This is a genomic window from Citrobacter sp. Cpo100, from assembly GCF_030332595.1.
Classification (GTDB): domain Bacteria; phylum Pseudomonadota; class Gammaproteobacteria; order Enterobacterales; family Enterobacteriaceae; genus Citrobacter; species Citrobacter portucalensis.
The window spans coordinates 1-57,671 of the sequence record NZ_JAOWHM010000036.1 but is presented as its reverse complement, the minus strand read 5'-3'; the positions used below and the strand labels follow the sequence as shown (position 1 = coordinate 57,671).

Sequence of the window (57,671 nt, the reverse complement as noted above, 5' to 3'; positions counted from 1 at the left end):
ATCGAGACGTTCGCTGGCCGTCAGAATAGCCTGCACATAGCCCAACACCCGCTTACCTTCCTCGGTCAGCGTTGGCTGGCGGGATGAGCGGTCAAACAGCGCAAAACCAAGATCGGCTTCCAGATGCGCAATGGCCGTACTGATAGTGGACTGGCTTTTACGCAGCCGCCGGGCCGCCGCAGAAAATGAACCGCAGGAAACGGTCTCCACAAATGCCGTTAATGCTTCAGGAGAATAACGCATGAGCTATCTACTTTATCGATGGATACTATCTTTTAGATATCACATAAAACGATAAAATTGCCACCATTCCGTTATCCGGGCATCAAAGAAGGTTTTAGGTTATGCAACACGATACTGTCCAACGCCGCTCGTTAGTGGAGCGTATTTTTCATGCCGTCTGCTTTGAAGGCATTGCCACCGCGATCCTCGCACCAACCACCGCATGGTTGATGCAGCGCTCGGTGCTGGAAATGGGCGGACTGACCATTCTTCTCGCCACCACAGCGATGATCTGGAATATCATTTATAACGCCCTGTTTGACCGTTTGTGGCCGTCACACCAGGTAAAACGTACGGCGAAAGTGCGAGCATTTCACGCCTTAGGCTTCGAGAGCGGTTTTATTGTGATCGGGGTGAGCATCGTGGCGTATGTGCTGAACGTCAGCCTGGTTCAGGCATTCACGCTGGAAATAGGTTTCTTCCTGTTCTTCCTGCCGTACACCATGTTCTATAACTGGGCTTATGACACGTTACGCGAGCGCGTTATGAAGCGCCGCCAGCAGCGCGTTACTGCCTGATAATTAAAATAATAGTCGGAATCTTCTCGGTTCCGGCTATTGTCCCATTCACTCGCCCGCTTGTTCACACCTCCCCCAGCCCCTGCCATTTGTGGTAAATTGCGCTTCTTTTTGTTTATTTTATAGTTGATACGTTCAAATAATGTCGAAATTTTGGTCAAAAGAAGAGACTCTCTGGAGCTTCGCACTATATGGGACTGCCGTCGGCGCAGGAACCCTATTCCTACCCATACAGCTGGGTTCTGCAGGCGCGGTGGTATTGTTTATCACCGCACTCGTCGCCTGGCCTTTAACCTACTGGCCGCACAAGGCGCTGTGTCAGTTTATCCTGTCCTCAAAAACGTCGGCTGGTGAAGGGATCACTGGCGCGGTTACCCACTACTACGGCAAGAAGATTGGCAGCCTGATCACCACCCTCTATTTTATTGCCTTCTTTGTGGTGGTGCTGATCTACGCCGTAGCGATAACCAATTCACTCACTGAACAGCTGGCAAAACATATCACTATCGATCTGCGGATCCGCATGTTGGTCAGCCTTGGCGTGGTGCTGGTGCTGAACCTGATTTTTCTGATGGGCCGACAAGCCACTATTCGGGTCATGGGCTTTTTGGTGTTCCCGCTCATCGCGTACTTTTTGTTCCTTTCGCTCTACCTGACCGGAAGCTGGCAGCCAACGCTACTCACCGGCCAGATGTCTTTCGATCAGCACACGCTTCATCAGGTTTGGATATCTATTCCCGTGATGGTTTTCGCTTTTAGCCATACGCCAATTATCTCTACGTTCGCCATCGACAGACGAGAGAAATACGGCGAGCAGGCCATGGGTAAATGCAAAAAAATCATGAAGGTAGCCTACGTCATCATCTGCCTGAGCGTACTGTTTTTCGTCTTCAGCTGCTTGCTTTCGATTCCGACAAACTATATCGAAGACGCGAAAAATGAAGGCGTGACGATTCTTTCCGCGCTGTCGATGATGCCAAACGCACCGGCATGGCTGTCGATTTCCGGGATCATCGTTGCCGTTGTCGCGATGTCAAAATCGTTCCTCGGCACCTACTTTGGCGTGATTGAAGGGGCAACGGAGGTAGTAAAAACGTCGTTGCATCAGGTGGGTGTGAAGAAAAGCCGGGCCTTTAACCGCGCTCTGTCCATCATGCTTGTCTCGGCTATCACGTTTATCATCTGCTGCATTAATCCTAATGCTATTTCAATGATTTACGCGATAAGCGGCCCGCTGATTGCCATGATTTTGTTTATCATGCCGACATTGTCTACCTATCTGATCCCGGCGCTGAAGCCATACCGTTCAGTGGGTAATCTGATCACCCTGATTGTCGGTCTGCTGTGCGTATCTGTGATGTTTTTTGGCTAGAACGTGTTGTTTAGCGGCTCATTCCAGTAAGCGGATGAGCCGTTAAACTGACTTATTTGATGTACGAATCCAGCACTTTCAGGACCACATCCAAATCCTCTTCGCGCTTAATTTCATCGCCCTGATGCACAATGTGCTCGGTCAGATGACCTTTAATCACTTCACGCATTAATCCGTTTACTGCCCCGCGGATCGCCGCTATTTGCTGCAATACTGCCGCGCATTCATGCGGTTCATCCAGCATGGTTTTCAACGCCGCTACCTGCCCCTGAATCTTGCTGGTTCGGGCTTTCAGCTTTTGTTTGTCGCGGATCGTATGTGACATAACTTTACCTTTTTAACGTCTGGCTGTAGGGACAATACCATCGACATTCTACTGGGGGGTAGTATTTGATACTGGGGGGGAGTAGAATCAGGCGAAATTAAACAACTAAGAATCATTCTCATGGGTGAGTTTTCTACGCTTCTTCAGCAAGGTAACGCCTGGTTTTTCATTCCCAGCGCGATTCTATTGGGTGTGTTGCACGGTCTGGAACCGGGGCATTCCAAGACGATGATGGCGGCCTTTATTATTGCCATTAAGGGGACCATCAAACAGGCGGTGATGCTGGGGCTGGCAGCAACGCTGTCGCATACCGCCGTGGTATGGCTGATTGCGCTCGGCGGGATGTATATCAGCAAAGCGTTTACTGCCCAGGCCGTTGAGCCCTGGCTGCAGTTTGTCTCGGCGATTATTATTCTCGGGACCGCATTCTGGATGTTCTGGCGAACCTGGCAGGGAGAGCAGAACTGGCTGGCCCAGACGCATCACGACCACAATCACGAGCATCACCACCACCATGATCATGACGACCATCATCATGACCACGATGACGATCATCACCATCATCATCACGAACACGAGCATAATCACGACCATGCCGCACTGGCAGGACTCACCGAAGGCTCGAAAGAGTATCAGGATGCCCACGAACGGGCCCATGCCACCGATATTCAGCGCCGCTTTGCGGGCAAAGAGGTCACCAACGGCCAAATATTATTGTTCGGTCTGACCGGCGGGCTAATCCCGTGCCCAGCCGCCATTACGGTGCTGCTAATTTGCATCCAGCTCAAAGCCTTCACGCTGGGTGCGACCATGGTGCTGTGCTTCAGCCTCGGGCTGGCGCTGACGCTGGTAACGGTGGGCGTGGGAGCGGCAATCAGCGTGCAGCAGGCGGCCAAACGCTGGAGCGGATTTAACACGATGGCACGCAAAGCACCCTATTTTTCCAGTGTGCTCATTGCGATGGTCGGTTTATATATGGGGATTCACGGCTATATGGGGATCGTCGGTTAACACCAAGAGAGCGCAGCAGCGATTGCCGCTGCGCGTAAAACCTGGCTAGCTTGCGACATTCCCCCACACCAGTTGCCCTTTATGGAAGGTCGCGGTGCGTGGGGAAATTCGCGCGACCGCTTCCGCCGAACAGGAGGCATCCATCAGTACAAAGCTGGCTTCATCCTGCGCTTTTGGCCAGACGCGCTCACCTTTATCGTTTAGCGGCAGCACATCGCCTGTGGCAAGAAACAGCGCACGCGACAGGTTAAGCTCATTGGGGCGAATATAGAGCTGGGCGTACAGATTCGCCTTCTCCAGCATGTCTCCCAGCCCGTACGGCGACCAGTGATCAATTACGCTGTCAGTTCCGGTAATCACTTCCACGCCTTTATCGCGCAGCTGCTTGAGCGGCATGTGCAAGGTACCGATCGGCACCGTCGAGGCAATGGTAATCTGCTGCGCCGCCATACGGGTCGCCAGCGCGTCAACCTGCTGTTCGTTCAACGTTGCCAGCGCAAACGCGTGGCTGATGGTCAGTTTGCCCTTTAACTGCGGCGTTTTCTCCACCGTTTCCACCATGTAATTCACCGCCGCCACGCCCGCCGGACTGGTTTCATGCAGATGGATATCTACACCTTTATCGTAATCCAGCGCAATCTGGAACATGGTGTCGAGGGATTTTTCCATCGCCCCATCGACGCTGGTTGGGTCCAGACCGCCGACGTAATGCGCTCCCGCCTGCATCGCTTCGCGCATCAGCGGTTCAGATTTTGATAACAACAGGCCATGCTGCGGAAATGCCACGATTTCACAGGCAAAACCCGGTTGACGACGCGCCAGTACCGCCTGCAGGTTTTCGAGATTTTTCAGCCCGGAAACCGGTTCTATGTTGCAGTGGCTGCGGGCGATCGAGGTGCCTTTTGATTGCAGCAGATCGATCAGCTTTTCTGCGCGCTCCTGCGTATAAGGCTGGAGTTCAGGCAGCAGCTTTTGTTCCAGGCGGATCATATCCTGAATAGTGGTGCCAGCCGGACGGTTCAGCGAACGCCAGGGGCCGCCGTAAAAGGTTTTATCCAGATGGATGTGCATGTCGCGCATGGCGGGCAGCATCAGCTTTCCACCCGCATCATAGTGGGGCAGCGTCGCATCCGGATGCTGCTTATTCTCGCGCAGCGCAACGATTTTTCCGTCCTGGATTTCAACGGTTTGCAGCGCGGTACGGGTGTGCACCACCACCGAGTTTTCGTAATCAAAGCCCGCTTCCAGCAGGACGTTATCCAGGTAATAGTGTTTATCGTTAATCGTCATTGTGCTCTTCGACCCGCAGGTGTTCCCGACAGGATTAGCAGCATACGCGACCGGAGCGACCGCGCCAAACAGCGCGGCAGCGGTCACCATTTTTCCGCTCTGGCTTAAAAATTCACGGCGGCTGTTACTTTCCTTCATTCACGTCTCCTCTCAGGAATGGACAATATGGGTGCCCGTTTCGCCGCGCAGTGCGGCAGGCAGGCATTCCGGCGTGGTGATGATTACTCGTTTACCGCCACGCTCCAGAAACGCCAGGCTGGCAACGATCTTGGGTAACATGCTGCCAGGCGGGAAATGCCCCTCCTGCATGTAACGGGTCATCGTTGCAACATCCACTGTATCCAGCGCCTGCTGGTTGGGTTTGCCAAAATGAATACAGACCTGCTCGACGCCGGTGGTGATCACCAAAATGTCGGCGCGGATCTCCTGCGCCAGTAGCGCCGTGGAGAGATCTTTATCAATCACCGCGTCCACGCTCTGGTAATCCCCTTGATCGCTACGCACCACCGGGATCCCGCCGCCGCCCGCGCCAATAACCACAAAGCCTTGCTGGGTCAGCGTTTTGATCGCCTCCGCCTCGACAATGCGCTTCGGTTGTGGAGAGGCGACTACCCGACGGTAGCCGCGCCCCGAATCCTCAACAAAGCGCCAGCCCGGATTGACCCGCTGCAGTTCATCACGCTGCACTTCGCTAAAGAACGCTCCAATGGGCTTGGTCGGATTAGCGAAGCCCGGATCGTTTTTGTCGACCTCCACCTGCGTGACCACCGTAACTGCCCTCTGCTCACCGCGCCGCGCCAGACGGTTATTCAGCGCCTGTTGGATCAGATAACCGATACCGCCCTGCGTATCGGCAACGCAGTTTGCCAGCGGGGTAAGCGGCAGCCCTTCACGCTCGTGCGCGATTTCCGCACGCCGCAGATCCAGCCCTACCTGTGGCCCGTTACCGTGCGTCAGCACAATGTTGTAGTCCGATGCCAGCATCTCCAGCACCGTATCCGCTACCGCTTTCACCGCTTCAGCCTGGTGTTCAATCGACTGGCTGGCGTTATCTTTGATAATGCTGTTGCCGCCAATGGCAACGACCACAAGTTCTTTCATAGTGTTATCTTCCGCTTGCAGGCAATTCAGGTCGTTTTCGTCGGTTCCTGCTCAGGCGCAGTCACCGCTTCACGGCTATCAAGAACATGCTTGAGGACAAACATGCCGCTCATCATCAGGTAGGCCACAACAAACATCATTGAGCTGCCTTCCGCAAAGCCAACCGCCGGGGAGTGGATCACGCCAAACAGCGATAACAGCGCGCCAAAGGCTGCGGCAATCGCGCCGCGCAGCGGCTTGTTCATAATGGCGAAGATAGCGACGCAGCCCCAAAGCATGCTGGCCAGCGGTGCGCCGCTTCCCAGATGCACCAGTCCGTCGTAATAGACACCTTTGCTGTGCAGCAAGTCACTACCCAGTTTCCCCGCGGAAGTTCCGGCGGCACCCATCACGCTGTTGACGATGGTCAATGCCCAGTTGGCGATCCACGGGAACAGACAGATGAAGATAACGGGAACCTCGACTTTGGGCGTTTCTCGCACCACCTGGTTGGCGGTCACCACGCCGATAAACACCAGAATTGGCACTATCGCGGTCATCGGAATAATGGCGAGCATAAACGCGCCCAGCCCAAACAGCGGGACCAGGAACATGGTGATGCCTGAAGCGAGGGTATAGCCGATGCTGGCGCCCATCGCTTTCCAGCCCGCATGCCCAACATATACGGTCACCGGGAACGGGTTACCCAGCATGCAGCCGAGCATGGAGGCAAAGCCGTTCGCCATCATGACCTTACGGGTGTTGTACTCATCGCCCGCCGCGTGCGCACTTTCAATGTTCTCAAGGTCAAAAATATAGTTCGCCAGGCCCAAAGGAACTGCAGAAGCCAGATACGGCAGTGCGTGCGGTAAACCTTGCAGGAAGCTGTCGACATGAATTTCCGGCGGGTTGAAGCCAAAGGAAGACATCGACGCTTTAATGGCTTCCGGGCTTTGTAAACCGGAGATCCACGCCAGGGCCGTACCGGCAATCAGCAGCAGTAAACCGGTAGGAATACGGGCAAAAATCGGCTTCTTACCGAACCAGTTAATGAAGATCAGCAACAGGACGATGAAAGAAACCGTCGGCGCTTCGAATGCCTGCAGCATCGGGTTCATCGCCAGCAGCAACAGCCCCAGGCCGGACAGACAAGAAAGCAGTACCGTACGCGGGATCATCTTGCGGATGGTCTCGCCCAGGAAGGAGCCACCGACCAGGATCAACGCTTCGACAAAGCACCACACCAGGGCTATCTGGATAGCGAAGTTGGCATCTTTGGTTTGCTGATAAACCGGCATCAGCACCAGGAAGGTCACGGTGAAGATTGACGGTGCACTCGGTCCGGACGGCAGCGCCGTTACGTCGTTACGCCCGGTGTGCTTAGCCATCTGCAGGCCAAACCAGGCGTAGCAGACGCTGGCCACCAGCACCGCCAGACCAAAGGCAGGCGCAATGCGACCATAGACAATTTCGGTAGGGATCCCGACGACAAAAATGAGTAGTCCCATCATTGTCAGCAGGTTAGTCAGGTTGTTGGTCATCAGCCCAAAGTAAGCCGCCCAGTCACCACGTTTCCATTCTAGTTTTATGCTGTTCATGGAATATCCTTAACAGGTTAAGCATCATTTGCGATCGCGGAGATCGCCCAGCCCTGCAGGTAAGCAACGTTTTTCGCTTCGCTACTGTGGGGCTAACCGCGTTAGCCCCGGTTATTGTTATTGGCAGTAGCGGTCGCGCCAGTTGAGGATCGCCTTTTCAAAACAGGCGAACGGCGGGTGAACTATTCCGGCGCCGATCATGCCGATCCCCGCGTCTTTGTGCGCAATAGCGGTGTTGATCACCGGCAGAATGCCAGTGCTGCCTACGCGCGTAATATCGATAGCGGTCGGTACGCCCATAAAACCAAGCAGTGGAATGGTGACGTTGGGGTTTTCGCCGAGAGTGATTTCTCGCATCTGGCGAGAGAAATCAACGGCCTCTTCGACCGTACCGCCCACCAGCGCTACGATGGCCGGTGCCGTCGCCATCGCGAAACCGCCAATGCCGTAGGTTTCTGTTATCGCGCTATCGCCGATATCACGTCCGGAATCTTCCGGCTTGTAGCCCGCAAACATCGGCCCAATCACCTGCTGCGCCGGACCGGTAAACCACTGGCCCGGTAAGCCGCTAATGCGCAGACCGAACTCAACGCCGTTGCGCGCCATCGTCGTCACCACGGTGCTGTATTCAATACCGTGTGCAGCGTCCATTGCGGCTTTACACATCGCCATCCAGGTCGGTCCGGAGAAGTAATCACTACTGAGGACGAACTCGAACACCTCACGTTGCTGCTCAACCGGATAACCGGTCTGAATAATCCACGGCGTCAGCGCCTGAATCAGCAGCGCCGTCCCGGCGTTGTTACGGTTATGGCACTCATCACCCATGTGCAATGCCTGCGCCAGCATCAGGCGCAGATCGATTTCGCCCGCCAGTTTCATAGCGTCGCGCAGCATCGGTCCCAGCACATCGCGCATCCAGTTCAAACGATCGATAACGCTCTGATCGTTCGCACCCATACGCAGGATCTTCGCCATCTGCTCGCTCATATTGGTATATGCGCGGTTGCCATAGGTTTTGTTCTCGACGATGTGCATAAACATCGATGCCGATGTCACGCCCGCCATCGAGCCGACACAGTCATGCTCGTGGCACGGAGAGAAGATGATTTCACCCGAGGCGGCCAGTTCGGCGGCTTCATCCAGATCTTTCGCCAGCCCTTCAAAGACCAGCGCCCCGGTTACCGCCCCCTTCATTGCGCCGCACATTTTTTCCCAGCGGATTGGCGGCCCGGCGTGCAGGATGGTGTTACGGGTCATGCCCGGCACGACGTTGATCGCCTGGTCATAGCCAATCAGCACCGGATGCGACTGGATAATGCGTTCCAGCGCCTGCTGGTTAGCGGCCGCGATTTTGTCTGCCAGCGGCGAATCGGCAATGTCGTCCAGCGCAGCCACGACCTGCATGTTGCCCTGCCCCGGCGGCGTCCAGTCGAGCTGGGTCACCGGTACGTTCTGCTTTTTCAGGTCATCGCTGAACATCGCGATGCCAACGTTAATCACGTTCAGCGGCTGGTTAAACAGTGTCTGGCTCATCAGGCTTCCTCCCCTTTACAGATAAATTCACGCGCCAGCAATCCGGTGTTGGTGCTACTGCTCGCCCAGATAACCCCGGCGTCGGTCAGCATCTGACACTGTTTTTCCAGCGACGGCGTATCAAGATCGGTTCCCAGCACATAGCCGAGGATCTCAAGCGGACGACCGTCTGCGACGGCGATCGCTTTGGCTTCAACGATCGCATCGAGCATCACGCCAACCGGATCTTCATGCGATCCAAATCCAAGGACGAAGTCCATCACGATCACGCCAACTTCAGGATCGCGCGCTTCCTGTAACAGACGACTAATGCGGTTGGTGGGATCGATCATCGGGTGCGGTTTGCCATTGGTAAAATCGTCATCACCGAAATCGAGGAAGGTATGCGCCACGCTGCGGTTGAGATCTTTCAGGCGGAACGCCGGATCCGGATGAATGTTGCTGTAAACTTCGGCATGTTTTTCCATGGCAGCAAACATCGCCTCATCGCACAACGTGCCGCCGCAGAACAAGCCACGGATGTACTTTTGCTGTGGAGTCAGACGGGCGCGAACCTCTTCAATCAGCGGCCAGTTGAGCGGATGTAGATCCAGACTCTCTTTTTTCACGCCGGTCAGCAGTACCGCTTTCAACGCCGCCTCTTTAGTACCGCGGGCAAACTGCAGGCCTTTTTCATCCGCAGGCGCGGCTTCACGGCCCAGGAAACACACCACCACGGGCTTATGACAGGCGCGCGCACGTTCCAGCACCTTGCGCGCCACCGCTGGCGCAGGCGGTTTGGAGATAAGCGCGATGATCTCGGTTTGCGGATCGGCCTCCAGCATGCCAATCGCGTCAAGCATCATCAGGCCGCCAATCTTTTCGCTAAGATCGCGTCCACCTGTGCCAATCAACTGGGAAATTCCGCCGCCAAATTCGTGAATGCGTACGCTCAGCTCCTGGCTGCCGGTACCGGAGGCACCAATAATTCCGATGTTGCCGCGACGCACCGCGTTGCCAAAACACAGCGCAGCGCCGTTAATGATGGCGGTTCCGCAATCTGGCCCCATCATCAACAGTCCTTTTTCATGCGCCAGCTGCTTAAGCGCCAGCTCGTCCTCAAGAGAGACGTTGTCAGAGAACAGCATCACATTGAGGTTATTTTGCAGCGCCTGGCGCGCTTCACGCGCGGCAAACAGGCCATTGACCGAGATCACCGCCAGATTGCTCTCAGGAACATGCTTCTTCGCGCTGGCAAGCGTGGCATAGCGCGCTTCATGCTGGCCACCCTGCTCTTTATGCGTAAACAGATCGTCAATCGCCATCAGCGTTTGGTCGTTCGCCGCCTCGCTGGTGCCTTTAATGACAATCATCAGATCGCCACTTTTCGCCTCTTCCAGCTCAGGCGTCAGCAGGCCGAGATTCTTCAGTACGCCCTTATTCATCTCTGTCGCCATAGCCACAAACGCCTGCTCAACGCCATCGAGCTTATTTGCGCGCGTGGAGATAGACATCAGTGAGACAGAATCAAAATACGTGTTCTTTTTAACAACTATCCTGATCGACATAATTCCCTCCGGACCTGTGGCTCAGGGCGCAGGCATCCGCCATGCCATACAGCATGTCGCAGCCAGAACTTGAACCGATATTTTTAATGTCAGTAATATATTGCGTAGAAACGAGTTGTTGCTCAGTAATAAATTGGTTCAGCAGCCATCCGATGCTTTCCCGATAACGCTGATTAAATGCTTCCTCTAGCGTTATTTTACTAAGTAGCGTTGTATTATTTCCGGCACGTTGCAATGCCGCTAAAAAATCATCTCTATATTTCCTCAGCGGATGTCCGGGAATAAATAAAATGGTGCTTAAGCCTACTAAATAATCATCCGATGAGGGCGTCAGCCCTATCCCCAAGCCAATTAAATGGCTGACCGCTGTAGTAATATTTTCTCCTGTACGCAACGCCGTCAGTAATGTTTGTCGGCGGTTGAGTAATTGACGGGTGATTTCCTGATAAAACGGATTGTCACCCCGGTACAGAAATAATGTGTCGTCGCTTCTTAGCTGTTGGCGGATAACCTCTTCCCAGTGCTGCCAGCCGACTGCGGCAAGGCTTGCTGCATCAGATGTCCACCGTGGTATTCGCCACAGCTGGCAACCGGCGGTTTCTATCCATTTATCATTGCCAACAACTATTCCCGACCCGCTAAAATTGACCCGCTCACCGGGGTGAAACAGGTCTTCACAATGCGTCAACGCCAACCGACAGCTGTTAGGTGCGTTATCACAATCTTCACTCAATAACGTCAACAGCCGCTGCTGTTCGGGTATCAACAGGTTTACCGCGTGAGAAAAAACCTGTTCAACCCGTCCCGTTCCCCGGAAAGTGAGAAACGCGCTGTCTGCGGTTAGCGCCCGTACGCATCGCCGTGATGGCGTAGCGATAATGGCGCTCCTGTGTCAGGCTCCGGCCGCAATCAGCAGCTCGGCAATTTCGTGGTACCCTTTCTCTCGCGCCAGTTCCAGCGGGGTTTTGCCGTATTTATCCGTCATGTGCGGGTTTGCGCCATGGTCGAGCAGCAGCTTAACGATCTCCTGCTGCTTCGCACCGCCGTCATTCAGCACGATGGCTTCCAGGAGCGGCGTCCAGCCAACAAAATTAGTATGGTTGACATTGATATCGGTACGCAGCAGTAGTTCGCGCACGATCTCGACATGACCTTTTTCGCTGGCAGGTGTAATACCAACGCCGCCAAAACGGCTCAGGCAATTGAGGTCGGGGTCAGCCGGTAATACCGTACGCAACAGTGTTAAATCATTAGTCAGGCAGCTAATCAGGAAGGGGTTAAAACAAGTTTGATCTTGTTTATTAATATCGGCACCCGCAGCAATCAATAAAGAAACACAGTCATAATGTTTATTCAGGCTGGCAATAATAATGGCAGTACGCCCCTGGCGGTTGGTGGCGTTAATATCCACATTTTTTGCCAGACAGGATTTTAATCCATCGGCATTGCCCTGTTCTGCCGCCAGCAGAAATTCAGTAATGAGTTCTTTCTCTGACATAATCGCTCTCCTGCAGTTTTTTAGACTTTTTAAATATCCGATAACCTGAGAATAGCAACAGAGTGCAGAGAATAACATCCGCTTAAATTTCATTCATCGTTAGTGCATCGATTATTGAATCAATTTTAACAATGAGGACAAAACGTGCTGTAGTGCAATCTTTCCCTTATGGCTGGGGCCCTTTTAGCCACTAATCAGTAGTCCGGAAAATCAGGCGGTATGCTGCACGGATAGCGGCCTGCAATTAAAATACAGAAGTGTGATTGCCTTCAAATCAAATGTAAAACCAGTGTTAAATTCTGTTCAAAACTGATTGCTCTGTATAAGGATTACAAATACATTCAACAATCATCGTGTTGCGGATGCGCATTGTCGCCGGAGGGGAGAAAGATGAATTCAATATTTACCGAGGAAAACCTACTGGCATTTACGATGGCTGCCCGCTATAGCAGTTTCAGCAAGGCAGCGGAGGAGCTTGGCTTAACCACATCGGCAATTAGTTACACCATTAAGCGCATGGAAATGGGTCTCGACGTGGTGCTGTTTACCCGCAGTACTCGCAGCATTGAGCTGACCGAGTCCGGACGCTATCTGTTTCGTAAGGCGACCGACCTGCTCAACGATTTCCACGCCATCAAGCGCAGCATTGATACCATCGCTCAGGGAATTGAGGCTCGGGTGCGCATCTGCATTAACCAGCTGTTGTATACCCCTCAACATACGGCGAGGCTGCTGCAGGTACTCAAGAAACAGTTTCCAACCTGCCAGATAACCGTCACTACAGAGGTGTATAACGGCGTCTGGGATTCGATCATCAATAACCTGGCCAATATCGCCATTGGCGCGCCCGATACATTACTGGACGGCGGCGGAATTGATTACACCGAGATCGGCGCGATCCGTTGGTCGTTCGCGATTGCCCCGGATCATCCGCTGGCGTTTATGCCTGAACCCATCTCTGAGAGCCAACTGCGCCTGTACCCGAACATCATGGTGGAAGACACCGCGCACACCATCAACAAAAAAGTCGGTTGGCTGTTACACGGTCAAGAGTCGATTCTGGTTCCCGATTTTAATACCAAGTGCCAGTGCCAGATCCTGGGGGAGGGCATCGGTTTTCTGCCAGACTATATGGTGCGCGAGGCGATGGAAAAGTCGTTGCTGGTGACACGGCAGATCCACAACCCACGTCAGGATTCACGAATGCTTTTGGCAACCCAGCATTCGGCAACCGGTCGTGTCACTCAGTGGATTAAAAAAGAGTTTGGCCCACAAGGGATACTGACGGGGATTTATCAGGATTTACTGCATCGGGCGTGATGCACCGGATGGCTGTTATACCTTCCGGTGCATATAAGATAATCAGGCGCGGATATCGTCGTACTCGCGGGTTTTATCAAATTCATGTTTGGCAAACGGGCACAGCGGAATAACTTTGCGGTTTTCAGCGCGCATCTTCTCTACCACTTTCGCCACCAGCTGTTTGCCGACGCCCTGACCTTTCAGGCTGGGATCAACATCGGTATGTTCAATGATGCTCAGATGCTCGCCCGTCGGCACGAAAACAATCTCGGCAACCTGGTTGCCCTCAGCATCATTGACATAAAACTTGTTATGGCCTGCAAGAATTTCCATGCTTCCCTCACTCATTTTTGGCGATATTTCAGCGCACCGCTCGGACAGGTATCGATGACCTTGATGACCGTGGCAACGTCCACTTCATCCGGAATAATCCACGGTTTACGTTTCAGGTTAAACAGCTTCGCGCTTCCCCGCACGCAATTGCCCGAATGCTGACACATCGCCGTGTTGAAGTAGACGTCAATCTTCTCGCCGGTATAGGCCCGGTAACCTGCATCCAGTAGTTCCTTATCCACGACATTGCCTCGCATTTTTTTATTGTCTGGGTCTAATCATAGACCTATGCGAGGCTGAAGGAAGCGGCTGAAAGCAGAAATATCATTCAGGCTTTTTCTGTATCGACGGCTGCGGCTCTGGCGGCAAATACTCCAGCATCGCAGGCGTCGGCGGCGGGAGGCGGTTATCGGCAATATCCCTGTCCACATCGATATGACTGATTTCGCCATTCTCATGATGGTGGACCGTCAGCACCCTCGCCTTGTTCAGTTCCGTAACCAGCTCCCGGGTAATACGCAAACTTTCTGCCAGCTCATGGTCTTCAAGCCCGGGTCTGCGACTGCGGCGTTCGACCCGAAAACGAAACTGGTTGTACTTCGCCCAGCCAATCAGCACCAGGCCGTTGACCAGGGCGACAAGGATATAAAACGTGACCGTATCCAGCGTGGTGAAAAAGGGTCGCACACCCATATACGGTGAATGCGCCAGGGCTGTGATCAGCCCTTTATAGATCAAATAGATAAATCCAACCCATGCGATGGCCGTCAACAACACATCGATGATGCGCGGCAGCAAACGCCGCTCCGTGAAGATCAGTGGCTGGTTCATGATTCGATCCTCCCAATTCCACGGTCAGGACTCACCCAGCGCGCCCTGCCGCGTTTGCGTTTAAGCATCACTTTCGGGAAAGCCACCAGCGTAGTGAACAGGCTTAGCATCCAGTACACCACCGGGAACCAGATAATCCAGAACAACGAGGCGCCAATGCCTTTTTCATAGCGTCGTTCAATCATCAGACTCACCGCAAACTGTATTAAGCAGACCACACCGAGAATAAGTCCGGTAAAGGCTGGCGGGAACAGATGCTGTACATACAGCGAGTCCGGCATCGGGATCATCAGCCCTAACAGGAACAGCACGATACTGATCGCATAGGCAAACGACCAGGCGGTAGAAAAACAGAACTCAAGAAACAGCGGCCACATGCGGCGGAACTCCCACGACCACAGACGACGCATGTTAACGATAAACACCTCTGCACCACCCTGCGCCCAGCGCAAACGCTGCTTCCATAGCCCTTTTAATGTTTCAGGCATCAGGATCCAGCACAGTGCGCGCGGCTCAAAGAATACCGACCAGTGGCGCAATTGCAGCTTCCAGCTGATATCGATATCTTCGGTGATCATGTCCGGGCTCCAGTAACCGACCTCGGCCAACGCGCGACGACGAAACGCCGCAACTACGCCGGAAACGGTAAAGATCTGCCCATAGACTCGCTGAGTACGCTTAATTAAGCCGATAATGGAAGAGAACTCACCGACCTGCACACGACCGATTAACGTAGAGCGGGTTCGAATACGCGGGTTCCCCGTCACTGCACCAACGCGCGGGAACTGGATCAGAGGAGCCACAATATAGGCAACGGCATCACGATCCAGTAACGCATCGCCATCAATGCACACCAGGTAATCACTGCGCGCAGCGGCTGCACCGGTCTTGAGCGCCAGCGCTTTACCCTGGTTTTCAGCCAGATGAATCACCCGCAGGCTGGGGTATTCCACTGCCAGTTGTTCCAGCACGTCGTGAGTGTCATCCGTCGAGCCATCGTTGATGGCGATCACTTCGATATTCTTATATCGCTGTGCCAGTGCTGCCTCAATGGTTTCACGCGCGTTGATCCCTTCGTTAAAACAGGGGATCAGAATGGACACCAGTGGATTCCCCGGCAGGGTCGGTGGTGGCGTGTCATCTCCCCATTTCCAGTGACGTTCACGGTAAAACCAGAAATAGACCCCGCCGCTTATCCACAAAGCAGACATGAACAAAGGCCAGAAGAAGACGAAGTTCAACATCACTTCACCTGTGAAGATGACAGCCACGCCAAACGGCAGGCTGAACATCAGGCAAAGTATCAGGAAAGCAATAATGCGATCGGTCATTTTTGCGGATACCAGTATGAGGAGAACGTCGAGCGAATCTCTGACATCTCAGGTTTGTCGCTGATGAAATCATCCGGGTAATAGCCGTAGTTACCTGCACCGCTTAATTTCAGCTGGCGCATCCATTCGGCTATTTGTTTTCCGCTGATTTCAGCCTGATCCCCGGATTTACGCCAGTCTCGTGCCTGCAGTTCAAACACGGTTTTATCCAGCGCCCCAGGGGTTTGTGCAACGGCATTCACCAGTCGGTCAAGCCATGCGTTGGCATCATTGGCCGGGATCTGTTCCATGAATGGCATCGCCATCGGCGCCGTCCAGTCATAGGTATTGAGGAAATCATTCAGGTTTTGTGCAAACCAGGCTTCACTTTCAGGCTCCAGTACCGGCATGGCGTAAATATTGCGCGCAGTTTGCACCTGTGGACCGCGAATATTACGCACCGTCCGGGTCAGTTGTTTGGTGAAGTCAATCAGCATCTTACTTTTCAGGCGAGTCCAGCGCTCGAACGCCTGAGGATTATTACGTATTTGCTCGATACTGCCCGGAAGCCCTGCGGCACGGTAGGCGGCTAACGCCTCCGGTGACGCATCTTCAAAATCCGTCAGGAAAGCATCGTCATGGAACAAAATACCTTTAAAGCTGGCGTGCTTCGCCAGGTCTTCATAGATTTCAGTGATGCGTTTGCGCGCTTCGCTGTCCCAGGGCGAGAGACGAACATAGTTCTCGTGATTGATAGCAGTGCGTCCCGTTTTCGGATCCCATGCGGTTACGCGTGGAATGGACGCGTCGAGATCGAAAGCCAGAACCGGCATCCAGGCATACACCGTCACCCCTGCCCGCGTTTGTAACTGCCAGGAGATATAGTTAAAGAGATCGGCACGCATCGGCAGCCAGCGGTTGGGGAAATAGAGTTCGCGAATATTCCCATCGCCCTGCGGATCGGCGTACGCTTGCAGGAAGACATGAGAAATACGCATGTCATAAACGCGCTGGATCAGCTTATCGATATTTCGCTTCTGCTGAGCAGGGTCTTTGTCATACACGTAATCCAGATCGACATGCATCACGCGCATCGTCTGTGGTTCACGGACCTGAGCGACCTGACTGGCAAAGCGCTTAAGGGATGGGTTATCAGAAATCAGCACGCGCGGAATATCATCGAGAAACGCGGCATTTGCCAACCCTTCATTAAGCGTAAAGGCCATCTTATAGCCATGCTCTTTGGCCAAGTTTAACGTTGTACCGTTGGCTGCGCCGTAAGGCCATACCCACGCGCGCGGCGATTTGCCGGTCACCGCTTTGATCTTGTTAGTGATCAGAGAGATATCCGTGTTTATACGTCGCGTGTACTGTTCGTCCGTTTCGTAAGTGCCGGTTTTCTTATCATACAGGCGGTTCGCCACAGCGGGCTCTTTACTCCCCTGCGGGTTGGCCTCAGCGCCAAAGTGCGAGTTCCAGGTGTGCGCACCGACTTCTACCAACGGCGACTTGCCCATTTCTTCGACCATTTTCCAGGTGGCGAATTTGTCTCGCGCGGTCATTAAGCCGCCAAAATCGACTTTTTTGTTGGCTGGCGCATCAACCCAACTGCCTACAGGCGCCCATAGCGCAGGCCAGTTATAGGCTTTCAGCAATGGCCAGACGCGGGTATAAAAACTGCTATATCCGTCGTCAAAGGTGAGTAATACCGCTTTTTCCGGCAGTACAATTTTACCGTCATGGGCGTCCAGAATTTGCTGCACGCTGATCGGCTGATAGCCATTATCACGCAGCCAGGCCATTTGATCGCTCAACGCGCTGGTACGCACAGAGAGGTAGCGCTGGTCGGCTGCACCATCCTCCACATCATGGTAGCCGAGCACCAGAAAGCTATTTTTCGGCCACGGATGATCCGCCGTCAGCGGCGTTCTCTCTGCGGGAGGAACATAGCGAGGCGTTGTATTGTGCGCGCTGCTGCACGCGGTAATCATCAACCAGCCAGCGATTAATGCGCTAAGCCACAGGCATCTTTTCAGCATGAACAATCCTTAAAACCTGACATTTAAATCGAAAGCGAGGGAGATATTCCGCTCACGTTTACCGTCATAGGGGCGTTTATCCCAAATCAGCATCACCCCGCCATCTACGACGTTGTTCCATTTAAGCCGTTGGCCGTATCCCACCTGGACAATAGCACCTGCATCTTCACCTTGCTGCCAGTAGCCACCTACGCCTGCCAGGCCTTGCTGCGTCCAGACGGTATCATAGTGGCGGTAAAGAACCTGCTCCGCGCTCAAGCCAGGGACAACGGAAAAATCACTCTTCGGGTTGTAATACGGCACATTCTCTTTGGTGTTGGTGCTCCCGCCGATACCCGGCGTAAAGTCCAGCGTGAAGCGCGGCGTGGTCCACATGCGCTCTTTTCCGCTGAGTCCATATTCGATGCGATCGTTACCGTCCGAGAAATGTGATGCGGCAAACGACAGTTGATATTCACGTCGTTCGTTTTGATACCAGCGAACAAACATATCGCCGCCGTTGGCATACACGCCACTACGCAGCGCGCGCAACGGGGTATTGCGAGAGAGGCGTTCGGCCGACCCACCAACGCGCCAGTTGTCATTAAAGTCATGCCAGCCGGATAGACGCCCGCCAATCTTCTGACCATCGCCATAATTTCGGCCTGACACTTCCATTTCCGCCCAGTAATCACGGGAAGTCCATTCAGCCCCCGCCGCCAGATCGCGGCTGATGCCCTTCCCTTCCTCAAATTCACCGGTAGCAAAGTTGAATCCGGTAAACAGTCGCCAGTTGTCATTAATTGGCGGACTGTAAATAGCCGTGTTGATGTTGAAGTCATTCTTACCGCTGACCGGGCTATCGGACGAGATCCCCTGCGTACCGCTAATGCGCACTTCCGACATTTTGTGGACATCACGAATACGCGCGAGGCGCAGCGTCGCTTCATCATCCGGGCTACGGGCAATAACGTCATCCGTCAGTTCATCTGCCTGTTTCCACTCCTGAAGATCCAGTGCAACGTAAGCCTGCTGACGTTCCAGCTCCAGGTTGCTTGGCTCAATGACTTCCGCCAGCTTAAGCTCTTTCTCCGCCGCATGCGGCAATCCACGCGCTTCAAGCACAGAGGCATAAGATATGCGCAATCCCTGGTTACCAGAGCCTGTTCGTGCCAGATGCTCTGCGAGCTTTTCTGCCTCTGGCAGTTCATTGGCAGCGATATGATATTGCGTCAGTAGCGACTGTCCGAGCAGCCAGTTATCGTTAGGCTGCGGCGTTGGCGAGCCATAGATACGCCGCAAATACGGACTCTCTTTGATCAAATCATCAACTTGTTTTTTGGCAGCATCGAAGTTTTCATTATCAATGTGCGCGTAGAACAGATCTTGTTGATCCTCAGGACTGAGCGGCGTCACCGGGATAGGTCCATTCGGGTAGTAAATGCTCGCCAGCATCGCTTCGGTTTTTTCCGGCTGACGTTCGCTTAACCATGCTGATGCCACCCAGCGTTTTGCATAGTTTGGTACTTCGCCGCTTGCAGAAAGGGACTCATACTCATCAATCACTTCGGCAGTACGCTTACGCACCAACAAGGCACCCATACGGTCAATTCTCGCCCGACGGACATCATTCTGCGCAGACGGCTCATCTTTCCAGGCCGCCAGCAACTGGTCATAACGGGCCAGCGCTTTATCGGCCACGATAAACCGTTCTTCTTCATTACGTGCGGACGTATAGGAGGAGCGTACCATTTCAGCCGCCGCATCAAGCTCAAGACGGCGCTTCACTGGATCAGCAGTGGGAACGACCTCCGCCATATTTAAAGCGGGTCCGGAAACGCGGTTCGCCGACAGCGCAGATAGCAGCGTGGATTTTGCATTTTTGTTGCCTGGATCAACATCATCCGCCTGGCTGGCAACCAACAGTGCATCCCAGTTTTTCCCCTGAGAATGATATACGTAGGCAAGCAGTGCGTCGGAGTCTGCGCCCGGATGCGCCTGCGCCCATTTATTCGCTTCAGTAAGGGCTTGTTGGTTGTAGCGCGCATCCGCCAACGTCATTATCCAGCCGGTGCGTACATCCACGTTATCAGGCTCTTCCTGTAAAACGCTTTCCCACACTGCCAATGAATCATTCCAGTTTTTCTGGTTACGGTACGCACGTGCAGCGGCGACTTTGCCGCGCGCAGGCACATCCATCTGCCCACGATACCGCTGCCAGATTTGAATGGTTGTTTTATCGTTGTTCTCAACCCAACCAGAAACTTGCAGCCAGTCGGCAACCTGATTTGGCGTTAGCGCACTTTTCTTTCCCTGATCCTCAAGGTAGCGCAATAGTGGCGCACTATTCCCCCCCCGCGCTTCAATAACCAAAGCATCATAATCTGATACCGCAGCAGAGATTTGCATAGGGAAAAGAATGCTTGCCGTAAATAAACAGCTTACAGACTTAAAACGTTTAATGAAGTTGGCATGTCGACGCATACTGAACATATCTGCCCTTATATCTTACATCAGAGTAAAAATAAGCGTTTTCAATAAGTTACGATCAATCCCTGACAGTTGCCGACCATGTAAGATGCACTGCCGCTTATTTCGTAATAGGGTTATGAAGCAATTAATTCTTTCGTCTTATTGACTACCCGCACCGCGTCCTCTAATCGTTGGACAGGAGGCATAAACTCGGGAATTTTATCACTCCATGTAGTTCGTGGCTACGCAATAAGAAAAGTCTTAGGCAAAAAAGTATTTTAGACTAAATAATCCTAATACTCTTGGGATTGAATTCTGAATTTAAACAAAGTTTGCCCGGTGACATCATGTGACGATGCTTACTATTGCTGGTTAGCATAGCTACACCGCGCAACTGTTTGCATGGTAACTATTTTGAGAGGTGAATAGAGAAAAATCTGATAATAGGCTCTCTGCTAACAACAAAATATAACTTAATTTTTAGGGCTCAAACAGGGCCAATGAAATGAAAATAAGGGTACAGGCGCAAGAAGAATTAGATACAGTAACAATGCGTTGAAATCAAACAACTTTATTTATCATTTTTCGAAACCTACCATAATTGGTATTTGGAAACTCAATCAAATACGTGCGTGAATAATTGTGTATTACTCTACCTGTTAATATATTTACCAACCTTGCGTACTATTGACAATATCAACCACAATCAATTATTTCCCCTTACAATATGCAAGCTTATTTGCATTACAAGCAACTGATAGAAGCATAATTTTTTGCACTTACCTTCCCCTCAGACTTTCAGGTAATCTGGGCAAAGACGCCAATGGGAGCCGGTCAATGAAAATCGTTAATGCAGAAGAAAAGCACATCCCCGCCATACGCGATATCTATGCACATCATGTTCTTCACGGTACCGGCAGCTTTGAAACCGACCCGCCGGATGCACACGAGATGCTTGCTCGTCTGGAAAAAATCCGCAGCCTCGGGCTGCCGTGGGTCGTCGCTCTGCAGGAAGATAAGGTCATCGGGTATTGCTACCTCACCCGCTACCGCGAGCGCTATGCCTACCGCTATACCCTTGAGGATTCGATTTATATTGCTCCAACGGCTCAGCGTCAGGGTGTAGGAAAAGCCTTACTGCGTCATGTGATTGGCTGGGCTGAAGCACAGGGTTATCGGCAACTGATTGCCATCGTCGGCGACAGCAATAATCAGGGATCGTTAAAAGTCCATCAGCAGGCCGGATTTACGCAAATCGGCACACTGAAAAACATTGGCTTCAAACATGGGCTATGGCTCGACACGGTATTGCTACAACGTAATCTGGGTGAAGGTAACAGCACGCTGCCACCGGATTCCGGTGTCGCTATCTAACGTTTTTAAGGATTAACTACAGGGAGAGAGTCTTGGAGCGGGCGAAGGGAATCGAACCCTCGTATAGAGCTTGGGAAGCTCTCGTTCTACCATTGAACTACGCCCGCATCGAAGTGCGTAAGGGATTATAAACCTTACGCTCTTCTTGGCAAGGGACTAACCGACTGACTGGCGATTAATTCACCGTCAGCATTTTGGCTTACTGCCCTGCGGCGGCAAATAACGCAGCGGATCGATAGCTGTCGCCCGGTAGCGGATTTGGAAATGCAGCCGCACCGTAGTCGCATCCGAGCTGCCCATCGTTGCGATTTTCTGCCCGGCCTTCACGTTTTGACCGTTGTTCACCAGCATGGTGTCATTATGCGCATACGCAGTGATGTAGTCCTCACTGTGCTTAATCATGATGAGATTACCATAGCCCCGTAGCTGATTACCGACGTAAACCACCTTCCCGGCGCCGGCGGCATAAATCGGTGTACCGCGCGCAGCCGAGATATCAATGCCCTTGTTGCCGCCGTCCGCGGTTGAATAAGGCAGGATCACCTTACCGCTGGCAGGCCACAGCCAGCAACGTTGCCCTACCGGAGGCCAGGAAGACTGCGGTACGGACGAAGACGGTCTGACAGCTGCCGTTTTGGTTGAGGATTTCTTGGTTGTTTTGCCAGAGTTAGAACTGGTTTTCGCGCCACCGCTGACCTTCAGTTTTTGCCCTACTTCAATGGTATAGGGCGGTGAAATATTATTCAGGCGGGCGATCTCTTTCACGCTGGTCCCGGTAGCGCGCGAAATACGGTATAGCGTATCCCCCCGCTTCACGGTATACACGGAGCCGGAATAACTTCCTGTATCAGACGACTTGCTCCCGGAACACCCTGCTAACAGCAGACCGACACAAAGCAACATCACGATACCCAGGCCATTTTTCTTCAGGCGTCCTGCACTCAAAACAATACCTCGCAACATTTTCAGACGCTTTATCATAGCAGCCAGACACCGGATGCCAAATCATATCGCGCAACGAACCGTCGGCTCTGGCATTTCACACCCTCTGTTAATCAATCTGACTTAATTAAGCATATAATATGGGTGCTTAAGATTGATGGTGGACGCTATGCGACAGGAACATGTCATTTTATTGAATGAGCAGGACCAACCCTGCGGAACGCTGGAAAAATATGCGGCGCATACCGCCACAACTCCCCTGCATTCCGCTTTCTCGTGCTGGATATTTAACGAGCAGGGCCAACTGCTGGTCACCCGCCGCTCGCTGCACAAAAAAGCCTGGCCAGGTGTCTGGACCAACTCTGTCTGCGGTCACCCGCAACTGGGTGAAACCCACGAAGCCGCTATTGTTCGCCGGGCTCGCTTCGAACTGGGTGCAGACATCGACTTGCTCAGCCCCGTATACGCTGACTTTCGTTATCGCGCTACAGACCCGAGGGGAATAGTTGAAAACGAAGTGTGCCCGGTTTATGCCGCACATATCGTGAGTCCGCTACAGCTAAACCCAGATGAAGTGATGGATTGCCAGTGGAGCAGTCTTGAGGATGTCTTAAGCGGGATTGACGCGACGCCGTGGGCTTTTAGCCCGTGGATGGTAATGCAGGTTGCAGACAAAGAAGCGCGTGCGCTGTTGCGGAATTACTGCCAACAAATTATTGCCTGATGGCGCTACGCTTATCTGGCCTACATAACGAATCGTAGGTCGGATAAGGCGTCAGCCGCCATCCGGCATTTCACATCTTACTTAACCGGGCGCATCGCCGGGAACAGGATCACGTCGCGGATGGTATGGCTGTTGGTGAACAGCATAACCATACGGTCGATACCAATGCCCAGACCCGCAGTCGGCGGCAGACCGTGTTCCAGAGCGGTAACGTAGTCTTCGTCATAGAACATTGCTTCGTCATCACCCGCATCTTTAGCGTTAACCTGATCCTGGAAGCGCTGCGCCTGATCTTCCGCGTCGTTCAGCTCGCTGAAACCGTTACCGATTTCACGTCCGCCGATGAAGAATTCGAAGCGGTCAGTGATTTCCGGGTTTTCGTCATTACGACGCGCCAGCGGAGAAACTTCTGCCGGGTACTCGGTAATGAAGGTCGGTTGAATCAGGTGCGCTTCCGCAACTTCTTCAAAGATCTCGGTCACGATACGGCCCAGACCCCAGCTCTTCTCAACTTTGATGCCGATAGATTCAGCAATCGCTTTTGCAGAGTCGAAGTTATCCAGATCGGCCATGTTGGTTTCCGGACGGTATTTCTGAATCGCTTCGCGCATGGTCAGTTTTTCGAACGGCTTACCGAAGTCGAAGACTTCTTCACCATAAGGCACTTCAGTCGTTCCCAGAACGTTCTGCGCCAGCGTACGGAACAGCGATTCGGTCAGTTCGATCAGATCTTTGTAGTCCGCATAAGCCATGTAGAGTTCCATCATGGTGAACTCTGGGTTATGGCGAACAGAGATGCCTTCGTTACGGAAGTTACGGTTAATTTCGAACACGCGTTCGAAGCCGCCAACCACCAGACGCTTGAGGTACAGTTCCGGCGCAATACGCAGGTACATATCCAGATCCAGCGCGTTATGATGGGTGATGAACGGACGCGCAGCGGCACCGCCAGGGATCACCTGCATCATCGGGGTTTCCACTTCCATAAAGCCGCGACCCACCATGAACTGACGGATGCCAGCCATAATTTGTGAACGCACTTTAAAGGTATTGCGGGATTCATCGTTAGAGATGAGATCCAGGTAACGTTGACGATAGCGCGCTTCCTGATCCTGCAGACCGTGGAATTTGTCCGGCAGCGGGCGCAGCGCTTTGGTCAGCAGACGCAGTTCGGTGCAGTGAATAGACAACTCACCGGTCTTGGTCTTGAACAACTTACCTTTCGCGCCGAGGATATCGCCCAGATCCCATTTTTTGAACTGCTCGTTGTAGACGCCTTCCGGCAGGTCATCGCGAGCAACGTACAGCTGAATACGGCCGCCAACGTCCTGCAGCGTAACGAATGATGCTTTACCCATAATACGACGGGTCATCATACGGCCAGCAACGGATACCTCAATGTTCAGCGCTTCCAGCTCTTCGTTTTCTTTCGCGTCGAAGTCAGCATGCAGTTGGTCTGAGGTATGATCGCGACGGAAATCGTTCGGGAACGGGATCCCCTGCTCACGCAGGCTCGCCAGCTTCTCACGGCGCGTTTTCAGTTCATTGTTAAGGTCGGCTACCGCGTCAGCGCCCTGTACGTGTTGTTCAGACATGTTGGTTCCTCATAACCCTGCTTTCAAACTTGCTTCGATAAATTGATCCAGGCTGCCATCCAGCACCGCCTGCGTGTTACGGGTTTCAACCCCGGTACGCAGATCTTTGATGCGGGAGTCATCAAGGACATAAGAACGAATCTGGCTACCCCAGCCGATATCTGACTTGTTGTCTTCCATCGCCTGTTTCTCGGCATTCTTCTTCTGCATTTCCAGTTCATAAAGCTTCGCTTTCATCTGCTTCATGGCCTGGTCTTTGTTCTTGTGCTGGGAACGGTCGTTCTGACACTGCGTCACAATCCCAGTCGGGATGTGGGTAATACGCACCGCAGATTCCGTACGGTTAACGTGCTGACCACCCGCACCGGAGGCACGGTAAACGTCAATACGCAGATCCGCCGGGTTGATATCGATATCAATATCATCATCAACTTCCGGATAAACAAACGCAGAACTGAACGACGTATGGCGACGTCCGCCGGAGTCGAACGGACTCTTACGAACCAGACGGTGTACGCCGGTTTCAGTACGCAGCCAACCGTACGCATATTCGCCAGCAATTCTGATGGTTACGGATTTAATACCCGCCACTTCACCTTCAGACTCTTCAATAATTTCAGTCTTAAAGCCGCGCGCTTCAGCCCAACGCAGATACATGCGCATCAGCATGCTTGCCCAGTCCTGCGCTTCCGTACCGCCAGAACCTGCCTGAATATCGAGATAGCAATCTGCGCTGTCATATTCACCGGAGAACATACGACGGAATTCCAGCTGGGCCAGCTTATCTTCCAGCGTGTCGAGTTCTGCTACGGCTTCGTTAAAGGTTTCTTCGTCGTCGGCTTCTACAGCCAGTTCCAGCAGGCCGGAGACATCTTCCAGGCCCTGGCTCATCTGATCGAGCGTATCAACGATGGCTTCAAGAGAAGAACGCTCTTTACCCAGCGCCTGCGCGCGTTCGGGTTCGTTCCATACGTCCGGCTGTTCCAGCTCGGCGTTTACTTCTTCCAGACGCTCTTTCTTGGCATCATAGTCAAAGATACCCCCTAAGAACGTCAGAGCGCTCCGTGAGGTCCTGAATGCGGTTATTTACCGGATTAATTTCAAACATTGTCTGATTTCTTTTATTGGACTAGTCAAAATGCGGTGATAAGAGCGGGATTGTAACTAATCCACGCCCTTTTTTATAGCGATTAGTGACGCTAAAGTGGCCAGATATTGTCGATTATAATCTGCAAACTACGGTTGCCGCGAAACTCGTTAATATCCAGTTTGTAGGCAAGCTGAACTTCGCGCACGCCGTTGTCCGGCCAGCAGGTGGTATCGACGTTAAACGCAATACCGTCCAGCAGTGGGCCGCCGCCAACAGGCTCGACCATCACCTTCAGATGACGCTCACCGACCAGACGCTGCTGTAGCAAACGGAAATGTCCGTCAAACAGCGGTTCCGGGAACATTTGTCCCCACGGTCCGGCATCGCGCAGCATCTGTGCGACTTCCATGGTCATCTCCGACGCGTTTAGTGGGCCATCCGACACCACTTCACCTTGCAGTAAGGCGGGATCCAACCACTCGGTTACCAGTTCACCAAAACGCTGCTGGAAAAGCTCAAACTGTGCCTCTTCAAGCGATAAGCCCGCAGCCATGGCGTGACCGCCAAACTTGAGGATCATGCCCGGATAAAGGGTGTCCAGGCGCTCCAGCGCATCGCGCATGTGCAGCCCCTGAATCGAACGCCCGGAGCCTTTGAGAGTACCGTCACCTGCCGGGGCAAATGCTATCACCGGGCGATGGAATCGCTCTTTAATACGCGATGCCAGAATCCCCACAACGCCCTGATGCCACTCGGGGTGAAACATCGCCAGACCGCCCGGAAGCGTATCGCTACTGCGTTCCAGCTTTTCACACAGGGTCAGCGCTTCTGCCTGCATACCCTGCTCAATTTCTTTGCGCGTTTGGTTGAGTGCGTCCAGCTCATTGGCCAGCACGCGCGCTTCACCAATGTTGTCGCACAGCAACAGCGCTACGCCAACGGACATATCGTCCAGACGCCCCGCCGCATTCAGCCGTGGCCCGAGGGCAAAACCTAAATCACTGGCTGCCAGCTTTAGGGGGTCGCGATTGGAAATCTCCAGCAGAGCTTTAATACCTGGGCGGCATTTTCCGGCGCGGATACGGCTTAAGCCTTGCCACGTCAGAATGCGGTTATTGGCATCCAGCGGGACCACGTCCGCCACCGTGCCAAGCGCAACCAGATCGAGCAAATCCGCCAGGTTCGGCGGTGCAATGCCTCGCTCATCAAACCAGCCTTTATCACGCAGGAAAGTGCGCAGCGCCAGCATCAGATAGAAGGCTACACCAACGCCTGCCAGCGATTTCGACGGGAACTCACAGTCGTGCAGGTTAGGATTGATGATCGCCTCTGCGCCCGGCAGCGTATCCCCTGGCAGGTGGTGATCGGTCACAACGACCGGGATCCCCAACGTTCTGGCATGTTCGACACCCGCGTGAGACGAGATGCCGTTGTCTACGGTGACAATCAGCTGAGCACCACGGGCATGGGCCTGATCAACGACTTCCGGGCTTAAACCATAACCGTCCTCAAAACGATTTGGCACCAGGTAGTCAACGTTACTGCAGCCCAACGCGCGCATCGCCAGGATGCTTAGCGCCGTGCTGGTCGCGCCATCGGCATCGAAATCGCCAACAACGATGATGCGAGTTCCCGCACGAAAGGCGTTGTAGAGGATCTCAACCGCCTTTTCGACACCGTTTAAATGCTGCCACGGCAGCATTCCTTTGACGCTACGCTCAAGCTCCTGCGCGCTACGTACACCGCGGCTGGCGTATAAACGACGCAACAATGGCGGCAAGTCATCAGGCAGCTCGGCTGTCTCGTCGGCTTCACGCCGACGAAGTTGTATCTGTTGTTTCACGCGAATTATTTACCGCTGGTCTGTTTTGCATGTGCGTCGAGGAATTCTTTCATCTCTTTCGGGCCCTGATAACCAGGTACGACATAGCCATTGCTCAGCACAATCGCCGGTGTACCGCTGACGCCAAACTGTACGCCCAGCGCATAGTGGTTAGCGATATCCACATCACAGGTCGCCGCTTTCACGCCCTTGCCTGCCATCGCATCATCAAAGGCTTTGTTTTTGTCCTTAGCACACCAGATAGACTTCATGTCCTGCTCAGCCTGGCTGTCCAGCCCCTGACGTGGGAAGGCCAGATAACGAACGGTGATCCCCAACGCATTGTAATCTTTCATCTCTTCATGCAGCTTGTGGCAGTAACCACAAGTGATGTCGGTGAAAACGGTAATGACGTGTTTTTCCTGCGGCGCTTTGTAGATGATCATCTCTTTTTCCAGCGCGTTCAGATGCTTCATCAGCAGTTGGTTGGTGACATTCACCGGACTTGCGCCGCTCACGTCGTACATCGGTCCCTGAATAATATGTTTACCGTCTTCAGTTACGTACAGCACGCCGCTATTGGTCAGTACGGTTTTCATGCCCGCAACCGGAGCAGGTTGAATCTCGGTGCTCTGCACACCCAGCTTTGCTAATGACTGACGAATTGCCGCGTCGTCTGCATGTACCATGCCGGAAAACGCCGTCGCCAGAAGGGTGAACATCATAAAACGTTTTTTCATAGCCTATCCTATCCTGTCAGCACTCACGCTCGCGGGTGATGCTGTTGATGTAGTTGCCGCAAGCGCTCCGTTGCGACATGAGTATAAATCTGCGTTGTCGAGAGATCGCTATGCCCCAGTAGCATCTGCACCACGCGCAGGTCTGCGCCATGGTTGAGCAGATGCGTGGCAAACGCGTGCCGCAGGACGTGCGGTGACAGCTTTTCGCTGTCGATTCCCGCCAACACAGCATAGTGTTTGATACGATGCCAGAAGGTCTGACGGGTCATCTGTTGCGCCCGCTGACTAGGAAACAGCACATCAATCGATACGCCGTTGAGCAACCATGGACGCCCATGCTCCAGGTAAGTTTCCAGCCAGTACACAGCCTCCTCACCCAACGGGACAAGGCGCTCTTTGTTACCTTTACCGATCACCCGTACCACACCCTGACGCAGGCTGACGTCACTCATCGTCAGTCCTACCAGTTCAGACACGCGCAGGCCTGTTGCATACAGCACTTCCAGCATGGCTTTGTCGCGTAGCTCCAGCGGTTGCTCAATAAGCGGCGCTTGTAGCAGCCGCTCAACCTGCGCTTCGCTGAGATCTTTAGGCAGGCGCTGCGGAAGTTTAGGTGATGCAAGCGAGGCGCTGGGGTCATCTTCGCGATATTTTTCGCGGTACAGATGCTGAAAAAAACGTCGCGTCGCACTGAGCAAACGTGCGGAACTGGTGGCTTTATACCCTCCATCCATCCGCTCAGCCAGCAAGGCTTGCAGATCATCACTTTGCGCGGTCGCAAGCGAAGCGCCGCGGTGATGTAACCATTCCACAAGCATGGTCAGATCGCGACGATACGCACTTAATGTGTTTTCCGCCAGATTTCGTTCCAGCCACAGGGCATCAAGAAACTGCTCGATGCGCGCCAGATCCTGTTCCACTCGCGCCCCTTATTCCACTCTCATTTTTGATGCATTATGCCTCATTGTGCCGAGAATGCGGCGATTCTGTTACACTACCCGCAACGCTACAGCAGAATTGAGATGTTTACGTCATGAACATGGGTCTTTTTTACGGTTCCAGCACCTGCTACACCGAAATGGCAGCAGAAAAAATCCGCGATATCCTGGGTCCCGAACTGGTGACACTGCACAACCTCAAAGACGATTCTCCGACCCTAATGGAGCAATATGACGTGCTCATTTTGGGCATCCCAACCTGGGATTTCGGTGAAATTCAGGAGGACTGGGAAGCGGTCTGGGAGCAACTGGACGACCTCAACCTGGAGGGCAAGATTGTCGCGCTTTACGGTATGGGCGATCAGTTGGGATACGGCGAATGGTTCCTGGATGCGTTGGGTATGCTGCACGATAAACTGATCACCAAAGGTGTAAAGTTTGTCGGCTACTGGCCCACAGAAGGCTACGAATTCACCAGCGATAAACCCGTCATTGCTGATGGACAGCTGTTTGTTGGCCTGGCGCTGGATGAGACGAACCAGTACGATCTCAGCGATGAACGCATTCAGGCCTGGTGCGAGCAAATTCTTGGGGAAATGGCCGAGCACTGGTCCTGATAACCGATTTGCCGGATGACGGCGTAAATGCCTTATCCGGCCTGCATGACGCACCTAACTGTTGGCCTTCAAGCTGCGCGCCATCAGGCATGTGTCATGCGTTACCCTTGCTTCGCCTTTTGCAGCATCAACCGCCGTAAATCCCGCCACTCTGCATCATCCATACTGTCTGCTGCCAGCCACAAATGTTGACGTTTTCCGGCATCAGATCGCAAGCGTAGCATCATACCTGTTTTAACCATCCAGGGGGCGCTAACGATAGACCACTCTTGCCCTTGCCAGCGCAGACGGCCATCCATCAATAGCCGAATCTCACCCTGACAGGCGTTGATTCGACGCTGACTGCGAACGCTATCGAACACCACCAGAGAGAGCAAAACCAGCCATAATGGGGTGTAGCTCAATGGCCAGGGCATCAATAAAATAAACACCGCGACCAGCCCATGAATTAGCAGTGAAAGCCACTGCGCGCGCCATGATACGCGTAAATCAGATTGCCACTGGACCACGTTCCCGATTCCGTGTCTGGATAAGTCGCACCATCTGCTCCAGCTGCTCATCAGCTGGTTTCCCATGATTCATCAACCAGTTAAATAAATCTGGATCATCACATTCTAGCAGACGGATAAAGATACGTTTTTCTTCGTCACTTAAGCTGTCATATTCATGTTCGAAAAACGGCATGATCGAGATGTCCAGCTCGCGCATACCGCGGCGGCATGCCCAATGAATACGTGCTTTGTTGTTAATATCCATGTTCTTCTCCCTGTCTCGCGAAAACGAAGTATCCCGCTATTGTAACGTGTTTTTCCCGCTCTTTTTACGGGAATATCAGTAAACTGAAGCTCGCTCGCTAAATAAAACCTTATTAAGCCAAAGGATTCACCAATTTTGGATGTCTCCTCGCAAAGCACAATATATGGCACAAATAGCCTGTTTAAACCGCTTGCAATGGGCCATAGCTCTTTTACCATTAGTCATCATCACTGCGTTAAGCAAATCAGGACATTATTATGGCTTTTACATCTTTTCCTCCTCGCCAGCCTTTTGCGTCAACGCGTTTACCTCTGACGCTAATGACGCTCGATGACTGGGCGCTCGCCACCATCACCGGTGTCGACAGTGAGAAGTATATTCAGGGTCAGGTCACGGCGGATGTCAGCCAGATGACCGAGCATCAGCACCTGTTGGCTGCACATTGTGACGCCAAAGGTAAAATGTGGAGCAACCTGCGTCTGTTCCGCCGGGGTGACGGTTTTGCATGGCTTGAGCGCCGTAGCCTGCGTGATGCGCAGCTCACTGAGCTGAAAAAATACGCGGTCTTCTCGAAGGTGGCGATCGCCCCAGACGACGAGCGCGTCTTGCTGGGCGTAGCGGGATTCCAGGCACGTGCAGCGCTGGCCAATCTCTTTAGCGAATTACCGAACAGTGATAAGCAGGTCATTACCGAAGGTGCCTCCACGGTATTGTGGTTCGAACACCCTGCCGAACGTTTTCTGCTGATCGTTGATGTCACCACAGCAGAAACCTTGGTTGAAAAGCTGCGTGGCGAAGCTGAGTTAAATAACAGCCAGCAGTGGCTGGCGCTGGATATCGAAGCGGGTATCCCCGTTATTGATACAGCCAACAGTGCACAGTTTATTCCACAGGCTACCAATCTGCAGGCTCTGGGCGGGATCAGCTTTAAAAAAGGCTGCTACACCGGTCAGGAAATGGTGGCTCGTGCAAAATTCCGCGGAGCCAACAAACGCGCCATGTGGACTTTGGCGGGTGCCGCCGGTCGAGTACCGGAAGCTGGCGAAGACCTTGAATTAAAAATGGGCGAGAACTGGCGTCGTACTGGTACCGTACTTGCTGCAGTACAACTGGCCGATGGTCAGGTACTGGTGCAGGTTGTGATGAATAACGACATGGAGGCCGACAGCGTGTTCCGCGTTCGTGACGACGCAAAAACGCTGCGTATCGTACCGCTGCCATATTCGTTAGACGAAGAGTAATTGGTAGGCCTGATAAGCGCAGCGCCATTAGGCAATTCGGCACAGGCCGCCGGATTGCGGCATTGCCTCGTCCGGCCAACAAAATACAGCCCGGGCGAGGCGTTTACGCCGCCCCCGGGGTTGCACTGAATCTATGCGTGTTGCCCCACGTACAGATAGATCGCCAGGAAGTGGCAAACGCTGCCGCCCAGCACAAAACCGTGCCAGATCGCATGGTTATAAGGAATACGCTTACAGACGTAGAAAATTACGCCCAGCGAATACACCACACCGCCAACAGCCAGCAACGTCACGCCTCCCGCCGCCAACTTCACCGCCAGTTGATACACCACAATCAGCGAAAGCCAGCCCATTGTCAGGTAAGTCACCAGCGACAGAATTTTAAACCGGTGTGCGATGGTCAGTTTGAATAAAATACCGATCAGCGCCAGGCTCCAGATAACAATCATAAGTCCACGTGCCAGCGGCGAATCAAGCCCCACCAGCAGAAATGGCGTGTAGGTCCCGGCAATCAGCAGATAAATCGCACAGTGGTCGAACTTTTTCAGCCAGACTTTCGCTCTCTGATGGGGGATCGCGTGATACAAGGTTGAGGCGAGGAACAGCAGGATCATGCTGCCGCCGTACAGGCTATAGCTGGTAATCGCCATAGCGCTGGCATTGGTATCCACTGCCTGAACCAGCAACAACACCAGTCCGACAATCCCAAACACCAGCCCGATACCGTGACTGATGCTGTTGGCTATTTCCTCTGCCAGCGAATATCCCTGCGCGATTAATGGCTTCTGAACCATAACTTACTCCCGAGAAACGAACACTATCGTGATTGCTCCTCTAGCGTAACTGAGAATGGTTCCAGTGAACACCTGTTAGCTAAAATAATTAACAGATAAATATTTATCAATAAAAATCATGGTGTTAGTTTTTAAATTTCAGCTAACATGCGTACCATTAAAATCAAAGACATTTAAAATCAATCACATAAAATTGCGTCTGATCCGGGTAAATCTCGGCAATGACATGTTTAAGTTCTTCAAGCGTCATATTTTCCTGCTGGGCATGTTTATCCGTCAGCGTATCCAGCGTGACGGTTGAGGTGCCAACAACCTCAATCGTGCAGAAGTAACCGTCATCTTCGAAGCGCCCAACCCGTAAAATGTCCCCGGCTTTGAAGTGTGATTCAGACTCGTCACGGATAGTGATGGTCTTGCGTCCGGCCAGAATGTCATCCTGGAAACGCTGAAAAAAAGTGATGTCATTTGGCTGCATGTTATTATTCCCTGTAGATGAAGTCTGATGAGTGAGTTTTGCCATTGTGAGTATGTTCTCCCACGCTGCCATCGCCAGTCTCAACAATCTTGAGATGCTGGTCTACAACTATGTCATCAAAAACCGTGACAAAGTCATGTACATGACCATTCGCGAACTGGCCGATGCCGTGGGTGTTTCCACTACCACCGTACTGCGCTTTTGCCGCAAGCTTAAGTGTGAAGGTTACTCAGAATTTCGCGTGCGCTTCAAATTATATTTAGAGCAGAATGAACCGCAACAGGCTAATTTCGGTGCCAGCGAAATTATCAGCTTCTTTAAAGGCGTTAATAACGATGAGTTCGATAATCTGCTCGATCAGGCTGTTGATATTATATTATCTTCCGAACGTATTATATTCGTCGGAGCGGGAACATCCGGAGCCTTAGCCAAATATGGCGCACGTTTTTTCTCAAACGTTGGAAAATTCAGTAATCACATTGATGATCCTTATTTCCCGGTAACGAATGACATGGCCAGAAACGCGCTGGCGATCGTGCTTTCCGTTTCCGGTGAAACAGAAGAGATCCTGCGTTTTGCCAGCCAGTTCAGCCTGCATAACTGTAAGGTCCTGTCTGTCACCAGTCATGAACATTCGCGGCTGGCCAAATTGGCTGACTTTAATCTCTCCTGGCACGTTCCACAGACGCGCATTGCCGGGGTATACGATATAACCACACAGATCCCTGTTATTTATATTCTGGAGTCACTCGGCCGCAAGCTGGCGAAAAGAATAGCGTAAAAAAACAATCTGTTTTTTGGATGTAACAAATCACATTAGCGCTATTTTGTTATATCGTGACATTTATCTTTCCTTTGTTAGACTCAAAATCAGATTGTATTAATTTGAGACTGAGCGCAGATGAAAAAACTTACCTTACCAAAAGATTTTTTATGGGGCGGCGCGGTTGCGGCGCACCAGGTTGAAGGCGGCTGGAACAAAGGTGGCAAAGGCCCCAGTATTTGCGATGTACTGACCGGTGGTGCGCACGGCGTTCCGCGAGAAATCACTCAGGAAGTTGTGCCCGGTAAGTACTACCCCAACCACGAAGCCGTCGATTTTTACGGTCATTACAAAGAAGACATTAAGCTGTTTGCCGAGATGGGCTTCAAATGCTTCCGTACCTCAATCGCCTGGACGCGTATCTTCCCCAAAGGGGATGAAAGCCAGCCGAATGAAGAAGGGCTAAAGTTCTACGACGACATGTTCGATGAACTGCTGAAGTACAACATCGAACCGGTCATCACCCTTTCACACTTTGAAATGCCGCTGCACCTTGTTCAACAGTACGGTAGCTGGACCAATCGTAAAGTCGTCGATTTCTTTGTCCGATTTGCTGAAGTCGTTTTTGAGCGCTACAAGCACAAGGTCAAATACTGGATGACCTTTAACGAGATCAACAACCAGCGCAACTGGCGCGCACCGCTGTTTGGTTATTGCTGCTCCGGCGTGGTGTATACCGAGCATGAAAACCCGGAAGAAACCATGTACCAGGTGCTGCATCACCAGTTCGTGGCCAGCGCTCTGGCAGTGAAAGCCGCACGCCGCATTAACCCGGAAATGAAAGTCGGCTGCATGCTGGCGATGGTGCCACTTTACCCGTTCTCCTGTAAGCCTGAAGATGTGATGTTCGCGCAGGAATCGATGCGTGAGCGCTACGTTTTCACCGACGTTCAACTGCGCGGCTACTATCCATCATATGTACTGAACGAGTGGGAACGCCGCGAATTCAACATCCGAATGGAAGCCGGAGATAAGCAAATCCTGCGTGAAGGCACCTGTGACTATCTCGGATTCAGTTACTACATGACCAACGCGGTAAAAGCGGAAGGCGGCAGCGGCGATGCCATTTCTGGTTTTGAGGGCAGCGTACCGAACCCGCACGTAAAAGCGTCCGACTGGGGCTGGCAGATTGATCCGGTCGGTCTGCGTTACGCCTTATGTGAACTGTATGAGCGCTATCAGAAACCGCTATTTATCGTAGAAAACGGATTTGGTGCCTACGACAAAGTGGAAGAAGACGGCAGCATCAACGACGACTATCGCATCGACTATTTGCGCGCCCACGTTGAAGAGATGATGAAAGCGGTAACCTATGATGGCGTAGACCTGATGGGCTACACGCCGTGGGGCTGCATCGACTGTGTCTCGTTCACCACCGGTCAGTACAGCAAACGTTACGGCTTTATCTACGTGAACAAACACGACGACGGCACCGGCGATATGTCGCGTTCACGCAAGAAAAGTTTTAACTGGTACAAAGAGGTGATTGCCAGCAACGGCGAGAAACTTTGATTTTTTGCCGGATGGCGGCGTAAACGCCTTATACAGCCTACAGATTAAATTCCCGTAGGCCGGATAAGCATAGCGCCATCCGGCGATTAAATCCTACTTCCCGCCAGCCAGCTCCAGAAAACTGCCCGTTACGTACGACGCCTTCTCGCTCAGCAGCCAGGTAATCGCCTGCGCGACCTCCTCCGGTTGTCCTCCGCGCTGCATAGGCAACATCGATTTCACGCGATCGACCCTTCCCGGCTCGCCGCCTGAAGCGTGCATTTCAGTGTAGATAAGACCAGGTCGCACGCAGTTTACGCGGATCCCTTGCGCCGCAACCTCCAGCGCAAGGCCGGTGGTGAGCGTGTCCACCGCGCCTTTTGAGGCCGCGTAATCAACATATTCGAATGGCGCACCAAGCCGCGATGCCGCCGAAGAGACATTCACAATCGCCCCGCCTGGCCCTCCGTGTTTGAACGACATGCGCTTTACCGCTTCCCGACAACACAAAAAATAGCCGGTAACATTGGTCGCCAGCACGCGGTTAATTCTTTCGGCGGTTAGGCTTTCCACCGTGCTCTGTTCAAACAAAATCCCGGCATTATTCACTAACGCAGTCAGTGGTTCACCTTCACGGTCAATAGATTCAAACATTGCCACAACCTGGCTTTCATCGCTGATATCAGCCCGTAGAGCAAACGCCTTTCCCCCGGCAGCGACAATAGTATTCACCACCTCCGTTGCCGCACGGATATTGTGATGAAAGTTAACCGCAACCGTGTAACCCTCTTGCGCTAACTGCAGCGCGGTTGCCCGCCCGATGCCGCGACTGCCGCCAGTAACCAGTGCGATTCCCATGGATACCTCCAGATATGAAAAAGCCGGGAGGCGACTTCGCCTTACCCGGCCTACAAAAGCTTTACTGCGCGGAAAAGTTACTGATATTCGCTCATCGGCACGCAGGAGCAGAACAGGTTACGGTCACCGTAAACATCATCAAGGCGTTTCACGGTCGGCCAGTATTTGTTCGCCACACCAGCCGGGAAGACGGCGATTTCGCGGCTATAACCGTGATTCCACTCCGCGACCAGCTCGTTTTGCGTGTGCGGTGAGTTAACCAGCGGGTTATCTTCCAGTGACCATTCACCGGCTTTCACGCGATCGATTTCAGCGCGGATTGCCAGCATCGCATTGATAAAGCGATCAAGTTCCACTTTGCTTTCAGATTCAGTCGGTTCAACCATCAGGGTACCCGCGACCGGGAATGACATAGTCGGCGCATGGAAACCGTAATCGATCAGACGCTTGGCAATATCCAGTTCGCTGATGCCGGTCTCTTCTTTCAGTGGGCGAATGTCGAGAATACATTCATGCGCCACGCGACCGTCGCGACCGGTATACAGTACCGGATAAGCATCTTTCAGACGGCTGGCAATGTAGTTAGCGTTAAGGATAGCCACCTGGCTTGCCTGCTTCAGACCTTCTGCACCCATCATACGGATGTACATCCAGCTGATTGGCAGAATGGATGCGCTACCGAACGGCGCCGCTGAAACTGCGCCCTGACGGGTGAGCATTCCTTCAATCTGCACTACGCTGTGACCCGGTACGAACGGTGCCAGATGTGATTTGACGCCGATCGGTCCCATACCTGGGCCGCCGCCGCCGTGCGGAATGCAGAATGTTTTATGCAGGTTGAGGTGCGAGACATCTGCGCCGATAAAGCCCGGCGTGGTGATCCCAACCTGAGCGTTCATGTTCGCGCCATCAAGGTAAACCTGACCGCCAAACTGGTGTACAACGTCGCACACTTCACGGATCGTTTCTTCATACACGCCGTGAGTAGACGGATAGGTCACCATGATGCAGGAGAGATTCGCAGCATGTTGTTCTGCTTTTGCTCGCAGATCGTCCAGGTCGATGTTGCCGTTCTTATCACACGCGACAACCACAACCTGCATCCCCGCCATCTGTGCGGATGCTGGGTTGGTACCGTGGGCAGAAGCCGGGATCAGACAGATATCGCGATGGCCTTCGTTACGGCTTTCGTGATAGTGACGAATCGCCAGCAGACCCGCATACTCGCCCTGCGCGCCGGAGTTCGGCTGCATGCAGACGGCGTCATAACCGGTCAGTTTTACCAGCCACTCGGAAAGCTGGCCGATCATCTGGTGATAACCTTCTGCCTGCTCTGGCGGGCAGAACGGGTGAAGTTCAGCGAATTCCGGCCAGGTGATAGGGATCATCTCGGCGGCAGCGTTCAGCTTCATGGTGCAAGAACCCAGCGGGATCATTGCCTGGTTCAGCGCCAGATCTTTGCGCTCCAGCGAGTGCATGTAGCGCATCATCTCGGTTTCACTGTGATAGCGATTAAACACCGGATGGCTGAGGATCGCATCGTCACGCAGCATGCTGTCCTGAATGGAACGGCTGTCGAGCGCCACATCTTTATCCAGCGTATCGATATTCAAACCGTGGCTGTCGCCCAGCAGAACATTGAACAACTGCACCACGTTTTCACGGGTGGTGGTTTCATCGAGCGTAATACCTACCGCGTTATGGATATCGCTACGCAGGTTGATTTCTGCCGCTTCGGCACGCGCCAGAACAGCCGCTTTGTCGGCCACTTCAACACACAGAGTGTCGAAGTAGTGCGCATGGCGCAGCTTCAGCCCTTTCTGCTGCAGACCGGCCGCCAGAATATCAGTCAGGCGGTGGATGCGATTAGCAATACGTTTCAGGCCAACCGGACCATGATAAACGGCATACAGGCTGGCGATGTTGGCCAGCAGAACCTGCGAGGTACAAATGTTGGAGTTCGCTTTCTCACGGCGGATATGCTGCTCGCGAGTCTGCATCGCCATGCGCAGTGCGGTATTGCCCGCCGCATCTTTCGATACGCCGATAATACGGCCTGGCATGGAGCGTTTGAATTCGTCTTTAGCGGCGAAGAATGCCGCGTGTGGGCCGCCGTAACCCATCGGTACGCCGAAGCGTTGCGCAGAGCCGAAAACAATATCCGCGCCCTGTTTGCCCGGTGCAGTCAGCAGTACCAGCGCCATAAAGTCGGCAGCGACACTGACCACAACTTTACGGGATTTCAGCTCGGCAATCAGTTTGCTGTAGTCGTGCACTTCACCGGTGGTGCCAACCTGCTGCAACAGCACGCCAAACACATCCTGGTGATCCAGTGCTTTCGCCGCGTCATCAACAATGACGTCAAAGCCAAAGGTTTCTGCACGGGTGCGAACCACGTCCAGCGTTTGCGGGTGAACATCAGCCGCCACAAAGAAACGGTTGGCATTTTTCAGTTTGCTGACACGTTTGGCCATCGCCATGGCTTCAGCAGCCGCAGTGGCTTCATCCAGCAGAGAAGCGGAAGCCATATCCAGCCCCGTCAGGTCCAGTGTGACCTGTTGGAAGTTCAGCAGAGCTTCCAGACGCCCCTGGGAGACTTCCGGCTGATACGGCGTATATGCGGTGTACCAGCCAGGGTTTTCCAGCATGTTACGCAGAATAACCGGTGGCAACTGCACGGCGGTGTAGCCCATGCCAATGTAGGACGTGAAGCGCTTGTTACGCCCGGCGATGGCTTTTAATTCAGCCAGCGCAGCGTATTCGGTCGCCGCCTCGCCCACCTGTGGCGGGGTTGCGAGCTGAATGTCTTTCGGCACAATCTGGCCGATCAGCGCGTTTAACGACTCGGCGCCAACCGCATTCAGCATCTCTTGCTGCTGCGCGGCGTCCGGTCCGATGTGGCGTTCAATGAAAGCGCCGCTGTTCTCAAGCTGGCTTAACGTCTGTGTCATGGGCGATGGTTCCTGAAACGTGCAGTGAATCGTGATGGTCTCTAACTCAATGCCCGGTGGCGCTGACGCTTACCGGGCCTACATAAAACCGTAGGCCGGATAAACGCAGTGCCATCCGGCACAATCTTATTCGTCTTCCAGTAATGCCTCGTACGCAGTGGCATCCAACAGCGATTCAATTTCGCTTTCATCGCTGGCTTTGATTTTGAAAATCCAGCCGCCCGCATACGGTTCGCTGTTGACCAGTTCCGGGGAGTCGCTGAGCGCATCGTTAACCGCAACAATCTCACCGCCTACTGGCGCATAGATATCGGATGCCGCTTTTACGGACTCCGCAACGGCGCAATCATCGCCCGCGCTGACGGTGGCGCCTACTTCTGGCAGGTCAACGAAAACCATGTCACCTAACAGCTCCTGAGCGTGTTCGGTGATACCAACGGTGTAAGAACCGTCAGCTTCTTTGCGCAGCCATTCGTGTTCTTTGCTGTATTTCAGTTCTGCAGGTACGTTGCTCATCAATCAATCTCCAAAAAAGGATGAATTACGCGACGGCTTTGCCGTTACGCACAAAAACAGGTTTAGTCACTTTTACCGGCATTTCACGGTTACGGATCTGTACGATCGCAGTCTCACCGATACCCGCAGGCACACGCGCCAACGCGATGCTGTAACCCAGCGTTGGGGAGAATGTGCCACTGGTGATAATGCCTTCATGCTGGTTGCCAGAAGCATCGGTGAAACGCACCGGCAGCTCATTACGCAGCACGCCCTTCTCAGTCATCACCAGCCCGACCAGCTGTTCGTGGCCTTTTTCACGCTGCATTTCCAGCGCTTCACGACCAATAAAGTCGCGGTCAACCGGTTCCCACGCGATGGTCCAGCCCATGTTGGCCGCCAGCGGAGAAATACCTTCGTCCATCTCCTGGCCATACAGGTTCATACCCGCTTCCAGACGCAGGGTGTCACGCGCGCCGAGACCGCAAGGTTTGACACCAGCCTGTACCAGCGCACGCCAGAAATCTGCCGCCTTTTCATTCGGCATAGCAATTTCATAACCTGCTTCGCCGGTATAACCGGTGGTTGCGATAAACAAATCACCTGCCTGAACGCCGAAAAACGGCTTCATGCCTTCAACCGCATGGCGCTGCTCGTCAGTAAACAACGTAGCTGCTTTTTCCTGCGCATTTGGCCCCTGCACCGCAATCAGCGACAGGTCGTCACGAACGGTGATGTCGATGGCGTAAGGTTCAGCGTGTTGGGTAATCCAGGAGAGGTCTTTTTCGCGGGTGGCGGAGTTTACAACGAGGCGGAAGAAATCTTCAGTGAAGTAGTAGACAATCAGGTCATCTATCACGCCGCCCGAAGCGTTGAGCATCCCGGAGTAGAGGGCTTTACCCGATTTCGTTAGCTTCGCGACGTCATTTGCCAGCAGATAACGCAAGAACTCCCGGGTGCGGCTACCGCGCAGGTCGACGATGGTCATATGCGACACATCAAACATTCCGGCGTCGGTGCGAACAGCATGGTGTTCATCGAGCTGAGAACCGTAATGCAGTGGCATCATCCAGCCATGGAAATCGACCATGCGCGCGCCACATAGCGTGTGTTGTTCGTACAAAGGAGTCTGTTGAGCCATCTTTTCCTCGTTGAATAAGCGGGGCTACCAACTCTTTCGCGGTGAAATTTTCGCCACGAAACCCAGCACCGCAGCCGCTCCAGGGGCTACGACGCAAACGTTCTCTTTGTCCTGAACTTACCACCGAAACAGACGCTAAACCATAAGTCAAAATTAACCATCACATTAGCTTATGGCGAAAAACAGCCAGATCACCAACAGAATAAAACTCCATACATATAGCAATTAATCAGAACAACAAACAAAGGTAAGCGTAAAATCACAGCACCAATCCACATTAAATGTGGAAAAAATGTCAAAAATGGCGTTATGAAAAAAACGCAATATTAGAAAAACTAATGCGAAAAAAGGCGTGGAATTAGATTATTTCAAATGAGAGAAGCACCCCGGCGCGAAGGCCGGGAGAGGAAAGTGTGACGGGTCTCAAACTCTTAAGATTGTCCTTACGGACACTAACGTAACCACTCGGGAAGATCGTTCAGTCCCATCGCCTGACGGATGAGTTGTGGTTTTACGCCCGGGAGGGTATCGGCCAGTTTCAGCCCAATATCGCGTAGCAGTTTTTTCGCCGGATTCTCGCCTGCAAACAGTTCACGGAAACCCTGCATCCCCGCCAGCATCAGCGCTGCGCTGTGCTTACGGCTGCGCTCGTAGCGGCGTAAATAGAGATACTGCCCAATATCTTTGCCCTGACGTTGTAGACGCTTAAGCTCATCGATCAGTTCCGCCGCATCCATAAAGCCAAGGTTAACCCCCTGACCCGCCAGCGGGTGGATGGTATGCGCCGCATCCCCCACCAGCGCCAGACGATGGGCCGCGAACTGGCGGGCATAACGTCCCGTCAGCGGAAACGCCTGACGTTCGCTTTCAAGGCTGCACAGCCCCAGACGATTATCAAAGGCGATATTCAGCGCCTGATTAAACTCGTCAACGCTTGCCTGCTGCATACGTTCTGCTTCCTGCGGCGAGAGCGACCAGACAATAGAACACAGGTGTGGATCGCTGAGTGGCAGGAATGCCAGGATCCCCTCACCATGAAACGCCTGACGCGCAACCGCACCGTGAGCTTCCTGCGTGCGGATAGTCGCCACCAGCGCATGATGACGGTAGTCCCAGAAGGTGAGCGGAATGTCCGCTTTATTGCGCAGCCAGGAATTAGCACCATCGGCACCGACGACCAGACGCGCCGTCAGCATTGCGCCATCTTTGAGGCTGAGAAATGCCTCGTTCTCGCCCCAGGCCACCTGCTGTATTTCAGCTGGCGCCATCAGCGTAATATCCACTGAACGCTGTGCCTTTTGCCACAACGCATAATGGATTTCTGAGTTTTCAACGATGTGGCCCAAATGGCTGTAACCCATGCTCTGGTCATCAAATTCAATGCGTCCAAAGCTGTCTTTGTCCCAGACTTCCATGCCGTGGTAGCAGCAAGCGCGACGGGCAACAATGTCGGACCAGACGCCAAGACGGGTAAGCAGTTTTTCGCTGGCTGCATTAATGGCTGAAACGCGAAGCTGAGGAGGTGCATCCGCCACCAACGGCTGCGGAACATGTTGTTCTAATACAGCAACGCGCAACCCACTGCCCTGCAGGCCGCAGGCAACCGCCAGCCCCACCATGCCGCCACCAACAATTGCTACATCAACACTTTGCACTGTTTGTACCTCGAAACCTGTAATCCGTAGGCCTGATAAGCGCAGCGCCATCAGGCATTTTTGCGGGGACCCTTGCCGGATGTCGGCGTTGCCTCATCCGGCCTACAGGTCATATTTATCGTGCAACCCAACCCAGGGTCCGCTCCGCCAGCGCATCGCGCGCAGGGGTGAATAATTCCATCGCCATCAACCCGACATTGCGCCCAACAACCAGCGGGGCCCAGTGATTGGCAAACAAATACACTAAATTATTGGTCACACCAATCGTCGTCTCGCGATCGCGCTCGCGGCGCTGCTGATAGCGTGCCAGCACCGCATAATCACCCACATCTTCCGCGCCGTTCTGCGCCTGCGTCAACGTCTCAGCAAGGCTCATGACATCGCGCAGGCCAAGGTTGAAACCTTGCCCGGCAATGGGATGCAGCGTCTGGGCGGCGTTCCCTACCAGCACGGTACGATGGGTAATCGCTTTCAGCGCCGTAGTTAACGAAAGCGGATAAGCGCTGCGTTTACCAGACTGGGTAATACGTCCCAGTCGCCAGCCAAAAGCGGTTTGCAGTTCACGGCAAAACTGTTCGTCGGACCAGGCCATGATCTCATCACGCTGCTCCAGCGGATGGCACCACACCAGCGAGCAGCGACCGTCAGACATTGGCAGCATTGCCAGCGGGCCATATTGCGTGAAGCGTTCAAACGCTCGCCCGTCGTGCGGTACAGAGGTCGTGACGTTGGCAATCACCGCCAGTTGCTCATAAGGCTGTTGCAGCCAGTCAACACCGCAGGCAGTCGCCAGTGCGGAACGCGTGCCGTCAGCAGCCACCAGCAGGCGACCGGTAATCATCTCGCCATTCTCCAGCGTCACTTCAACGCGCTTCTGCGTGCGCGACACGCTGGCTACGCGGTCGGGGCAGTGCAATGTGACGCCAGGTGCTTTGCGCAGCAGCGCAAACAGACGCAGCCCGACGTCGTGCAGTTCTACCACCTGACCCAGAGCCGGAATACGGTATTCCTGCGCATCCAGCGTCACAAATCCGGCATGGCCGCGATCGCTGACGTGAACCGTTTTAATGGCCGTTGCGCAATCAGCAATCGCCTGCCATACGCCAATTCGCGCCAACTGTTGGCAGGTACCTGCCGCCAGCGCGATCGCCCGGGCGTCAAACCCGGGATGGCGGTCAGTTTCAGGTTCGCTCGCTTCTATCAGATGAACCGGCAGAGTCCCATGGCTGAGCTGAGAAATGGCCAGCGCCAGCGTCGCGCCAACCATACCACCACCAACGATAATCACGCTCATTGCAGTCGCGCCGCAGCCATTAAGGCTTCAATATCATCGGCTTTCGTCACTACGCTGGCGGTCAGGTTTTCATTGCCGTCCTCGGTGATGAGGATGTCATCCTCAATACGAATGCCGATACCACGATAGGCCGGCGGTACATCGGCATCCGGCGCGATATACAGTCCCGGTTCGACGGTGAGTACCATTCCCGGCTCAAGAATACGTGAGCGGTCCTGACCATAAACGCCGACGTCGTGCACATCCAGACCCAGCCAGTGACTTAGGCCATGCATAAAGAATGGGCGGTGCGCATTTTCGGTAATCAACTGATCGACATCACCGTGCAGAATGCCAAGCTTCACCAGGCCCGTAATCATGATACGCACCACTTCGCCAGTGACTTCCTGAATGGACGTTCCGGGACGATACAGACGCAGGCTGGTCTCTAAGGATTCCAGTACGATATCGTAGATTTCACGCTGTGCTGGGGTAAATTTACCGTTTACCGGGAAGGTACGCGTAATGTCACCCGCATAGCCTTTGTATTCGCATCCAGCGTCGATTAGCACCAGATCGCCATCGCGCATTTCACTTTCATTTTCGGTGTAATGCAGGATACAGCCGTTTTCACCGCTGCCGACAATCGTGTTATAGGACGGATAACGCGCGCCATGACGGGTAAATTCATGGTGAATCTCCCCTTCTAACTGGTATTCAAACATTCCCGGACGGCATTTTTCCATCGCGCGGGTATGCGCCAGTGCGGTGATTTCTCCGGCACGACGCATGACCGCAATTTCTTCCGGTGATTTGAACAGGCGCATTTCATGCACCATCGGACGCCAGTCGATAATCGCGGCAGGCGCGTGCAGATTTTGTCTGGAGCCTTTGCGCAGTTTATCCAGCGCCGTGCACACAATCTCGTCGGCCCAGGCATACTCGCCCTGGGCGTGGTATACCGCGTCCAGACCATTGAGCAGTAAATACAGCTGTTGGTTGATTTCACTGAAGGCCAGCGCCCGGTCAACGCCAAGTTTTGCCGGGGCAGCATCCTGGCCCAGACGGCGGCCAAACCAGATTTCCGCTGTCAGATCGCGAACCCGATTGAACAAAACGCTGTGGTTATGAGTGTCATCACTTTTAATCAGCACCAGCACGGCTTCAGGTTCGTTAAAACCGGTGAAGTACCAGAAATCACTGCTTTGGCGGTAGGGGTATTCACTGTCCGCGCTACGCGTCGCTTCCGGTGCGGCAAAAATCAGCGCGGCGCTGCCGGGCTGCATTTGTGCCAGTAAAGCCTGGCGACGACGCTGGAATTCTTGCTGAGATATCTCGCTCATCACACTCTCCTTTGCGTTTCGTTCTTAGTGCAGAGTCGGTTTACGGACTTCCGGCGCGGTCGGCTGCTGACGCGTAAACGTGTCATGGCACAGCAAGGCGGCTACGCGCACGTATTCGATGATCTCTTCGAGCGACATTTCCAGCTCTTCCTGATCTTCGTCTTCGTCATATCCCAACTGAGCGATATTGCGCAGGTCGTCAATCGCTTCCCCGGTTTCGCCGGTCACTTTGTCGAGCTTCGGCTGCGTGACGCCAAGGCCCAGTAAAAAGTGGTTTACCCATCCCGCCAGCGCATCGGCGCGATCGAACACGCTGACGTCATCCCCTTCAGGCAGATAAAGCTGAAAAAGGAAGCCATCGTCTTCGAGGGCATCACTGGTGGCTGAGTGCATTTTCAGCAGCGCCTGAGCCAGCTCGTGACCAAAGGCCAGACCTTCGTTCGTCAGGTCGTGCAGCAGCGGCTGCCATGAGCTGTCGTTGTTTCCGCCACAAATCATTCCGCTTATCAAGCCGTGCATTTCGGCCGGGGTTAATCCAGCCCCTTGTTGGTTCAAAAACTGGCTAACTTCGTTGTAACCAGGCATTTCGTTCTGTATAGACATAAGCATTCGTCATCAAAGGGAGGAATATTCATGGTATGCTACCACTTTGGACCCTGGTGGACCAGAAAAGGGCTTGTATCTTGATACCAGGGTAGCTATAGTGTCGCCCCTTCGCGGACCCACGGTCTGGAGACGAAGGCAGCGCAGTCAATCAGCAGGAAGGTGGCATGTCTGCACAACCCGTCGATATCCAAATATTTGGCCGTTCACTGCGAGTGAATTGCCCGCCTGAACAAAGGGATGCGTTGAATCAGGCTGCGGACGATCTCAATCAGCGATTGCAAGATCTGAAAGTTCGCACTAGAGTCACAAATACTGAGCAGTTGGTTTTCATCGCCGCGTTGAACATCAGCTATGAATTAACTCAGGAAAAAGCGAAGACGCGTGAGTACGCGGCGAGCATGGAACAACGTATTCGGATGCTACAACAGACCATCGAACAGGCGTTGCTTGATCAGGGTCGCATAACCGAAAAAACGGGCCAAAACTTTGAATAACACTTTTCGGTTTACTGTGGTAGAGTGACCGTGAAGACAAAATTTCTCTGAGATGTTTGCAAGCGGGCCAGTCCCCTGAGCCGATATTTCATACCACAAGAATGTGGCGCTCCACGGTTGGTGAGCATGCTCGGCCCGTCCGAGAAGCCTTAAAACTGTGACGACGCATTCACCTTGAACCAAGGGTTCAAGGGTTACAGCCTGCGGCGGCATCTCGGAGATTCCCTTCTACCTGGCAACAGCCATGACATTACTTTCAGAACTCCCTTTATCCCGGCATGAAATCCGTCAACTGATTCGGCAGCGTCGTCGCGCGCTTACCTCCGAACAGCAACGACAATACGGTCAGCAAGCCGCAACCCGAATGCTCAGCTTTCCCCCTGTTGTACTCGCTCATACCGTGGCGGTATTCCTCTCGTTCGATGGCGAACTCGATACCCAGCCGCTAATAGATCAGCTGTGGCGAGCGGGCAAGCGCGTCTATCTTCCGGTTCTTCATCCCTTCAGCCCTGGCAACCTGCTGTTCCTGCATTATCATCCGCACAGCGACCTGGTAACCAATCGCTTAAAGATCCAGGAACCACGACTTGATGTACGTGACGTATTGCCGCTCTCACAGCTGGATGTACTGATTACGCCGTTAGTGGCGTTTGATGAGGTCGGGCAACGCCTGGGTATGGGCGGCGGATTTTACGATCGGACGCTTCAAAACTGGCAGCAGCATAAGATCCAGCCCGTAGGCTACGCGCACGATTGTCAGCGAGTGGAAAAGCTACCTGTCGAAGAATGGGATATCCCGCTGCCTGCGGTGGTGACGCCGTCCAAAATCTGGGAGTGGTAGCTTTTTTACCAATTGCGGCAAGGCTCGAAAACAGAATGTATGCGTGACAGGAAGAGATTTTGAGGCCGGGAAATCAGAGGAAAGATGGGCAGGTCATCGCCTGCCCATGTAGAGGAAATCAGTACAGCAGACGAGCGCGAATGGTTCCCGGAAGGGCTTTCATCGCCAGCAGCGCTTTCTCTGCCACATCTTCATCCGCTTCAATATCAATAACCACGTAACCTACCTGTGCGGAAGTCTGCAGATACTGCGCGGCAATGTTGACGCCCTGCTCGGCAAAAATCTGATTCAGCGCAGTCAGTACGCCCGGACGGTTTTCGTGAATGTGCATCAGACGACGACCGCCGTGCAGCGGCAGCGAAACTTCCGGGAAGTTAACAGCAGACAGCGTAGAGCCGTTGTCGGAATACTTGGTCAGTTTCCCAGCCACTTCCAGACCGATGTTTTCCTGTGCTTCCAGCGTTGAACCACCAATGTGCGGCGTCAGGATCACGTTGTCGAAATCACACAGCGGCGAAGTGAAAGGATCGCTGTTGGTTGCCGGCTCGGTTGGGAATACGTCGATTGCTGCCCCTGCCAGGTGCTTGGTCGCTAACGCGTCGCACAGCGCAGGAATATCAACAACTGTACCGCGTGCGGCGTTAATCAGCAGCGCGCCTGGTTTCATCAACGCAATCTCACGCGCGCCCATCAGATTTTTGGTGGAGGCATTTTCCGGGACGTGCAAACTGACCACGTCGCTCATATTGAGCAGGTCGGAAAGATGCTGCACCTGCGTGGCGTTGCCGAGCGGGAGTTTATTTTCAATATCATAGAAATAGACGTGCATCCCCAGCGATTCCGCCAGAATGCCCAGCTGAGTACCAATGTGGCCGTAGCCGATGATCCCCAGTTTTTTGCCACGTGCTTCAAACGAGCCGGTAGCCAGTTTATTCCACACGCCGCGGTGTGCTTTGGCGTTTGCTTCGGGTACGCCGCGTAGCAGCAGCAGCAGTTCGCCAATCACCAGTTCCGCAACGGAACGTGTGTTAGAGAATGGTGCGTTAAACACGGGGATACCGCGCTTTGCCGCAGCGCTGAGATCAACCTGGTTGGTGCCGATACAGAAGCAGCCAATCGCGACCAGTTTCTCTGCGGCGTCAATCACATCTTCAGTCAGATGGGTACGGGATCGCAGGCCAATGAAATGGGCATCACGGATGGACTCTTTCAGTTGTTCAGTGTCCAGAGCGCCTTTATGAAACTCGATGTTGGTATAACCTGCTGCACGAAGGCTTTCGAGCGCTTTTTGATGCACGCCTTCAACCAGCAGAAATTTAATCTTATCTTTCTCCAGTGATACCTTTGCCATTTCCCCGACCCTGTCTTTTTTTGTTCAAACTGATGTGTTGTGTGTGGGATTTTCATCCGTCTCTTCAACATATCAAAAAATAATATTGCGGCAATATGAACGTTTGCGTCGCCGTGCTGAAGAAATGTCATTCAGAGAGAAATGTCAGAGGAAAATACTGGCGATAACTTTTTCTTTGGAGAGATCGGCAGGACAATATTATAAACGTGACACAAGTCACCAAATTTGCCCTGCCAAAATTTTTTTAACGGGAGAAGACACTCCCGTCAGATCATTTTACGATAGTTTTCACGCCGTCTGGCGTACCGATCAGCGCAACATCCGCACCACGGTTGGCAAACAGACCGACGGTTACCACGCCCGGAATCGCATTGATGGCGTTTTCCATCGCGATGGCATCGAGGATCTCCAGACCGTGTACATCAAGGATCACGTTACCATTGTCCGTCACTACGCCCTGACGGTATTCAGGACGACCGCCCAGCTTCACCAACTGGCGAGCCACAGCGCTGCGCGCCATTGGGATCACTTCAACCGGCAGCGGGAAGTTACCGAGAATATCGACTTCTTTGGACGCGTCGGCAATGCAGATAAATTTCTTCGCCACGGAAGCAATAATTTTTTCACGGGTCAACGCAGCGCCGCCGCCCTTGATCATCTGCATGTGGCCGTTGATTTCATCCGCGCCGTCAACGTATACGCCGAGGCTGTCCACTTCGTTAAGATCGAACACGTGGATACCGAGGCTTTTGAGTTTTTCGGTTGAAGCGTCCGAACTGGATACCGCACCTTCAATCTGACCTTTCATTGTGCCCAGCGCATCAATAAAGTGTGCGGCTGTTGAACCTGTACCTACGCCCACAATGGTACCGGGCTGTACATACTGAAGTGCCGCCCATCCTACTGCTTTTTTCAGTTCATCCTGCGTCATGATCGTTTCGCCTGTGGTGTGAATATGGTGGGAAAATTCACGCGCATTATAGAACATTGTGCAGAAAAATGTCCCCACACCCGCTCGCAAGCGGCGGATTTCGTCTTTACCCAACCTAAATTTGTGTCATAGTGCAGAACAAGCAAAATTTTCAGGAGTGCGTCAAAGCAATGAAACGTCCGGACTACAGAACACTACAAGCACTGGATGCGGTTATTCGTGAACGAGGATTTGAGCGCGCGGCGCAAAAGCTGTGCATCACGCAATCCGCGGTTTCACAGCGCATAAAACAGCTTGAGAATATGTTCGGACAACCGCTGCTGGTGCGTACCGTACCACCACGCCCAACCGAACAGGGGCAGAAACTACTGGCGCTTTTGCGTCAGGTTGAACTGCTGGAAGACGAGTGGCTGGGTGATGAACAAACCGGCTCGACGCCGCTGCTGCTCTCACTGGCGGTGAACGCCGACAGTCTGGCGACCTGGTTGCTTCCGGCGCTGGCTCCGGTACTGGCAAATTCGCCGATTCGGCTGAACCTGCAGGTTGAGGATGAAACCCGAACTCAGGAACGTCTGCGTCGTGGTGAAGTGGTCGGTGCGGTGAGTATTCAACATCAGGCGCTGCCAAGCTGTCTGGTGGATAAACTCGGCGCGCTGGACTACCTGTTTGTCGGTTCTAAACCTTTCGCCGAGCGTTATTTCCCTAACGGCGTCACCCGCTCTGCCCTGCTGAAAGCCCCAGCGGTAGCGTTTGACCATCTTGATGATATGCACCAGGCGTTTCTGCAACAAAACTTCGACCTGCCACCGGGCAGCGTGCCGTGCCATATCGTTAACTCGTCTGAAGCCTTTGTTCAATTGGCGCGTCAGGGAACGACCTGCTGCATGATCCCCCACTTGCAGATTGAGAAAGAACTGGAAAGCGGCGAGCTTATCGACTTAACACCGGGCCTGTTCCAGCGCCGGATGCTGTACTGGCACCGTTTTGCACCGGAAAGCCGCATGATGCGCAACGTCACCGATGCGCTGCTGGCCTATGGTCACAACGTACTGCGTCAGGATTAAACCGCTCATAACCTCTGAGTGCCGGATGGTGGCGTAACGCCCTATCCGGCCGACAAGCCTTTTACCCTCTTTTCATGCTATTCCCGCCACGTCTTTGAAATAAATCACAAAATCAAACACGCCACGCGGCAAAAAACGACGCCCTGTTGGCTATTTTTTGCTGGCGACAAGCCAAATGAAAAAGCTCACCGTATTCGCAAAGATTCAACTTATTGCGTAATACGGAGCAAAAAATGGCAAACGTGCAGGAGTGGCAAACACTCGCCAATAAAGAACTCAGTCGACGGGAAAAAACCGTCGAGTCGCTGGAAAGACAGACGGCGGAAGGGATTGCCATCAAGCCGCTGTACACCGAAGCGGACCTCGATAATCTGGAAGTCACGGGCACCCTTCCCGGCCTGCCGCCTTACGTGCGTGGCCCGCGCGCCACCATGTATACCGCGCAGCCGTGGACCATTCGTCAGTACGCCGGTTTCTCTACCGCCAAAGAGTCCAACGCCTTTTACCGCCGCAACCTCGCCGCCGGGCAAAAAGGGCTTTCCGTCGCCTTTGACCTTGCCACCCATCGTGGCTATGACTCTGACAACCCGCGCGTGGCGGGTGACGTCGGCAAAGCGGGCGTGGCGATCGATACCGTCGAAGATATGAAGATACTGTTCGACCAGATCCCGCTGGATAAGATGTCAGTATCGATGACCATGAACGGCGCGGTTCTGCCGGTGCTGGCGTTTTATATCGTCGCTGCAGAAGAACAAGGCGTAACGCCGGAACAACTCACCGGGACCATTCAGAACGATATTCTGAAAGAGTACCTGTGCCGCAACACCTACATTTATCCACCAAAACCGTCCATGCGCATTATCGCCGACATCATCGCCTGGTGCTCCGGCAACATGCCGCGCTTTAACACCATCAGCATCAGCGGCTATCACATGGGTGAAGCCGGAGCGAACTGCGTGCAGCAGGTAGCGTTTACGCTGGCAGACGGTATTGAATACATCAAAGCCGCACTCTCCGCCGGACTGAAAATTGATGACTTCGCCCCGCGCCTGTCGTTCTTCTTCGGCATCGGCATGGATCTGTTTATGAACGTCGCCATGCTGCGCGCGGCGCGCTATTTGTGGAGTGAAGCGGTCAGCAGCTTTGGCGCGACCAACCCGAAATCTCTCGCTCTGCGTACCCACTGCCAGACGTCTGGCTGGAGCCTGACCGAGCAGGATCCATATAACAACGTGGTACGAACCACTATTGAAGCACTCGGCGCTACGCTTGGCGGCACCCAGTCGCTGCATACCAACGCCTTTGATGAAGCACTCGGTCTGCCCACCGATTTCTCCGCCCGTATTGCGCGTAATACGCAAATCATCATTCAGGAAGAATCAGAGATCTGCCGCACCGTTGATCCGCTGGCCGGATCGTATTACGTCGAGTCACTCACCGATCAAATTGTGAAGCAGGCACGCACGATCATCAAACAGATTGACGAGGCAGGCGGCATGGCGAAAGCGATCGAAGCCGGGCTCCCTAAACGGATGATCGAAGAAGCTTCCGCGCGTGAACAGTCGCTGATCGACCAGGGTAAGCGCGTTATCGTCGGCGTCAATAAGTACAAGCTGGATAAAGAAGACGAGACGTCGGTACTGGAGATCGACAACGTGAAGGTGCGCAACGAGCAGATTGCCTCGCTGCAGCATATCCGCACCACCCGCGACAACGATGCCGTTAAAGCCGCGCTCACGGCACTGACCCACGCCGCGCAGCATAATGAAAACCTGCTGGCTGCTGCCGTCAACGCCGCCCGTGTTCGCGCCACGCTGGGTGAAATCTCCGACGCGCTGGAAGTCGCCTTTGACCGGTATCTGGTTCCCAGCCAGTGCGTCACCGGCGTGATTGCGCAAAGCTATCACCAGTCAGACAAATCCGCCGATGAGTTCGATACCATCGTTGCGCAAACCGAACGATTCCTCGCGGAAAATGGCCGCCGCCCGCGTATTCTGATCGCCAAGATGGGTCAGGACGGCCACGATCGCGGCGCGAAGGTAATCGCCAGCGCCTATTCCGATCTCGGTTTCGATGTCGATCTCAGCCCGATGTTCTCCACTCCGGAAGAGATCGCCCGTCTGGCGGTAGAAAACGATGTGCATGTAATAGGCGCATCGTCACTGGCGGCGGGCCATAAAACGCTGATCCCTGAGTTGGTTACCGCACTCAAAAAATGGGGGCGTGAAGATATCTGTGTGGTAGCAGGAGGCGTTATTCCGCCACAGGATTACGCCTTCCTGCACGAGCATGGTGTAGCAGCCATTTATGGCCCCGGAACGCCAATGCTCGACAGCGTCCGCGATGTGTTGACCCGTATCAGTCAGCATCATGATTAACGCTGCCACGCTTGAGGATACCGTCCGCCGCTTACGACTTGGTGAAAGAGCCACACTCGCCCAGGCAATGACGCTGGTCGAAAGCAACCACCCGCGCCACCAGCCGTTAAGTACGCAATTGCTGGACGCGATTATGCCGTTCACCGGTAACGCCCTGCGCTTAGGGATCACCGGCACGCCGGGCGCGGGTAAAAGTACGTTCCTGGAAGCATTCGGTATGCTGCTCATCCGCCACGGATTACGGGTGGCGGTGATCGCCGTCGATCCCAGCAGCCCGGTCAGCGGCGGCAGCATTCTTGGTGATAAGACCCGCATGACGGAGCTTGCCCGCGCAGAATCTGCGTTTATTCGCCCGGTCCCTTCCAGCGGTCATTTAGGCGGCGCCAGCCAGCGCGCACGCGAATTAATGCTGCTGTGCGAAGCAGCTGGCTTTGACGTGGTGATTGTAGAGACCGTCGGCGTTGGACAGTCAGAAACCGAAGTCGCAGGTATGGTGGATTGCTTTATCTCACTGCAAATCGCTGGCGGTGGCGACGATTTACAGGGTATCAAAAAAGGCCTGATGGAAATGGCGGATCTGGTCGTCATCAATAAAGACGACGGCGAGAACCATACCAGCGTTGCGATCGCCCGCCATATGTACGAATCCGCCCTGCACATTTTGCGCCGTAAATATGACGAGTGGCAGCCGCGGGTTCTGACCTGTAGCGCCCTGGAAAAACGCGGTATCGAGGAGGTTTGGCAGGCGATAACCGACTTTAAAACGTGCCTGACCGCCAGCGGTCGACTGGAAAAAGTTCGCCAGCAGCAGGCGGTGGACTGGTTACACCAGCAGGCTGAAGAAGAAGCCCTGCATCTGCTGTTTGCGCGGACTGATTTCGACCGCTATTTCCAGCAGACGCTTCAGGCCGTCAAAAACAATGATCTTTCGCCGCGCACCGGTCTGCGGCACATCAGCGAATTCATTCAGCATCATTACTTTCAATAAAGAGAACATTATGTCTTATCAATACGTCAACGTGGTCATCATCCAGAAAGTCGCGGTTATTGAGTTCAATTACGCCCGCAAGCTCAATGCCCTGAGTAAAGTGTTTATTGACGATCTGATGCAGGCGCTGAGCGATCTCAATCGTGCGGACATTCGCTGCATCATTCTGCGCGCTCCGAGTGGAGCCAAAGTGTTCTCTGCCGGGCATGATATTCATGAACTCCCGACCGGACGTCGCGATCCGCTCTCTTATGACGATCCGCTGCGTCAGATAACCCGTATGATCCAAAAATACCCGAAGCCGGTGATCTCCATGGTCGAAGGCAGCGTCTGGGGCGGCGCGTTTGAGATGATCATGAGTTCCGATCTAATCATTGCAGCCAGTACCTCCACTTTCTCGATGACCCCGGTCAACCTCGGTGTGCCATATAACCTGGTGGGCATCCACAACCTGACCCGCGACGCTGGTTTTCACATCGTGAAAGAGCTGATTTTTACCGCTTCGCCCATCACCGCTCAACGCGCCATGGCGGTCGGGATCCTTAACCATGTCGTGCCCGTCGAGGAACTGGAAGATTTCACTCTGCAAATGGCGCACCACATCTCGGAAAAAGCGCCGCTGGCCATCGCCGTCATCAAAGAAGAACTGCGCGTGCTGGGTGAAGCGCACACCATGAATTCTGATGAGTTCGAGCGTATTCAGGGCATGCGCCGCGCGGTGTACGACAGCGAGGATTATCAGGAAGGGATGAACGCGTTTATGGAAAAACGTAAACCAAATTTTGTTGGCCATTAATCACGTCCGAGGAAGGAGACGGCCATGAAACGGATGAGCGCCGAACAGGCGGCAGAAATTATCCAGCACGATGATATGGTGGCGTTTAGCGGCTTTACCCCTGCGGGTTCACCCAAAGCGTTACCCAGCGCAATTGCCCAACGCGCCTGCGAACGGCATCAGAACGGGCAGCCTTTTCAGATCCGCCTGCTGACCGGAGCATCAATTGGCGCCGCCGCTGATGATGTTCTATCCGCGGCGGATGCCGTTTCCTGGCGTGCGCCTTATCAAACGTCATCGGGCCTGCGCGAGAAAATTAATCAGGGCCAGGTGAGGTTTGTCGATCTCCATTTGAGTGAAGTGGCGCAAATGGTTAATTACGGTTTTTTTGGCGAAATCGATGTTGCCGTCATTGAAGCCTCCGCCATCGCGCCAGATGGCCGGATTTGGCTTTCCAGCGGTATTGGCAATGCACCCACCTGGCTGCTACGGGCGAAAAAGGTGATAATCGAGCTGAATCATTACCATAATCCGCGCGTGGCGGAGTTTGCCGACATCGTAATACCCGGCGCACCGCCGCGGCGTAACAGCGTACCCATTTTTCATACCATGGATCGCGTGGGCAGCCAGTACGTGCAGATAGACCCCAAAAAGGTGGTCGCGGTGGTAGATACCGAACTGCCCGATGCCGGAAATGCGGCGGATAAAACCAATCCGGTCAGCCAGCAAATTGCCGATAACGTCGTCACTTTCCTGCTGGCAGAAATGGCGCACAAACGTATTCCAGCTGAGTTTCTGCCCTTACAAAGCGGCGTGGGCAATATCAACAACGCGGTAATGGCGCGACTGGGCGAGAACCCGGATATCCCGCCCTTTATGATGTATTCGGAGGTGTTGCAGGAGTCGGTGGTGCATCTGCTGGAAACGGGCAAGATAACAGGTGCCAGCGCCTCCAGCCTGACCATTTCAGCCCCTTCGCTACAGAAGATTTACGACAACATGGACTTCTTCGCCAGCCGGATTGTGCTGCGCCCGCAGGAGATCTCCAATAACCCGGAAATCATCCGTCGGCTGGGGGTTATTGCGCTCAACGTCGGCCTGGAGTTTGATATCTACGGCCATGCCAATTCCACGCACGTTGCGGGGGTGAACCTGATGAATGGCATCGGCGGCAGCGGGGATTTCGAGCGCAATGCCTACCTGTCTATCTTTATGGCGCCATCGATTGCCAAAGGCGGGAAAATCTCCACCATCGTACCGATGTGCAGCCATGTCGACCACAGCGAACATAGCGTTAAAGTGATTGTGACCGAACAAGGGATTGCCGATCTGCGTGGGCTATCTCCGATGCAGCGGGCGCACACGATTATCGATAACTGTGCGCACCCTCTTTACCGGGATTATCTGCACCGCTATCTGGAGAAAGCGCCCGGCGGGCATATCCATCACGATCTCAGCCATGCATTCGATCTGCATCGCAACCTTCTCGAGACTGGATCGATGCTCGGTTAACTTGCGCTACCGTCACGATCTTCAGCAATATGCTGGAGCATGGTGGCGGTATAGCGATGATTTTTCAGCGAATAGAGAAACTCCTGCATATACATGGGGCTGCCGGGCGCATCGAAATACTTTAGCGTCGACGGGTTCACCAGCCGCCAGGCGAAATGAGGGATCACCGTCAAAAACTGTCCGCGCTCTACCGCGCTGATCTTGGCCATAAAGCTGTACGGACGGTAGATAATCGTCGGGTTGATCCCGCAGGGCCGCATGTATGCATCCAGCATCGCCTCAAAGTTGGCGCGATTCTGGAAGCGCATTTGCAGCCAGGGCAGCTCGCGCAGCAGATCCTGCGGCTGTTTTTCTTCGTAGCGCCGGGAAACGAGAAACCCCAGACGCAGTGGAGGCAGCTCGCTAATCGCCAGATTCTCCAGTTCCTGGACGCGGGGGGAAACGTGCTGCGGCGAGATAATAAAATCCAGTTTGCGATCGAACAGGTTATCAATCACCCCATTCTCGCTGAATTCAACGGCCTGAGCCGTCACGCCGTCATACTTGTCACCAAGGCTAATCAACTGGTCAAAAATAATCGTTGGGTAGGTATTGTCGATACCGATGACGATTTCCCGCGAGCGGCGAGAGGCGTTATGGATTTCGTTATCAATGGCAGAAAGGCGCTGATAAACGGGAAACAGCTTCTGATACAGCTCCTGTCCGGCTTTATTCAGGCTGATGTTGTTATCTTTGCGGGTAAACAGCGTATAGCCGATTTGATCTTCCAGTGCGGCAATGCTTTTACCGAAAGGCGATGCGGTCATATGTATTTTTTCTGCCGCTCTGGCGATGTTATTGGTTTGCGCCAGCAGAATGAAATTACGCATCTTTTTCGAGATAAAAATATCCATAGCGTCCCCTTAAAAATCGCTATGGCCTATCCTCATTACGGCGAAAAAAAAGACTGCATGTGGGGTCTCATTTTTACAGTTGCTCACAGAAAAAGAAGGAGCGAGCATTAATTATTTGTATAGTTCTCTTTAATTTATTCATCTTATTCTAAACGTTTTCCGAATCTACACTCTACTATTCCCCCTTTACTTTCCCCTCTAGCCTTGCTGGCGTAACCTGCAAATCCTGATGTTTTACAAAAGGATTTGGCGATGAGCGGTGGTAAACCGGCAGCCCGGATGGGCGACATGACGAAGTTCGGCGGCCCGATTGTCCAGGGTGCCATGGGCGTGATAATTGGTGCCCCCACCGGCATCGCCTGCTCTGTCTGTCCCGG

The 57,671-nt window shown here is 53.5% G+C and carries 53 protein-coding genes, 1 tRNA gene, 1 other RNA gene and 1 pseudogene (1 of these 56 running past the window's edge); 19 read left to right on the top strand and 37 right to left on the bottom strand.

From position 1 onward, the window contains the following. On the bottom strand, positions 1-243 hold the 5' end (the start) of the coding sequence (locus OGX96_RS15000; protein WP_008785722.1) for a LysR family transcriptional regulator. Its footprint begins 642 nt before the window's first position; only the first 243 of its 885 coding nucleotides appear in the window; the start codon lies at positions 241-243; the stop codon falls past the left edge of the window. 101 nt (positions 244-344) lie between these two features. On the opposite strand from OGX96_RS15000, the gene OGX96_RS14995 reads away from it, so the two are divergent. Together OGX96_RS14995 and OGX96_RS14990 are read left to right on the top strand one after the other, a co-directional pair. Next, the gene (locus OGX96_RS14995; protein WP_149385076.1) at positions 345-800 is read left to right on the top strand and encodes a multidrug/biocide efflux PACE transporter; all 456 of its coding nucleotides are present in this window, start codon (positions 345-347) and stop codon (positions 798-800) included. Between the two features lie 142 nt (positions 801-942). Then, positions 943-2,172: an amino acid permease gene (locus tag OGX96_RS14990; protein WP_008785724.1), complete on the top strand. Its 1,230-nt coding sequence runs from the start codon at positions 943-945 to the stop codon at positions 2,170-2,172. A gap of 52 nt (positions 2,173-2,224) precedes the next feature. Here OGX96_RS14990 and rcnR read toward each other — a convergent pair whose 3' ends face one another. Continuing rightward, on the bottom strand, positions 2,225-2,497 hold the full coding sequence (rcnR, locus tag OGX96_RS14985) for a Ni(II)/Co(II)-binding transcriptional repressor RcnR (protein ID WP_003825567.1): 273 nt from the start codon (positions 2,495-2,497) through the stop codon (positions 2,225-2,227). A gap of 120 nt (positions 2,498-2,617) precedes the next feature. Here rcnR and OGX96_RS14980 point away from each other — a divergent pair, with 120 nt between their 5' ends. Then, on the top strand, positions 2,618-3,508 hold the full coding sequence (locus tag OGX96_RS14980; protein WP_153752315.1) for a nickel/cobalt efflux protein RcnA: 891 nt from the start codon (positions 2,618-2,620) through the stop codon (positions 3,506-3,508). Between the two features lie 45 nt (positions 3,509-3,553). On the opposite strand, the gene OGX96_RS14975 is transcribed toward OGX96_RS14980, so the two are convergent. The 7 genes from OGX96_RS14975 to OGX96_RS14945 all read right to left on the bottom strand — a co-directional run bounded on the left by OGX96_RS14975 (position 3,554) and on the right by OGX96_RS14945 (position 12,057). After that, positions 3,554-4,936, bottom strand: a complete 1,383-nt coding sequence (locus tag OGX96_RS14975) for an amidohydrolase family protein (protein ID WP_198801778.1) — start codon at positions 4,934-4,936, stop codon at positions 3,554-3,556. A gap of 12 nt (positions 4,937-4,948) precedes the next feature. Further along, entirely contained in the window at positions 4,949-5,899 is a 951-nt protein-coding gene (locus tag OGX96_RS14970; RefSeq protein WP_008785727.1) for a carbamate kinase family protein, read from the bottom strand. Positions 5,900-5,925: 26 nt separating this feature from the next. After that, positions 5,926-7,476 carry a hypothetical protein gene (locus OGX96_RS14965; RefSeq protein ID WP_003825560.1) on the bottom strand — a complete coding sequence of 517 codons (1,551 nt, stop codon included), beginning with the start codon at positions 7,474-7,476 and terminating at the stop codon, positions 5,926-5,928. Between the two features lie 117 nt (positions 7,477-7,593). After that, a complete protein-coding gene (locus OGX96_RS14960; RefSeq protein WP_008785728.1) occupies positions 7,594-9,012 on the bottom strand; it encodes a YlbE family protein in 1,419 nt (472 codons plus the stop codon). Beyond that, positions 9,012-10,559 (bottom strand): acyl-CoA synthetase FdrA, encoded by a 1,548-nt coding sequence (fdrA, locus tag OGX96_RS14955; protein ID WP_198801777.1) that lies wholly within the window; start codon positions 10,557-10,559, stop codon positions 9,012-9,014. Before fdrA ends, OGX96_RS14960 begins: the two co-directional genes overlap by 1 nt. Then, a complete protein-coding gene (locus OGX96_RS14950; RefSeq protein ID WP_502872645.1) occupies positions 10,537-11,436 on the bottom strand; it encodes an oxamate carbamoyltransferase subunit AllH family protein in 900 nt (299 codons plus the stop codon). The genes fdrA and OGX96_RS14950 overlap by 23 nt, the downstream gene beginning before the upstream one ends. 15 nt (positions 11,437-11,451) lie before the next feature. Beyond that, positions 11,452-12,057, bottom strand: coding sequence for an ankyrin repeat domain-containing protein (locus tag OGX96_RS14945; protein ID WP_008785731.1), 606 nt, complete (start codon positions 12,055-12,057; stop codon positions 11,452-11,454). A gap of 390 nt (positions 12,058-12,447) precedes the next feature. Here OGX96_RS14945 and OGX96_RS14940 point away from each other — a divergent pair, with 390 nt between their 5' ends. Further along, positions 12,448-13,377: a LysR substrate-binding domain-containing protein gene (locus OGX96_RS14940; protein WP_003825551.1), complete on the top strand. Its 930-nt coding sequence runs from the start codon at positions 12,448-12,450 to the stop codon at positions 13,375-13,377. A 42-nt stretch (positions 13,378-13,419) separates the two neighbouring features. Here the strand turns inward: OGX96_RS14940 and OGX96_RS14935 are convergent, their stop codons facing one another. The 6 genes from OGX96_RS14935 to pgaA form a co-directional block, all read right to left on the bottom strand. After that, positions 13,420-13,692: a GNAT family N-acetyltransferase gene (locus OGX96_RS14935; RefSeq protein WP_003033869.1), complete on the bottom strand. Its 273-nt coding sequence runs from the start codon at positions 13,690-13,692 to the stop codon at positions 13,420-13,422. Between the two features lie 11 nt (positions 13,693-13,703). After that, entirely contained in the window at positions 13,704-13,934 is a 231-nt protein-coding gene (gene yjdI, locus OGX96_RS14930; RefSeq protein ID WP_003825544.1) for a 4Fe-4S mono-cluster protein YjdI, read from the bottom strand. Positions 13,935-14,016: 82 nt separating this feature from the next. Next, complete coding sequence (gene pgaD, locus OGX96_RS14925; RefSeq protein WP_003825542.1) at positions 14,017-14,523, bottom strand: poly-beta-1,6-N-acetyl-D-glucosamine biosynthesis protein PgaD; 507 nt, start codon at positions 14,521-14,523, stop codon at positions 14,017-14,019. Then, the gene (gene pgaC, locus OGX96_RS14920) at positions 14,520-15,854 is read right to left on the bottom strand and encodes a poly-beta-1,6-N-acetyl-D-glucosamine synthase (protein WP_032944880.1); all 1,335 of its coding nucleotides are present in this window, start codon (positions 15,852-15,854) and stop codon (positions 14,520-14,522) included. Before pgaC ends, pgaD begins: the two co-directional genes overlap by 4 nt. Further along, complete coding sequence (gene pgaB, locus OGX96_RS14915; protein WP_048215612.1) at positions 15,851-17,872, bottom strand: poly-beta-1,6-N-acetyl-D-glucosamine N-deacetylase PgaB; 2,022 nt, start codon at positions 17,870-17,872, stop codon at positions 15,851-15,853. The genes pgaC and pgaB overlap by 4 nt, the downstream gene beginning before the upstream one ends. 9 nt (positions 17,873-17,881) lie before the next feature. Next, complete coding sequence (pgaA, locus tag OGX96_RS14910; protein WP_057067439.1) at positions 17,882-20,344, bottom strand: poly-beta-1,6 N-acetyl-D-glucosamine export porin PgaA; 2,463 nt, start codon at positions 20,342-20,344, stop codon at positions 17,882-17,884. Between the two features lie 816 nt (positions 20,345-21,160). On the opposite strand from pgaA, the gene OGX96_RS14905 reads away from it, so the two are divergent. Next, entirely contained in the window at positions 21,161-21,697 is a 537-nt protein-coding gene (locus OGX96_RS14905; RefSeq protein WP_057067440.1) for a GNAT family N-acetyltransferase, read from the top strand. Positions 21,698-21,730: 33 nt separating this feature from the next. Here OGX96_RS14905 and OGX96_RS14900 read toward each other — a convergent pair. Together OGX96_RS14900 and actS are read right to left on the bottom strand one after the other, a co-directional pair. After that, positions 21,731-21,804 (bottom strand) — tRNA-Gly (locus OGX96_RS14900). A gap of 79 nt (positions 21,805-21,883) precedes the next feature. Further along, positions 21,884-22,642, bottom strand: a complete 759-nt coding sequence (gene actS, locus OGX96_RS14895; RefSeq protein ID WP_020996306.1) for an amidase activator ActS — start codon at positions 22,640-22,642, stop codon at positions 21,884-21,886. Positions 22,643-22,808: 166 nt separating this feature from the next. On the opposite strand from actS, the gene idi reads away from it, so the two are divergent. Beyond that, complete coding sequence (gene idi, locus OGX96_RS14890) at positions 22,809-23,363, top strand: isopentenyl-diphosphate Delta-isomerase (protein WP_198801775.1); 555 nt, start codon at positions 22,809-22,811, stop codon at positions 23,361-23,363. 77 nt (positions 23,364-23,440) lie between these two features. Here idi and lysS read toward each other — a convergent pair whose 3' ends face one another. The 5 genes from lysS to xerD all read right to left on the bottom strand — a co-directional run bounded on the left by lysS (position 23,441) and on the right by xerD (position 29,530). Further along, complete coding sequence (gene lysS / locus OGX96_RS14885) at positions 23,441-24,958, bottom strand: lysine--tRNA ligase (protein WP_005123357.1); 1,518 nt, start codon at positions 24,956-24,958, stop codon at positions 23,441-23,443. A gap of 9 nt (positions 24,959-24,967) precedes the next feature. Beyond that, positions 24,968-26,066, bottom strand: a protein-coding gene (gene prfB, locus OGX96_RS14880; RefSeq protein WP_100194817.1) for a peptide chain release factor 2 whose coding sequence is annotated in 2 segments (ribosomal slippage) — positions 24,968-25,990 and positions 25,992-26,066 — 1,098 coding nt in all. Because the reading frame shifts where the segments join, the coding sequence is not laid out codon by codon here. A 91-nt stretch (positions 26,067-26,157) separates the two neighbouring features. Beyond that, positions 26,158-27,891 (bottom strand): single-stranded-DNA-specific exonuclease RecJ, encoded by a 1,734-nt coding sequence (recJ, locus tag OGX96_RS14875; protein WP_198801774.1) that lies wholly within the window; start codon positions 27,889-27,891, stop codon positions 26,158-26,160. A gap of 5 nt (positions 27,892-27,896) precedes the next feature. Beyond that, positions 27,897-28,610: a bifunctional protein-disulfide isomerase/oxidoreductase DsbC gene (gene dsbC, locus OGX96_RS14870; protein ID WP_048225463.1), complete on the bottom strand. Its 714-nt coding sequence runs from the start codon at positions 28,608-28,610 to the stop codon at positions 27,897-27,899. Between the two features lie 23 nt (positions 28,611-28,633). Then, entirely contained in the window at positions 28,634-29,530 is an 897-nt protein-coding gene (gene xerD, locus OGX96_RS14865) for a site-specific tyrosine recombinase XerD (RefSeq protein WP_003825519.1), read from the bottom strand. A gap of 113 nt (positions 29,531-29,643) precedes the next feature. Between xerD and fldB the strand changes: the two genes are divergently transcribed. Continuing rightward, a complete protein-coding gene (gene fldB / locus OGX96_RS14860) occupies positions 29,644-30,165 on the top strand; it encodes a flavodoxin FldB (protein WP_003026933.1) in 522 nt (173 codons plus the stop codon). A gap of 101 nt (positions 30,166-30,266) precedes the next feature. On the opposite strand, the gene OGX96_RS14855 is transcribed toward fldB, so the two are convergent. Then, positions 30,267-30,674: a protein YgfX gene (locus OGX96_RS14855; RefSeq protein ID WP_003825515.1), complete on the bottom strand. Its 408-nt coding sequence runs from the start codon at positions 30,672-30,674 to the stop codon at positions 30,267-30,269. After that, positions 30,655-30,921 carry an FAD assembly factor SdhE gene (sdhE, locus tag OGX96_RS14850; RefSeq protein WP_003825514.1) on the bottom strand — a complete coding sequence of 89 codons (267 nt, stop codon included), beginning with the start codon at positions 30,919-30,921 and terminating at the stop codon, positions 30,655-30,657. Before sdhE ends, OGX96_RS14855 begins: the two co-directional genes overlap by 20 nt. 257 nt (positions 30,922-31,178) lie before the next feature. Here sdhE and ygfZ point away from each other — a divergent pair, with 257 nt between their 5' ends. Beyond that, the gene (ygfZ, locus tag OGX96_RS14845) at positions 31,179-32,162 is read left to right on the top strand and encodes a tRNA-modifying protein YgfZ (protein WP_286583505.1); all 984 of its coding nucleotides are present in this window, start codon (positions 31,179-31,181) and stop codon (positions 32,160-32,162) included. Positions 32,163-32,293: 131 nt separating this feature from the next. On the opposite strand, the gene trhA is transcribed toward ygfZ, so the two are convergent. Together trhA and yqfB are read right to left on the bottom strand one after the other, a co-directional pair. Continuing rightward, positions 32,294-32,956, bottom strand: a complete 663-nt coding sequence (gene trhA, locus OGX96_RS14840) for a PAQR family membrane homeostasis protein TrhA (protein ID WP_071445549.1) — start codon at positions 32,954-32,956, stop codon at positions 32,294-32,296. A gap of 163 nt (positions 32,957-33,119) precedes the next feature. Next, complete coding sequence (gene yqfB, locus OGX96_RS14835) at positions 33,120-33,431, bottom strand: N(4)-acetylcytidine aminohydrolase (RefSeq protein WP_048225466.1); 312 nt, start codon at positions 33,429-33,431, stop codon at positions 33,120-33,122. Between the two features lie 52 nt (positions 33,432-33,483). On the opposite strand from yqfB, the gene OGX96_RS14830 reads away from it, so the two are divergent. Further along, the gene (locus OGX96_RS14830) at positions 33,484-34,212 is read left to right on the top strand and encodes a MurR/RpiR family transcriptional regulator (protein ID WP_008785744.1); all 729 of its coding nucleotides are present in this window, start codon (positions 33,484-33,486) and stop codon (positions 34,210-34,212) included. A 120-nt stretch (positions 34,213-34,332) separates the two neighbouring features. Next, positions 34,333-35,766: a 6-phospho-beta-glucosidase BglA gene (gene bglA, locus OGX96_RS14825; protein ID WP_198801773.1), complete on the top strand. Its 1,434-nt coding sequence runs from the start codon at positions 34,333-34,335 to the stop codon at positions 35,764-35,766. Positions 35,767-35,859: 93 nt separating this feature from the next. Here bglA and OGX96_RS14820 read toward each other — a convergent pair whose 3' ends face one another. The 8 genes from OGX96_RS14820 to OGX96_RS14785 all read right to left on the bottom strand — a co-directional run bounded on the left by OGX96_RS14820 (position 35,860) and on the right by OGX96_RS14785 (position 46,064). Further along, on the bottom strand, positions 35,860-36,603 hold the full coding sequence (locus tag OGX96_RS14820) for an SDR family oxidoreductase (RefSeq protein WP_149334914.1): 744 nt from the start codon (positions 36,601-36,603) through the stop codon (positions 35,860-35,862). Between the two features lie 77 nt (positions 36,604-36,680). After that, positions 36,681-39,554: an aminomethyl-transferring glycine dehydrogenase gene (gcvP, locus tag OGX96_RS14815; RefSeq protein ID WP_003825499.1), complete on the bottom strand. Its 2,874-nt coding sequence runs from the start codon at positions 39,552-39,554 to the stop codon at positions 36,681-36,683. 126 nt (positions 39,555-39,680) lie between these two features. Then, positions 39,681-40,070 (bottom strand): glycine cleavage system protein GcvH, encoded by a 390-nt coding sequence (gene gcvH, locus OGX96_RS14810; protein ID WP_003026965.1) that lies wholly within the window; start codon positions 40,068-40,070, stop codon positions 39,681-39,683. A 25-nt stretch (positions 40,071-40,095) separates the two neighbouring features. Beyond that, positions 40,096-41,190 (bottom strand): glycine cleavage system aminomethyltransferase GcvT, encoded by a 1,095-nt coding sequence (gene gcvT / locus OGX96_RS14805; protein ID WP_250671733.1) that lies wholly within the window; start codon positions 41,188-41,190, stop codon positions 40,096-40,098. 452 nt (positions 41,191-41,642) lie between these two features. Continuing rightward, a complete protein-coding gene (gene ubiI / locus OGX96_RS14800; protein ID WP_286583500.1) occupies positions 41,643-42,845 on the bottom strand; it encodes an FAD-dependent 2-octaprenylphenol hydroxylase in 1,203 nt (400 codons plus the stop codon). Between the two features lie 115 nt (positions 42,846-42,960). Further along, entirely contained in the window at positions 42,961-44,139 is a 1,179-nt protein-coding gene (gene ubiH, locus OGX96_RS14795) for a 2-octaprenyl-6-methoxyphenyl hydroxylase (protein ID WP_286583498.1), read from the bottom strand. Continuing rightward, complete coding sequence (gene pepP, locus OGX96_RS14790; RefSeq protein WP_286583496.1) at positions 44,136-45,461, bottom strand: Xaa-Pro aminopeptidase; 1,326 nt, start codon at positions 45,459-45,461, stop codon at positions 44,136-44,138. The genes ubiH and pepP overlap by 4 nt, the downstream gene beginning before the upstream one ends. Before the next feature lie 24 nt (positions 45,462-45,485). After that, positions 45,486-46,064: a YecA/YgfB family protein gene (locus OGX96_RS14785; protein WP_003026978.1), complete on the bottom strand. Its 579-nt coding sequence runs from the start codon at positions 46,062-46,064 to the stop codon at positions 45,486-45,488. Positions 46,065-46,231: 167 nt separating this feature from the next. Between OGX96_RS14785 and zapA the strand changes: the two genes are divergently transcribed. The 3 genes from zapA to OGX96_RS14770 all read left to right on the top strand — a co-directional run bounded on the left by zapA (position 46,232) and on the right by OGX96_RS14770 (position 47,402). Then, complete coding sequence (gene zapA / locus OGX96_RS14780; RefSeq protein ID WP_003026980.1) at positions 46,232-46,561, top strand: cell division protein ZapA; 330 nt, start codon at positions 46,232-46,234, stop codon at positions 46,559-46,561. 41 nt (positions 46,562-46,602) lie between these two features. After that, a non-coding RNA gene (gene ssrS / locus OGX96_RS14775) (6S RNA) lies at positions 46,603-46,786 on the top strand. 19 nt (positions 46,787-46,805) lie between these two features. Then, positions 46,806-47,402 (top strand): 5-formyltetrahydrofolate cyclo-ligase, encoded by a 597-nt coding sequence (locus OGX96_RS14770; protein WP_100271935.1) that lies wholly within the window; start codon positions 46,806-46,808, stop codon positions 47,400-47,402. A gap of 118 nt (positions 47,403-47,520) precedes the next feature. Here the strand turns inward: OGX96_RS14770 and serA are convergent, their stop codons facing one another. Together serA and rpiA are read right to left on the bottom strand one after the other, a co-directional pair. After that, positions 47,521-48,753, bottom strand: a complete 1,233-nt coding sequence (gene serA, locus OGX96_RS14765; protein WP_003825480.1) for a phosphoglycerate dehydrogenase — start codon at positions 48,751-48,753, stop codon at positions 47,521-47,523. Positions 48,754-49,024: 271 nt separating this feature from the next. After that, positions 49,025-49,684, bottom strand: a complete 660-nt coding sequence (gene rpiA, locus OGX96_RS14760) for a ribose-5-phosphate isomerase RpiA (protein WP_003825479.1) — start codon at positions 49,682-49,684, stop codon at positions 49,025-49,027. A gap of 170 nt (positions 49,685-49,854) precedes the next feature. Between rpiA and argP the strand changes: the two genes are divergently transcribed. The 5 genes from argP to scpC all read left to right on the top strand — a co-directional run bounded on the left by argP (position 49,855) and on the right by scpC (position 56,401). Beyond that, positions 49,855-50,748 carry a DNA-binding transcriptional regulator ArgP gene (gene argP / locus OGX96_RS14755; protein ID WP_003825477.1) on the top strand — a complete coding sequence of 298 codons (894 nt, stop codon included), beginning with the start codon at positions 49,855-49,857 and terminating at the stop codon, positions 50,746-50,748. 233 nt (positions 50,749-50,981) lie between these two features. After that, on the top strand, positions 50,982-53,126 hold the full coding sequence (gene scpA, locus OGX96_RS14750) for a methylmalonyl-CoA mutase (RefSeq protein ID WP_286583494.1): 2,145 nt from the start codon (positions 50,982-50,984) through the stop codon (positions 53,124-53,126). Further along, positions 53,119-54,114, top strand: a complete 996-nt coding sequence (gene meaB, locus OGX96_RS14745) for a methylmalonyl Co-A mutase-associated GTPase MeaB (RefSeq protein WP_286583492.1) — start codon at positions 53,119-53,121, stop codon at positions 54,112-54,114. Before scpA ends, meaB begins: the two co-directional genes overlap by 8 nt. A gap of 10 nt (positions 54,115-54,124) precedes the next feature. Further along, entirely contained in the window at positions 54,125-54,910 is a 786-nt protein-coding gene (scpB, locus tag OGX96_RS14740) for a methylmalonyl-CoA decarboxylase (RefSeq protein WP_008785757.1), read from the top strand. Between the two features lie 24 nt (positions 54,911-54,934). Next, positions 54,935-56,401 carry a succinyl-CoA:acetate CoA-transferase ScpC gene (gene scpC, locus OGX96_RS14735; protein ID WP_286583490.1) on the top strand — a complete coding sequence of 489 codons (1,467 nt, stop codon included), beginning with the start codon at positions 54,935-54,937 and terminating at the stop codon, positions 56,399-56,401. Here scpC and srsR read toward each other — a convergent pair. After that, positions 56,398-57,294: a LysR family transcriptional regulator SrsR gene (srsR, locus tag OGX96_RS14730; protein ID WP_003026999.1), complete on the bottom strand. Its 897-nt coding sequence runs from the start codon at positions 57,292-57,294 to the stop codon at positions 56,398-56,400. The two genes, scpC and srsR, sit on opposite strands and share 4 nt — an antisense overlap. 252 nt (positions 57,295-57,546) lie before the next feature. Between srsR and OGX96_RS22705 the strand changes: the two are divergent. Then, positions 57,547-57,671, top strand: a pseudogene (locus tag OGX96_RS22705) (DUF6531 domain-containing protein); the annotation flags it as partial.

Bases quoted from the DNA above. Each gene is read 5' to 3' on its own strand.
- pgaB (WP_048215612.1), bottom strand. From the start codon at position 17,872: ATGCTGAAAAGATGCCTGTGGCTTAGCGCATTAATCGCTGGCTGGTTG.
- pgaD (WP_003825542.1), bottom strand. From the start codon at position 14,523: ATGAACCAGCCACTGATCTTCACGGAGCGGCGTTTGCTGCCGCGCATC.
- dsbC (WP_048225463.1), bottom strand. From the start codon at position 28,610: ATGAAAAAACGTTTTATGATGTTCACCCTTCTGGCGACGGCGTTTTCC.
- scpA (WP_286583494.1), top strand. From the start codon at position 50,982: ATGGCAAACGTGCAGGAGTGGCAAACACTCGCCAATAAAGAACTCAGT.
- argP (WP_003825477.1), top strand. From the start codon at position 49,855: ATGAAACGTCCGGACTACAGAACACTACAAGCACTGGATGCGGTTATT.
- yqfB (WP_048225466.1), bottom strand. From the start codon at position 33,431: ATGCAGCCAAATGACATCACTTTTTTTCAGCGTTTCCAGGATGACATT.
- trhA (WP_071445549.1), bottom strand. From the start codon at position 32,956: ATGGTTCAGAAGCCATTAATCGCGCAGGGATATTCGCTGGCAGAGGAA.
- pgaC (WP_032944880.1), bottom strand. From the start codon at position 15,854: ATGACCGATCGCATTATTGCTTTCCTGATACTTTGCCTGATGTTCAGC.
- OGX96_RS14965 (WP_003825560.1), bottom strand. From the start codon at position 7,476: ATGAACAGCATAAAACTAGAATGGAAACGTGGTGACTGGGCGGCTTAC.
- scpC (WP_286583490.1), top strand. From the start codon at position 54,935: ATGAAACGGATGAGCGCCGAACAGGCGGCAGAAATTATCCAGCACGAT.
- OGX96_RS14785 (WP_003026978.1), bottom strand. From the start codon at position 46,064: ATGTCTATACAGAACGAAATGCCTGGTTACAACGAAGTTAGCCAGTTT.
- OGX96_RS14945 (WP_008785731.1), bottom strand. From the start codon at position 12,057: ATGTCAGAGAAAGAACTCATTACTGAATTTCTGCTGGCGGCAGAACAG.
- fldB (WP_003026933.1), top strand. From the start codon at position 29,644: ATGAACATGGGTCTTTTTTACGGTTCCAGCACCTGCTACACCGAAATG.
- rpiA (WP_003825479.1), bottom strand. From the start codon at position 49,684: ATGACGCAGGATGAACTGAAAAAAGCAGTAGGATGGGCGGCACTTCAG.
- pepP (WP_286583496.1), bottom strand. From the start codon at position 45,461: ATGAGCGAGATATCTCAGCAAGAATTCCAGCGTCGTCGCCAGGCTTTA.
- serA (WP_003825480.1), bottom strand. From the start codon at position 48,753: ATGGCAAAGGTATCACTGGAGAAAGATAAGATTAAATTTCTGCTGGTT.
- OGX96_RS14770 (WP_100271935.1), top strand. From the start codon at position 46,806: ATGACATTACTTTCAGAACTCCCTTTATCCCGGCATGAAATCCGTCAA.
- OGX96_RS14995 (WP_149385076.1), top strand. From the start codon at position 345: ATGCAACACGATACTGTCCAACGCCGCTCGTTAGTGGAGCGTATTTTT.
- srsR (WP_003026999.1), bottom strand. From the start codon at position 57,294: ATGGATATTTTTATCTCGAAAAAGATGCGTAATTTCATTCTGCTGGCG.
- OGX96_RS14975 (WP_198801778.1), bottom strand. From the start codon at position 4,936: ATGAAGGAAAGTAACAGCCGCCGTGAATTTTTAAGCCAGAGCGGAAAA.
- OGX96_RS14970 (WP_008785727.1), bottom strand. From the start codon at position 5,899: ATGAAAGAACTTGTGGTCGTTGCCATTGGCGGCAACAGCATTATCAAA.
- ygfZ (WP_286583505.1), top strand. From the start codon at position 31,179: ATGGCTTTTACATCTTTTCCTCCTCGCCAGCCTTTTGCGTCAACGCGT.
- idi (WP_198801775.1), top strand. From the start codon at position 22,809: ATGCGACAGGAACATGTCATTTTATTGAATGAGCAGGACCAACCCTGC.
- OGX96_RS14940 (WP_003825551.1), top strand. From the start codon at position 12,448: ATGAATTCAATATTTACCGAGGAAAACCTACTGGCATTTACGATGGCT.
- fdrA (WP_198801777.1), bottom strand. From the start codon at position 10,559: ATGTCGATCAGGATAGTTGTTAAAAAGAACACGTATTTTGATTCTGTC.
- OGX96_RS14830 (WP_008785744.1), top strand. From the start codon at position 33,484: ATGTTCTCCCACGCTGCCATCGCCAGTCTCAACAATCTTGAGATGCTG.
- OGX96_RS14935 (WP_003033869.1), bottom strand. From the start codon at position 13,692: ATGGAAATTCTTGCAGGCCATAACAAGTTTTATGTCAATGATGCTGAG.
- OGX96_RS14820 (WP_149334914.1), bottom strand. From the start codon at position 36,603: ATGGGAATCGCACTGGTTACTGGCGGCAGTCGCGGCATCGGGCGGGCA.
- OGX96_RS14905 (WP_057067440.1), top strand. From the start codon at position 21,161: ATGAAAATCGTTAATGCAGAAGAAAAGCACATCCCCGCCATACGCGAT.
- gcvT (WP_250671733.1), bottom strand. From the start codon at position 41,190: ATGGCTCAACAGACTCCTTTGTACGAACAACACACGCTATGTGGCGCG.
- pgaA (WP_057067439.1), bottom strand. From the start codon at position 20,344: ATGTTCAGTATGCGTCGACATGCCAACTTCATTAAACGTTTTAAGTCT.
- ubiH (WP_286583498.1), bottom strand. From the start codon at position 44,139: ATGAGCGTGATTATCGTTGGTGGTGGTATGGTTGGCGCGACGCTGGCG.
- gcvH (WP_003026965.1), bottom strand. From the start codon at position 40,070: ATGAGCAACGTACCTGCAGAACTGAAATACAGCAAAGAACACGAATGG.
- OGX96_RS14980 (WP_153752315.1), top strand. From the start codon at position 2,618: ATGGGTGAGTTTTCTACGCTTCTTCAGCAAGGTAACGCCTGGTTTTTC.
- bglA (WP_198801773.1), top strand. From the start codon at position 34,333: ATGAAAAAACTTACCTTACCAAAAGATTTTTTATGGGGCGGCGCGGTT.
- OGX96_RS14990 (WP_008785724.1), top strand. From the start codon at position 943: ATGTCGAAATTTTGGTCAAAAGAAGAGACTCTCTGGAGCTTCGCACTA.
- scpB (WP_008785757.1), top strand. From the start codon at position 54,125: ATGTCTTATCAATACGTCAACGTGGTCATCATCCAGAAAGTCGCGGTT.
- rcnR (WP_003825567.1), bottom strand. From the start codon at position 2,497: ATGTCACATACGATCCGCGACAAACAAAAGCTGAAAGCCCGAACCAGC.
- lysS (WP_005123357.1), bottom strand. From the start codon at position 24,958: ATGTCTGAACAACACGTACAGGGCGCTGACGCGGTAGCCGACCTTAAC.
- sdhE (WP_003825514.1), bottom strand. From the start codon at position 30,921: ATGGATATTAACAACAAAGCACGTATTCATTGGGCATGCCGCCGCGGT.
- meaB (WP_286583492.1), top strand. From the start codon at position 53,119: ATGATTAACGCTGCCACGCTTGAGGATACCGTCCGCCGCTTACGACTT.
- zapA (WP_003026980.1), top strand. From the start codon at position 46,232: ATGTCTGCACAACCCGTCGATATCCAAATATTTGGCCGTTCACTGCGA.
- OGX96_RS14960 (WP_008785728.1), bottom strand. From the start codon at position 9,012: ATGAGCCAGACACTGTTTAACCAGCCGCTGAACGTGATTAACGTTGGC.
- gcvP (WP_003825499.1), bottom strand. From the start codon at position 39,554: ATGACACAGACGTTAAGCCAGCTTGAGAACAGCGGCGCTTTCATTGAA.